Below are 57,671 nucleotides of genomic sequence, written 5' to 3'. Positions count from 1 at the left end.
GCAGCGGCGCGAACCAGACCGGACGTGTCGCCCCGCCCTGCCGCATCCGCACCGCGACCGACAGCAACGCCGTCATCGCCAGCAAATCGAGCAACGGAAACAATTGAGTCGTCGCGAAAACCAGCACGGCCATCAGCCGCCGCCCCTCGGTCCACAAGGTCACGATACTGCCGGACAGCGTGGCGCTGTTACTGACGCCCTGCACCTGCATCACGACGATCGGATAAGCATTGGCGATGATAAACGTGAGCAGCGCCCCGGTCACCAACCCCAACATCTGATCGGGGCCAATCCGGGATCGACCATACAGGCGGGCACCGCAACGCGGGCAGCGCGCGGTTTCGCCTCGTTTCAACCGTCGTCTCCGGTATAGGGCGTCGCATTCGGGACAGGCGCCAAGCTCTTCCGTCATGTCGATCCGCTTTGTCGGTTTGCAAAAGGCGAGAAGAGTGCCAAACGCTATCATCCCGGATGGGGGGCTGTCTGCCCTCGGCTCCGACGGTCAGCGTTGCACGGATCGAGCGCCTGTTCCTATCGAAAAACCACATGGAATCGGGAACGGCCACGGTGTTCAAACCCGGCGGCGCGCCCGCAAGGCGGCCGTGATGGTCCCGTCATCAAGATGATCGAGATCGCCGCCGATTGGCACCCCCTGAGCCAACCCAAACACCGCGGCCCGCCCCCCCGCCAAACGCTCGGCCAGATAATGCGCGGTGGTCTGTCCTTCGACGGTCGCGGGCAAAGCCAGGATGACCTCGGCCAGATCGGGGGCGGCGGCGCGCTCGATCAGCCGGTCAATGCCAAGATCCTCGGGACCGAGGCCATCCAACGCCGACAGCAGCCCCCCCAGCACGATATAACGACCACGGAAGCTGCCGGTTCGTTCCATCGCCCACAGCGCGGCGACATCCTCGACCACGCATAACAAAGTGGGATCGCGGCGAGGATCGGCGCAGATTGCACAGGGATCGACGGTATCGAAATTGCCGCACAGGCGGCAGGGAGCAACCCGCGCCGCGGCATCGGTCATCGCCCGCGCCAGCGGCTCCATCAGAGTCTCGCGCCGTTCCAGCAGTTTCAGCGCCGCCCGCCGGGCCGAACGCGGCCCCAAGCCGGGCAGACGCGCTAACAACTGGATCAACCGCTCGATTTCGGGTCCGACCATCGCGGTCAAACCCGAACCGGAGCGGCCGGCCCCCGCCCCGCCGGGAGTCCGGCCGGGGGGATCAGAACGGCAACTTCAGACCAGCGGGCAGCCCCATGCCGCCGGTGATCTTCTCCATCTCTTCCTGCATCACGGCCTCGGCCTTGGTCTTGGCATCGGCAAAGGCGGCGAGGATCAGATCCTCCAGCACCGAGATCTCTTCGGAATTGACCAGGGCGGGATCGATAGAGACCTTGCGCAGATCGTACTTGCCGGTAATAGTCAGCCGGACCATGCCCGCACCAGCCGAACCTTCGACTTCGGTCTCGGCCAACTTGGCCTGCATCTCGCCCATCTTGGCCTGCATCTGCGAGGCCTGCTTCATCAGATTACCCAGGTTCTTCATAGATCTTCCTCTCCAGGAAACAGTTCGAGTTCAATATCAGGCCCGGCTTCGCCCTCGTCGGGCGCAGGCTCGGGCGACGGTGCCACGTCGAGATCGCGCACGGCCTCAATCGCGGCTCCGGGAAAAGCGGCCATAACCGCTTTGACCAGAGGATGGTTGGCGGCGTCCTGGCGGCGGCGCAACTCGGCGCCCGCCTCCTGCTCCGCAAGAGTTGGTTCGGCAGGTTCGGTCGCATTCAGCGTGACGGTCCAGCGCCGCCCGGTCCAGTCCGACAACAATCGGGCGACCTTGGGAGCCAGATCGGACGGCGCTTTCGATTGTTGACGCCATTCGATCCGACCGGGCGCAAACGAAACCGGATTGACCTGGGTACGCAGGCTGACAGCCAACACACCTTCGCGCCGTTCGGAAAACAGCTCCACCACCTCGGCGAAACTGGTCGGCATCGGCGGCAGGGACACCGGCGGATTCAATGGAACCGGCTCGGCCCGCAACGCCACCGCACCGCCGCCACCGCCACCGCCATGGCCGGACGGAACCGGAGCATGACCGCCGATTGCTTCGACCCGACCGCCGCCGGAAGGCGCGCCACCACCCGATGGCCCACGCGGCGGCGGCATCACGCCAGAGCGAAGCTGTTCGACCAGTTCGGCCGGGCTGGGCAATTCAGCGGCAAAGGCCAGCCGCACCACCGCCATCTCGGCCGCCTGGATCGGACTGGGGGCGGAACGGGTCTCGGCCAACCCCTTCAGCAGCATTTGCCAGGCGCGGGTCAACGCCGCCAGCGACAGCCCCCCGGCCATCTGGCCGCCCCGCACCCGCTCGGTTTCAGAGACACCCGCGGTGTCGGCGGCAGCGGGAGAAACTTTCAGCCGGGTCAGCCAGTGGACCAGTTCCAGCATATCCTGGATCACCACCACCGGATCGGCTCCGGCTGCATATTGCTGGTCGATCAGATCGAGCGCCGGGGCAATTTCGCCCTTAAACACCGCATCCAGCAGATCGAACACGCGGGCGCGGTCAGCCAGCCCGAGCATGTCGCGGACTTGGGCCTCGGTAACCTGACGGCTGCCATGGCTGATCGCCTGATCGAGCAGCGACAGGCCATCGCGAACCGATCCATCGGCGGCCCGCGCGATCATCGCCAGCGCGCCCGGCTCGATCTCGGCCTCTTCCTTGGCGGCAATCGCGGCGAAATGGCGGGACAGAACGTCCATTTCGACCCGGCGCAGGTCGAAGCGCTGACAGCGTGACAGCACCGTCACCGGCACCTTGCGAATTTCGGTAGTGCAGAACACGAACTTCATGTGTTCCGGGGGTTCTTCAAGCGTCTTCAGAAGCGCGTTCCACGCCTTCTCCGACAGCATGTGCACTTCGTCGAGAATGAAAACCTTGTAGCGCGCCGAGGTCGGGCGATACCGCACCTGATTGGTCAGTTCGCGGATGTCGTCGATGCCGGTACGGCTGGCGGCGTCCATTTCCAAGATATCGACATGACGGTCCTCGGCGATGGCGCGGCAATGCTCGCACACACCGCACGGCTCGATGGTCGGGCCGCCCTTTCCATCGGGGCCGATACAGTTCAAGGCACGGGCGATGATGCGGGCGGTGGTGGTCTTGCCCACCCCGCGCACCCCGGTCAGGACGAAGGCGTGGGCCAGACGGCCGCCGCGAATCGCGTTGGACAGGGTGCGAACCATCGCCTCCTGCCCGATCAAACCGGCAAAATCAGTTGGCCGGTACTTGCGGGCCAAGACGCGGTACGGAGCGGGAGCGGTGATGTCGGTCATCGCGGCAGAATATATCGCGCCGTCGCCGATGCAAAGTCCCGCGCGACCCCTTCAGGTGCGGTTATCTCAGCCCGTTGAACAGCTGGTAGACAGAATCGGAAATGCTCGCAAGCCCTGAAGGGCTTGAACGTCATACCGTTGCTACGATTGAGTGAGGTGGGAGACCGGACAACGACCCAAATCTGAAATCGCTGCGGCTGCTTCCTTCCGGACCTGACCGGGTTGGCGATAGATTCGTCCGCCGCCGATCTCCCGGCCGCTTATCTACAGGCGACGAGATCGGCTGGCAAGCACAAAAAACACAGCCACAGGCAACACTACCTGATTGTTCGGAAGGGAACGGGTTAAACGGCAAACGACAGAACCGGAACCGGGCCAACACTCGCCTCCTCAGCGCTACTTCGGCCGGTCAATGTTGGCTTCAGGAAGTGTGCAGCTTCCACCAGGGTCTTCCTGTCCGCCACACCGCACGATCAGCCGCGTGGACAAATCGACGCGCGCAAATACGATCAGAAGGTGGAGCAAAGTTCCAACGGGAGCGCTTGGCCCAACCAGAGCCTCCATGCGAGATCACCCGCCAGCGTATTTCTCTTCACCTAAACCGAATGAACGTCTCTACATTATATATTTTTAATTTTCTTTTTTCATCCAGCGCGGACAGAACTGAAGAAATGGATAACCGTTTCGCGCCTGTGTCTGATCATGGTGATGACGAATGGATATTTACTTCATCCCGACAAGCTCTTCCGCCCTCAATGGAGTAGCGAACGGAGCCGCCGGAGGCATACTGATCGGCATCGCTGCCGGAGTGATGATGCTCGGCAACGGCCGTATTGCCGGGGTCAGCAGTTTTTTCGCCGGACTAACCGGCCAGATTCCGCCGACGTGGAAGGAAGATCTTCTGTTTCTGGCTGGCCTGCCCCTCGGCGGACTGATCTTCGTGCTGTGGCGGGGTGAGCCGCATCTGCTTATTCCCGATTCACCCTGGGTTCTGGCAGGGGCCGGATTTTTGGTCGGATACGGCGCCCGAATGGCCAACGGCTGCACCAGCAGTCACACCATCTGCGGTCTGGCCCGCCTGTCCAGACGCTCTTTGGTCGCCACCGCTGTATTCATCGCCACTGCGATCGTGACGGCCGCCGGGAGAGCATTGCTGTGAATGGAACGACGATCGCAAGAGCGGCGATAGCGCTGACCAGTGGCACGATTTTCGGTCTCGGACTGGCAATTTCTGGAATGATCGACCCCAGAAAAGTGCTGGGTTTCTTCGACATCTTCGGAGCATGGGACCCCAGTCTAGCCGGAATGTTGATCACCGCTATTCCGGTGACCTTTCTCTTTTACCGCCTGAGCGGTCGCCGCAGCGCATCGCTGACCGGGCGGCCGTTTCCTCCATCCGCACCCCTGCGGGTCGATAACCGACTGATCGTTGGCGCGGCACTCTTTGGAGTGGGTTGGGGGCTTGCCGGTCTCAGCCCCGGCCCCGCCCTAGAAGCCCTGGCATTCGATGCCCGCGCCCTTGTGTTTGTCACCGCAATGGCAACCGGCATGATTGTTCACCACACGACATCGCAGAACCGCCGACCGTAGGGAATTCGTACAACCAAATTTTGAGAATTCTGGCATGACGTTTGCTTGGGTGCCCTTGGTGCATTTACGCACCTCCGTCACAAAGGACCAACTCCATGCCTCGTCAGATCGCATTTTACGGCAAAGGCGGCATCGGCAAGTCCACCACCTCGCAGAACACCCTCGCGGCACTGGTCGAGATGGGTCAGAAGATTCTGATCGTTGGCTGCGATCCCAAGGCGGATTCGACCCGTCTGATCCTGAACTGCAAGCTTCAGGACACCGTGCTGCACCTCGCAGCCCAGGCCGGGTCGGTCGAAGACCTCGAACTCGAAGACGTGATGAAGATCGGCTACAAGGGCATCAAGTGCACCGAAGCTGGCGGGCCTGAGCCGGGCGTCGGTTGCGCCGGTCGTGGCGTTATCACCGCCATCAACTTCCTGGAAGAGAACGGCGCTTACGACGACGTCGATTATGTCTCTTACGACGTGCTGGGCGACGTGGTGTGCGGCGGCTTCGCGATGCCGATCCGCGAGAACAAGGCCCAGGAAATCTACATCGTCATGTCGGGAGAAATGATGGCGTTGTTCGCTGCCAACAACATCGCCAAGGGTATCTTGAAGTATGCTGGCGTTGGCGGCGTCCGCATTGGCGGCCTGATCTGCAATGAGCGTCAGACCGACCGCGAACTCGATTTGGCCGAGACCATGGCAAAGCGCCTCAATACGCAAATGATCCACTTCGTCCCGCGCCATAACATCGTCCAGCACGCCGAATTGCGCCGCCAGACCGTGATCCAGTACGCCCCGGATTCGTCGCAAGCCGACGAATACCGCTCGCTCGCGACCAAGATCCACGCCAATGCCGGCAAGGGCACCATCCCGACCCCGATCACGATGGAAGAGTTGGAGGATATGCTGGTCGAATTCGGCATCATGAAGTCGGATGAGGAGCAACTGGCCGAGATTCAGGCCAAGGATGCGGCCGGACTCTAGAGCGAATTTCGATCTGGCCGGATGTATTGCCGCTTGCCAGGCGGGTACATCCGACACCGCCCCCCTTCCGCCGGGCGGAAGGGGGGCTTATTTTATCTGCGGCAGACCGTGCCGTAAGCTTCCTGTCGCGTTCAATACAAAGTGACGGTTTCCAGACTTTTCCAAGCCGAAACCCGACAAAATCACAAATAATCAGGCATCGATAGAAATAAATTCCGCAACTCACCAGCCTGAGAATTTATTTTTTATTCAACTCAAAACAGCCATATCCTCACGAACAAAGGGGCGCAATTCGCTAAAACGACCGTCGCGTACCTTGATCGGCCATTCCCAATCGGTCAGCAAAGCTCGCCCCACCGCGACCAGATCGAACTCTTCCCGCTCCAGCCGACGGATAACATCGTCGAACCCCGCCGGTTGCGACCCCTCCCCCCGGAAGGCACCGAGAAACTCGCCCGACAGCCCAACCGAGCCGACGGTAATCGTCGGCTTGCCGGTGACCTTCTTGGCCCATCCAGCAAAATTGAGGTCGGAGCCATCGAACTCCGGCTCCCAATAGCGGCGTTGCGAGCAATGGAAGATATCGGTTCCGGCCTCGGCCAACGGCTCCAGCCATTGACGCAGCTCCTCGGGCGTTGTGGCGAGCCTTGCCTTGTAATCCTGCTGTTTCCATTGCGACACGCGCAGGATCAGGGGCAAATCTGGCCCCAGAGCGGCCCGCATCGCTTTAACCACCTCGACGGCAAAGCGGCTGCGCTCGGCCAGAGTCGGGCCGCCCCAGCGGTCAGTGCGGCGGTTGGTGCGGTCCCAGAAGAACTGATCGATCAGATAGCCGTGAGCAGCGTGAATCTCGACAGCATCAAAGCCGATCCGCGCCGCCGCCGTGGCGGCTCGACCATAGCCCGCAATGACATCGGCAATGTCTTCTTCACTCATCGCCCGTCCCGGCGGTGCATCCAGCCCAATCACCCCAGACGGGCTTTCCAAACCGCCCGGCGGCAACCAGGACTTCATCGGATTGGGCGCTCCCCCGACATGCCAGACTTGCGGCGCAATCAGCCCCCCGGCGGCATGAACCTGATCGACCACGGTTTGCCAGACGTCCAGAGCCTCGCCATGAAACAGCGGAATATTAGGATCATTGCGGGCGGCGGGGCGATCGATCACCGTCCCCTCGGTAACGATCAGCCCGACATCGCCCTCGGCCCGACGGCGATAATAATCCACCACCGCCGGAGTCGGAATCCCGTCCGGGCTGAACAGACGGGTCATCGGGGCCATCACGATCCGATTGGGCAAGCGGAGGGACTTGCAGGCGAATGGCTGAAACAGGGCTTGAGTCGAAGCGGTCTCGGCGGTCATCGCGAACGTCTCCTTCACACGGGGTGGGGGGATCGGCGTTGCAACAGCGCCATCACCGCCGGGATCAGCACGATAGCGCCCATCATGTTCCACAGGAACATGAAGGTCAGCAACAACCCCATGTCAGCCTGGAACTTGATATCGGAGAAAACCCAACTCATCACCCCGATCGCCAGGGTTACCCCGGTCATCGCCACCGCCGTACCCGTTGTTTTCAGAGTCTCCACATAGGCGTCGGGCAAGGACAGCCCATTTTCCAGATACGATTCCAGCCGGTTATAGATATAGATACCGTAATCGACACCGATACCGACCCCGAGAGCGATCACCGGCAAAGTCGCGACTTTCACCCCCAATCCCAACTGGGCCATGATCGCCTCGCACAGCACCGAGGTGATGTAGAGCGGGAACATGATCGCCACCACCACCCGCCAGGAGCGGAACTCCCACAACAGCAAGATCGCGACGATGCCATAGACCAGGAACAACATCGTTCGCTCTGCGCTTTTGATAACGATGTTGGTCGCCCCTTCAATCCCGGCAGTGCCTGCGGCGAGCAAGATCTGAATGTCCTGAGTGTTGGCTCGGGCCGCAAATTTTTCGGACGCTTCGATCACGCGGGTCAGGGTCTCGGCCTTGTGATCGGTCAGATAGAGCATCACCGGCACCATCGAGCAGTCGCTGTTATGCAGCTCGGGCGGGATCATCTTGTAGACGGCGTTCGAGACATAGCGGTCCCGGCTGATCGCAGACCAGCGCAAGTCACCGCCATTGGTTCCGGAGATCGATTTTTTCATCGCATCGACCATCGAGGCGGAAGATTCCACCCCCGGCACGCTTTCCATTTCCCACTGATAGCGATCGATCAGAGCCGCCACCGGATAGGAACCGCACTCGCCGGATGCGGTTCGCACCATCGCGACGAAGACGTCGGGACTGGTGGCGTAATGAGCGGCAAAGAAGGCGACGTCGCGGTTATAGCGGGAGTCGGCTCGTAATTCCGGCGCTCCGGGATCAAGGTCTCCGATCTTGAGATCGCGCCCGGCGACGTGGGCGCCAACCAGCAGCGCCAGCGCTACCCCGACCGCGACAGCAGCCCACCGCGGCTTGGCCGCCTGCGCGATCAGAAACGCGATCCGGCGCGGCTGCCGACGCGCCTTGGCGCGCTGATCGGCGATTGCCCGCTCTCCCACGCCGACATAGGACATCAATACCGGCAACAACAGCATCTTGGTGATGATCACAACCGCGACACCGATGCTGGCGCTGATCGCCAATTCCTGGATGACCCCGATCTGGATCACCAGCAAGGTCGAAAAGCCAACGGCGTCGCAGACCAGCGCGATCGACCCAGGCACGAACAACAGGCGGAAGGTGACCTTGGCCGCTTCCAGGGTCGAATGACCGGCGGCCCGCATGCTGGCCATCGTGTTGATATTCTGCACCGCATGGCTGACCCCGATCGCGAAGGTCAAGAACGGCACCAGGATCGAATAGGGGTCGAGACCGAACCCCAGCAACCGAACGATGCCCAACTGCCACAGCACCGCCAGCCCGCAGCAGAACACCGTGACCAGGGTGCTGCGCAAACAGCGCGAATACCAGAACAGCAAGGCCGTGGTCAGGACGAAGGTGACGCCAAAGAAAAGCAGGATGACCTGGGCTCCGGCAATCAGGTCGCCGACGATCTTGGCAAAGCCGGTGATATGGATGCGAACCGTTCCATCCTGAAAGCGATCGCGCACCTTTTGCTCAAGCTGTTCGGAGAAGCGGCCGTAATCGAGCTTGGCCCCGGTCTGGGGATCGATTTCAAGCAATGGGGCCAGAACCACCGCCGAGCGGTGATCCGAGGCAACCAGGCTGCCGACCCGCCCCGAACGCAAGACGTTGGTGCGAACCTCGGCCAGCATCCGCTCCGACCCATCGAACCCCTGAGGCACGATGACGCCGTTACGCATCCCTTCCTCGGTGACCTCGTACCACATCACGTTGGGAGTCCACAGCGACTTCAGATTGCCGCGATCGACGCCGGGGATATAGAAAACCTCGTCGGTGACTTTCCGCAGAGTTTCCAGGAAATCCTTTGAATAGATGTCGCCGTCCACCGCTTCGACGGCGATGCGAACGACATTGCCAAGAGGTCGCAACTCGCTTTCATACTTGAGAGTGTTGGCGATATAGGGATGCCCCGCAGGAACCATCTTCTGGAAACTGGCATCGGCGGTCAGCCCGGTGGCGAGATAGGCAAAGACCAGCGACGCGATTCCCATCACCACCAGAATCAGCGGACGGAAGCGGAACAGCAGATTCTCGACCCAGACCTCAATGGCGTGGGCAGTGTGGTGATGGAGCAGATCAGGGTCGGTATCAGTACGAATGCGGGTCTCGGCGGCAGTCATAAGCATTCCCTTCGACTCAAGATCATCGCGCGGTGACGATATCCCTCACGCGCACGCCGCCCGGCCCGGCCAGCACGATCCGGCCGTCAGCGGTGGCGGCAATCGCGGCGACCGGCCGGGGCGACGATTCGGCCTCGGCGGCGGGACAGACCCAACTGGCTCCGCCATCGCCACTGATCAGCGCGGAACCGCCGGAATCGTACAGCAGAACGCTGTCCGCCTGGACCAGACCAGTAACCAGGGTCTTCCCGGTGCAGGTGGCGCTTCGTTTCCAGGTCGCGCCATCATCGTCCGAACGATAGACCCGACCGCCACCGCCAAAGGCCAGTAGCGCCGATCCGACCCGGCGCAGACCGATGATCGTCCCGCGCTCGGACAAAGCCGAGACGGTCCAATGCTCGCCGCCGTCGGTAGAGCGGGTGATCCGCCCCCCTTCACCCGCCACCACGATCACACCGGACTCGTCGAACGCCACCGCGCCGTAATGCAGTCGCTCCAGATTGTCGATGCGGTCGCCCAAATAGACCCAGCTCTCGCCGCCATCCTTGGTTCGGAAGATCTGGCCGAACGAACCGACGGCCAGCCCGAACCGTGCATCCTTGAAAGCAACCGCCAGGAATGGCCGAGACGGAGCGAACCGAACCCCGGCGCTGGCATCGTCAAGGGCGGTTTCCGCCAGATCGAGGGCAGCGGCCGCCGCTTCATCCTTAGCCGGAGCGGATTCGGCGCGGGCACGGGCCAGGGCAACACGGCGTTCGGCATCGTGCTGTACAGCGGCGGCGGCTCGGGTGCCGTCGAACTGAACCGACCAGGTTTGCCCGCGGTCGGCGCTGTGCAGGATCACGCCGTCATGCCCGACCGCCCACCCATCGGTCGCGGTGGGAAAGGTCACGGCGGTCAAGGTCACCGACACCGGCACCTCGGCCTGAGTCCAGGTCGCGCCGTTATCGTCGGAATAGACCACGATTCCGCGCTCGCCGACCGCGACCAACCGTGCGTCAACATTGACGACCGAGAGACTGAGCGCCCGCGCCGCCTTCGGCGTCTTGAACGCAGGCAAGGTCGCCAGATCGATCCTTTCGGCGTGGGCGGGCATGGCACCCGCAGCAATCAGAATGGCAACGGCAAGACATCCCAACAGGGACGGGACGGCCCGGTGAGGCGGCGTCCTCCCCGACGGAGCGAACGCGGGGAGTTCCCTCCCCGCCTCCGGCCCGGCAAGCGTCTTAATTACCGACACGGCGCAGATTATCCGGCGAGTACATCGAGAAGCTTTGCTTCTCGCCGAACGTCGTCGGCTTCTCTTCGTTGGTCATCGCGTTGACGATGTAGCGCCGCGCCTGAAGATCATAGACCGCATCGTTGGCAATCCACGGCACATTGGCGTCATAGAACTGGATGGCGTGCAGGATATGCACCCGCCACAACTCGCCACGACCGTCATATTCGTCGGCCTCGGCGACCTGCCAGCTATCTTCGTCGATATAGAACACCCGCTTGGCATAGATGTGACGGGCACCGGGCTTCAACGTCCCTTCGACCACCCAGACCCGGTGCGGCTCATAACGGACCAGATCCTGGTTAAGGTGGTTGGGCTGGATGATCTCGGCATATTTCAGCGAGCGGTCGTTCAAACGATAATTGTTGTAGGCGATCAGCAGTTCCTTCTTGCCGATCAGCTTCCAGTCAAAGCGTTCGGGTGAGCCGTTAAACCCGTCGTAATCGTCCGAGGTCGCCAGTCCATCCGAATTCTGCGCCGGAGCATCGTGCGCGACTTCGGGGGCGCGCAGCACCCGACGCAGGCCGGGGTTGTAGCTCCAGGCCCGGCGTTCATCCTTGGCATGATCGCGGGAATCGTGGACCAACAGCGCTTCACCGGCCATGCTGGAGGGACCGCGCACCAGATTGAGATAGTAGCTGTGGCGGTTGGGATCGGGATTGCCCAGCGCCGCCGCCCAGGCCAGCCATTCCTCGCGCTTGACCGCAGTGAACGAACCGCCAGACTGGACCGGGAACATGCTGGAATAGCGATGAACCGTCCCGCCACGATAGCGCAGGATGTGATTCCACATCACCTCAAGACCGCTTTTCGGCAATGGAAACGGCACGGTGGAATTGACCACATTGTCGATCCCGGTCCCGGACGGGGTCAGTTGGGCGGCCCCGGCTTCCTGCTTCACCCGGTCATATTCGACCTGCGGCAACACAGCGGTCCGGTGGCTGGGATAGACGTGCATACGGAAGGTGTTCGGATAGCGCTTCAGCATCTCGTAGCTGCCTGGCGCCAACTTATCCTGATAGCTGTCGGCATTGGCGGCGGTGATGGTGTAGAGCGGCTTTTCGTCGGCGAAAGGATCGATATAGCCTTTCTCGGGAGAGAAACCGGGCGGCGGAGTCTTCAGCCCGCCGGTCCAAGCCGGAATCGACCCATCGGCATTGCCCGCCACCTCGGCCCCGACCGGGGTCAGATCCTTGCCCAGCCGCGCCAGTTCCTCCGGTGTCGCCGCCGCCCAGGCCGAGCACGCGCCCCCAAACATCAGAGCCAAAGCGCCGCAGCCGATCAACGACTTCAAAACGAACATGGTCTTCATCGATTGTCTCCCGCGCTCAGAACGTCACACCGGTGACCAGCGACACGAAGTCGCGATCGCGGTAGGGATCGTATTTGGCGTCTCGGTTGTAGGTGCTGTAGCTAAGGTCGGCGTAGTACATCTTGTTCCACTCGGCCCGCACTCCCAGGCCCAGATTCATCCGGTCCTCGACGAAGGTGTTGTCGGCCGAATAGCCCGAAACGTCATGGGACCAGAACAACCGAGGCGTCACGTTGCCGCCGAGCAGAAGGTTGTTGTAGGTCAGCGACAACTGGATGCGGTAGCCAAGGGCGTCACTGGTGGCAAACCCCTCATTCTCGCAATAAGAGGTGTTGGTGTTGGTGCAGGCCATCGTCGCGGTCCCGGCCTGACCGAACATCGGATCGCGGCCATAGCGGCGCGAGGTGTTGGGATCGCCGATCCCCGACCAGTGCTGATAGCCGATTTCGCCGATTACCTTGAACTCGTCGGCCGAAGCGACGTTGGAGAAGGTTTTGACGGTCGAAACCTGAATCTGGAACTTGTTCTTGCGGTCATAGCCATCAACCACCGTGCCAGCACTGGCACCATTGAGGAAAGCCATCGGTCCAGCCCGGCTGATCATGCCGTTGCCAAGATCGTTGGTATTGATCTGAACCGGCACACCGAACGATCCGCTCGCCTCGCCGAACACCGACCAACCCGCGATATCACCCGCCGCGCTGGCCCCCACCACACGAATATTCTCGGCGTCATAGTTCCAGTAATATTCGGCGGAACGCGCGCCCCTATAGATCGATCCGGCGATATTGCTGGGGCTTCGGATAAAGCTGAAGAACGGCGTCCGCGCATGATATTGCGCGTAATACAAACCAAAATCCGTGCCGATATCGGTGTTGTAATAGTGGATGTTGGCGCCCCACTGCCCGATATCGCCAGGATAGCGGTTGCCGCCGTTGGCCATTTTCGTATTGGCACCACCCAAAGCACGGATGCCATTGAATGCGGTGGGATCGGCAAAATTCGCCGGCGTCATCGTGATCACGTTCGAACAATTGAGATAGTCCGAGGCGCTCCAGAAGGTGCCGCACCCGTCCAGAACCGATCGCTCCCACGTAAACTGATAGAACGCTTCAAAGCTGATGCCGTTATCCAGACCCAGATTGGCCGAAATCTGCGGAATGGGGAGCAACACTTCCTTGACCTGGGCACCGGGACGCCGCGCCGCGCCGACATCGACGATTCCGTACTGATTGATACCGCCGGGGATGAAGGTACTTTCGCCCCAATTCACGACATGCTTGCCGATCTTCACCTTCAGCGGGGTATCGTCGGCCAGATCGAAAGTACCGTAGCCATAGGCGTCCAGCAGTTCGACGCCTGAGAATTTCGATGCCGGATAAAAATGTCCGTCGTTGATCGGGCTGCGGCTATAGCCGTTCGCGGCATCGCCGAAGGACGTGTTCTGGTTGCGGCCGATATAATCGTACCAACCCTTGACCCGACCGAAGACGCCGAACTGATCCTTACGCAATTCGACTTCGCCGATCGCCTTGCCCAAGGCGGAATAGAAGTCGCCGGCCCGGAAGTTCTGATTGCCATCGTCATGCTGACCGCCATCGACCTTACCGCCGTTACCGCGTGAGATCAGGCCCGGATCGGGATTTCGGGTTCGCATTGACGCTCCAACCGACAGGTCGAGGCTCCATCGTCCTTCATACCCGTTACCCAAGGAGAAATCGTCCGCCCGCGCCGTTACGCTCCACCCGGTCAGACAGCAAAGGGCTGTCGCCGTCCGCACCAAGGGCTTCACATAAGACTTTCCGTTTATTTTCGGTTCGATCTTCATATCCGCTCCCCGCCTTAATATTATTTATAGATCCACACTCTCCCACTCACCGCATGCCAACAGAACCGCGCGGCGCGGCGTCGGATCACATGCGAAGATCACCCAAAATGTTTCTTAAAAACCGGCCCGGTCGATCAGGGAAAGGCAACGGCGCTCCAGGATATTGACCGCATGGCCAAAGCCCGCGAAGTCGGGATTGGCGGCATGACCGGCGCAATATCTGGCGTAGATTTGCTGGGCGATCACCGCGAGGCGGAACGTCCCGAAGATCAGATAAAAATCGAATCGATCGAGAGTCAGCCCGGTCTTCCGACAGTAATAATCAACGATCTCGTCCCGGCTCATCATCCCCGGCAGATGGGACGGCTGGCGACGGATCGCCTGTATTTCGCCGTCATCGTCAGCCTGCACCCAGTAAGCCAGCGACGACCCAAGATCCATCAGCGGATCGCCCAGAGTCGCCATCTCCCAATCCAGCACGCCGACGATCGATGACGGATCACTGGTAGAGAAGACGATATTGTCCATCTTGTAATCGTTATGGATCAGACGAGTGGCGCGTTCGGCTGGCTCCGACGCCACCAACCAAGCCATTACCGCCTCGAAATCGGCCGTATCGGGGGTCCGGGCATCGCGGAACCGGCCGCTCCACCCTTCGATCTGGCGACGGACATAGCCTTGCCCCTTGCCGAGTCCGCCGAGGCCCACCGCTTGCGGATCTATTGCATGCAGTTCGATCAGCCGGTCGGTCATATTGCGGCACAAAGTGTGCGCCTGATCGGGCGATAAACTCATTCCTTCGGGCAGATCATGGCGGGGAATGAAGCCAATCAACCGCTCCATCACCACGAACGGGCCACCTATCACCGTCTCATCGTCGCTGCTGGCGACGATGGTCGGGACGTAAGGAAAAACCGGACGGATCGCCTGCAACAGCGCCGCTTCGCGCAAAACATCGTGAGCCGATTTGGCCTTGCGACCAAAGGGCGGTCTGCGCAAAATAAAATCGCGATTTGGATAAGAGACCAGATAGGTCAGATTCGAAGCGCCACCAGAGAACTGATACGATTTCGGCTCGCCCTCAAGGGTAGGGTCAATTGCCTTGATAAAGGCATCAAGACGCACAAGGTCAAATTCTTCCCGTGGTCGAACAGCACCCGGCCGGTCGGCAATCAACATTACGTGCTCCCTCCCAGAAGCTTTTATCATTCAGAGCCGTTTTTTCGGCTTTATTATTATCTTTCTCAGCCTTATGCCGCTCGGGGCAATTGACCGAGCCAGATCCGCCGGGATTTTTTGACATCCCTTGCTGACTGGATTGCTACAGGTTACGGTTTGCTGGAAATGAATCAATTGAATGTACTTCATGGTGCAATATGAGCATCCCGCATTATCGCCGTTACGACCTGAATCTGTTGGTGGTTCTCAGTGCGATCTTCGAGGAAGGCAACATCACCCGCGCCAGCCAGAAGCTCAATCTGACCCAACCCGCGGTCAGCCACGCCCTCGCCCGGCTGCGCGACGTCTTCCAGGATCAGCTATTTGTGCGTCAAGGCGCCGCAATGGTCCCGACCCCGTTGGCCCGTCAGATCATCACGCCGGTCCGCACCGCGTTGCAGTCGCTGGGATCGCTGACGGAGGAGCGGACCTTCGACCCGGCCGCCGACCGGCGGGTGTTCCGGCTGGCGCTGCGGGACGTGTTTGAATCGAGCGTCCTGCCCCCCCTGATGGAGCAATTGGAAAAAACCGGGTCGCTGATCGCGATCCACAGCGTTCGAACCGACCGGACCGAGATCGAAGCCGAATTGCGGAGGGGATCAATCGATCTGGCCATGGACATCCCCTTCCCCGTCGGCGACGAAATCAACCAGTTGCGGGTAGTCCGCGACCCGCTGACCGTGGTGGCACGGCGCGGCCACCCGCATATTGCCGCAGGCAATCTTAGCCTCGACAGTTTCCTCGCCCAGGGACATGTCATGGTCTCATCGCGCCGCAAGGGACCGGGAATCGAGGATTTCGAACTGAACCGGCTGGGCCTGCGCCGTGAGGTCAAACTGCGCTGCCAGCATTATTTCGCCGCCTGCCGGGTCGTCAGCCAGACCGATCTGTTACTGACGATGCCGGGCCGCTATGCGCAGGTCGCCAACCTCGCCTTCGACAACCTTCTGCTGCCGCTGCCGTTGAAGATTCCCGACCTTGACGCCGTGATGTACTGGCACGCGAACATGGATGAAGATCCCGCCTCGTTATGGCTGCGGGGACGGCTGACCGACATTTTCAGCGATCAGCCGACATCCACCGCATCTCAGGCGATCTGAGGCATTTTCGGCGCGGCACGCTCCAAGATACCGGCCAGACGGGCCGACACCCCGGAATCGCTCTCGGGATGAGTGATGATATAGAATCGGTCATCGACCACCGCCGCAATCGTCTGTTCGGCGATATCACGGGCGGTGATCGAGCTGGCCTCAATGATCTGACGGATTTTCTCGCCATAGATCGGAGCCTGCGGATTGGTTGCCCGCAGTTCGGCGGGACGGTTGCGATGGGACTCGGCAATGCCGGTTTTGACGAAACCAGGACACAGGACCGACACGCCAATCGAGGTCCCGGCCAGCCGCAAATCGTGGTACAGACATTCCGACAGCGTCACCACTGCGTGCTTGCTCACGCAATAGACGCTCATCCCCGGCGGCGACATCAACCCAGCCACCGAGGCGGTGTTGACGATATGAGCCGGACCTCCCTGCGCGATCATCCGAGGCACGAAGCTGCGGATGCCGTGAACCACCCCCATCAGGTTGACGTCGAGAACCCACTTCCAATCTTCCAGGGTGGCGGACCAGACCGGACCGGCGGCGGCAACACCGGCATTGTTGAACAGCAGATGGCCACCGCCGAACCGTTCCCAGGTGCACTCGGCCAGCGCCTCGACCTGCTCGGGCTTGGCGACGTTGGTGGGAACCACCAAAATCCCGACCCCGGTTTCGGCGACCAGATCGCTGGTCACGGCCAGCCCTGCCACGTCGAGATCGGCAAGCACCAGATTCATCCCCTCGGCGGCGCACAGCACGGCGAACTCGCGGCCGAATCCGCTGGCGGCACCGGTAATGATGGCGGTCTTTCCTTGCAGTTCCATCGTTCGGATTCCTTCGAGTCTCAGGAGACGAGATAACCGCCATCGACGGTCAGACATGTGCCCGTGGTGTAGCTGGCGGACGGCGACACCAGATAGAGAACCGCTCCGGCCATTTCGTCCGGTTGAGCGGCACGACCCAACGGCAAGCGCTGCGTCACACCCGCGAGAATCTTGGGGTTGCCGGTCAGGGCCGAAGCGAATTTCGTGTCGGTCAGGCCGGGCAGCAGCGCATTGACCCGCACCCTCATCGGCCCTCCTTCAAGGGCGAACGCATGGGTCAGCGAAATCACCGCCGCCTTGGTCATCGAATAGAGTCCCTGCTGAGGCGCCGGTCGGACACCATTGACCGAGGCGACATTGACGATACTGCCCCCGCCCCCGGCGGCGATCAGCTTCATCCCCCGCGCCGACATGAAGAAGTAGCCCCGGATATTGACATCCACCGTCTTCTGAAAAGCGGTCAGATCGGTTTCGACCAACGGCCCGAAATAGGGATTGGTTGCCGCGTTATTGACCAGGATATCGAGCCTCCCATGACGTTCGGCGATCCGACCGAACGCCGCCTCGATCTGCTCCATCTCGCCGATATGGCAGGCCAGGGCCTCGGCACTTCCACCCGCGTCGCGGATCGCGGCGGCGACGGTCTCACACTCCTCCTGCTTGCGACTTGAGACGATTGCGTGAGCCCCAAAGGCAGCGAGGGTGCGGGCAATCGAGGCTCCGATGCCCCGGCTGGCTCCGGTAATCAACGCCACCTTGCCGGTCAGGTCGAAGAGGGCGGGTATAGACGCGGACATGATCTTGGCCTTCCCTATCGGTTGGTGATCTTGCTTTTGTCGCCCGCCGCTTCGAGATGGGCGAAGTTGTTGAGGTAAAGCAGACTGGCGCGTTGGCGGTCATGAACAACCCTGGTCACGCCGCTATTGACCAGAATATTGTTGAGACTGACGGTGACGGCGTTGGACAGACCGAGCAGATGCTGGCAGATCGCCGCGATCGGACCGCCCGAGGTGAAGATAATCGTGCTGCCAGACGGTGCCGCCGTCTCGACCTGACGGCGAAAGGCCGCAATGCAGCGGTCGCGAAACACCCCCCAGCTTTCGCGATAATTGGAATCGTGCCCCCCTTCGGCCCAGCGCAGAACAGCCGCGGAAAATACCGTCTGGAACGCGCGGCGAGGATCGTCACTGGCGGCAAGAAAGCCACGGATACTGTCATGAGAGGCAAGATCGGGACGATAACAGCGCAGTACGTCGAGAAAATCGAACTCGTCGAAGCCGCTATCCTGCGACACTGGAACGGTGGGATGGGGCTGGACCGCCAGGAACGCCTCGGCGGTCTGAAGGTGACGGCGCAACCCCCCGGTCACCACCCGATCGCAGACGATATCGGCCTCCGAGAACCAGCGTCCGAGCATCCGCCCCTGCTCCTCGCCCAAGGGGGACAGCCGGTCATAATCACGGCTGCCGAACGATGCCTGACCATGGCGGACCAAATAGACCTGCCCCATCGCGGCTCCGATCAGGCCGGAGCCATGTATTTGCGCAGTTCAAGCTTCGCGACCTGGGCACGGTGAACCTCGTCCGGGCCATCGGCGATGCGTAAGGTACGGGCACAAGCGTACATCCAGGCCAGGGGAACGTCGTCGCTGACACCGGCGCCGCCATGGGCCTGAATCGCCCAATCGATCACGGTACAGGCGACATTGGGAGCCACCACCTTGATCAAGGCGATTTCCTTACGGGCGGCCTTGTTGCCGACCGTATCCATCATATGGGCGGCCTTGTAAGTCAGCAGGCGGGCCTGATCGATCATCGCGCGGCACTCGGCGATCCGCTCGTGCCACACCGACTGAACCGCCAGCGGCTTGCCGAACGCGACCCGCGACAACAAGCGCCGGCACATCAGTTCCAGCGCCCGCTCCGCCGCGCCGATGGCCCGCATGCAATGATGGATCCGCCCCGGCCCCAGACGGCCCTGGGCGATCTCGAAACCACGCCCTTCCCCCAGCAGGATGCTGTCGGCCGGAACCCGCACATCGCGAAACCGGATTTCGGCGTGGCCATGAGGGGCGTCGTCATAGCCAAATACGGGAACCCAACGCTTCACCGTGACGCCAGGGGTATCGATCGGCACCAGGATCATCGATTGCTGAAGGTGGCGGTTCGGATTGGCGGCGTCGGTCTTGCCCATCACAATCAGAATCTTACAGCGGGTGTCATTGGCTCCGCTGGTCCACCACTTGGTGCCGTTAATGACGTACTGATCGCCATCACGGCGGATGTCGGTGCAGATGTTGGTGGCGTCGGAACTGGCGACCGCCGCCTCGGTCATCGCGAAACCGCTTCGAATCTCGCCCGCCAGCAACGGCTCCAGCCAGCGCGTTTTCTGCTCGGGAGTACCGTAGCGAACCAGAACTTCCATATTGCCGCTATCGGGAGCGGAGCAGTTGAATACTTCCGAAGCGAAGTGACTGCGGCCCATGATCTCGGCCAGCGGCGCGTATTCGAGATTGAGCAGACCGGCACCGTACTCGCTTTCGGCCAGGAACAGATTCCACAATCCGGCTGCTTTCGCCCTGCCCTTCAACTCTTCCAGTAATGGAAGCGGCTTCCACCGAGTCGTCCCCTGGCCGACCTGGGCAAACAGCTCGGCTTCGCGCGGGTAATAATGCTCGGATAGAAAGTCGTTGACGCGGCGGCACAAATCCCGGCTTCGCGGTGTCAGTTCATCGAACATCGGCCCCTGGTCCATCGCGCAACCCCCTTACTTCCATGTCAAAAAAAGTGGGCCAAGCGGCAATGCTGCCCGGCCCAAGTTGGAGTCTTCCCCTCGAAGACACCGGAAATAACCAAATAATACGACAAATCAAACAACAGCCTATTCATCGGCTTATTCAGAAAATAACTATCTTGTATTCTCCCAACACAGAGAGGGGCGTCCCTCAGCAATCAGAGGTAATCCACCCCAGCCAATCAATCCAATGAATTGTCTGGATTTTTTAAAATTAGTTTTGTGCATAAATGGAGGCGCTAATGGAGAGAACACGGATGAGACCGAGACTCTCTGTTCTTCGCCCGCTTCAGGCGAAGGTAATTCTGCGGAGGGTCGTCGCGCTGAATCCTGATACCAAGCTGCACTGAGTGAAACTCATCGCAGCTTGGTTAGGCCCGAAGGGCCGTCAGGAGACGGGAAGGATGATCTTGCCGACCGGAGTCAGGCTAAGGCGGGCGAGTTTAAGATGCGCCCACGCGAACGGAATGCCGATAATGGAGATCGCCAGTCCAACGGCAAGAATGAGGTGGCCGAGAGCCAGCCACCAACCTGCCAGCACGAACCACACGATATTGCCGACTGTAGAAAGGGCCCCCGCGTCTGGGGCTTCGATCACGGTCTGCCCGAATGGCAAAAGGGTATACCCAGCCAGTCGCAGCGCCGCCGGGGTCCAGGGCAAGCCGACGATGGTAATGGCCATGATCGCGGCGGCGATCAGCCAGCCGAATGCCATCGGCAAACCGCCAAAAAACAGCCACAGTATGTTCAGGATCAGAGACACACCGTTCCTCCTCCCGTGTCGGGAATGATCATAAACCGATACTGCTCAGGAGAGACGTTTATTCCGCGACAGCAGGCTCCACCCCATACACACCGTCATCGGTAACCAGATAATCGATGCGATTATCAACCAGGGCGCGAGCGGCCTCTTCCGGCGTATTGATGATCGGCTCTTCGTGCACATTAAAGCTGGTGTTAACGGCGGCAGGAAGCCCGGTTTCAGCCTTGAAATCGGCCAGGATGTCATAATAAAGCGGATTGTCGGCACGGCGGATGACCTGGGGCCGCGCCGTGTTGTCAACATGAACGACGGCCGGAATACGGTCGCGCCAATCCGGCTTGACGTTACAGGTGATCGTCATGAAGCGGCAGGCATAGGCATTGACGTCAGTAACGTCGAAGACCGTCCGGGCGTCCTCTTCGGCGATCACGGGAGCGAACGGCATAAACTCGCTGCGGTCCAGCCGGGTGTTTAGGGAATCGTTGATGTCGCGGCGCAACGGCGAGGCCATGATGGTACGGGCACCAAGCGCACGCGGGCCGAACTCCATCCGCTGCGAAACGATGGCAACCGCCTTGCCTTCCGCCAACAGATGCGCGGCGACCGGAACCGGAGCGCCATCAAGGCGGTGAATGCGGCTGCTGAACTCACGGAATCGCGATCCGGTGACCCCAGCGAAAGCCCGCCCCCAATAGACATCGCCCAGACGGTAGCGCCGGGTCAGCCAGACACCGAAACCATCGCGCTCCAGCAGGAATTGGAGGGCACCACCGATCACCAGCCCCTCGTCCCCCATCGGCGGGACGATGAACACTTCCTTCAACCCGCAAGTTTCGGCCAGCCGCTGGTTCAGTTTGACGTTGGCGAACAGCCCACCGGCCAGCCCCAGACGGCTGACCTTCTCGCGCTCCAACAGCTTCGAAACCGACCCCACAATCGCCTCTTCGACGAAGGTCTGGATCGAGGCGGAAGCGTCCTCGCGCGACTGGCCTTCGCACAGAGCCATGAACGCCTCGCGCATGGCCCCGCCATTGGGGAAATCGCTGGTGAAAAGGCCGTTCTCATCCATCGAGAAATGAGCGGCGAAATCCTTGCTGATCGTCGGCTTGCCATAGGCGGCAAGCCCGGTAACCTTGCCCTCATGGTGCAGCGGGCGGAACCCCAGCGCCTCGGTCACGTTGGCATAGGCCCGCGCCAGACTGTCGATCCGATAGGCCCGGTGCAGCCAGCGATCATCGCCGAACAGGGTGGTCAGACGCCCATCTTTGAACACGCGATGGCTGTAATTAACATTATCGCCCGCACCATCGGCGGTATAAAGCAGCGCATCGTCCCAATCGGTGAAGAACAGCGACGGCAAAGCGTGCGCGGCGTGATGATTGGCGAAAAACACCTTCGTCCCGGCGGGAATGCCATAAAATTCAAGGACTTTGGCGATGTCGAGCACCTGAGCGGGATCGAGAAGACCCGCCTTGGCCAGCACCGTAGACAGATCGCGAGTCCCCGAACGGCCCTGGATCGTGTCGCGCCAACGCCGGAACAGGTCCGTCTTATAGAACGCGCGGGGAAATTCGCACCGGCTGAACACGACGACATCGACGTCGGAAGGCTGAACTCCGCCGATCGACAGCACCTCGGCAACGCAGTCGCGGGGCGCTCCGCCCTCTTTCTTGATCCGGCTCAGGCGCTCTTTCTGAATCGCGGCGACAACACGATAGCCGTCCAGCAGAGCTGCGGCCGAGTCATGGATTCCGCAATGGATCGAAAGGATACACGTCATCGCCGTCTTTTCATCCGTCTCAAAGCACGCCAAGTGCCACCTTCTGGCACAAAAAGCGATCCTATGTCATCCGAAAATAGGGTGATTGCAAAAGCCGAATTCTCGCCAGCCGCATTGCAGACACCAGGAAATCAATCTTGTCGCAGATCGAAATATGGCGCGGATCGTTGCCTTTTCCCGTCTTGATTTAGAACAGATATTTCGAGACGACAACCCGGTCGCGGCCTTCGTGCTTGGCCTGATAAAGCGCCTCGTCGGCACGGTTGAGCAAGCCGTCCGGGCTTTCGCCCGCCATCAGAGCGGCAACCCCGGCACTGACCGTATGGCAGCGACCGGTATCGAAGCCATGCTCACGCGCCTCCTGCCCGATCCGCTCGGCCAGCACCCGCGCTTGCTCCAGATCAGTTTCGGGACACAGGATCAGGAATTCCTCGCCACCCCAGCGGCCGACAACATCTTGGGTCCGTGCGGTCTTACGGGCGATATTGGCAAAGGCGATCAACACCTTGTCGCCGATCAGATGGCCGAAATCGTCATTCACCTGCTTGAAGAAATCGATATCGAGCAGAACAATCGAAAATGGGCGGGCATAGCGACGGAACCGCTCGGCCTCGGCCTGAAGGCGTTCGTTCAGACTGGCCCGATTGGCCAAGCCGGTCAGGGCATCGGTCTGCGACAAAGCCAGAAGCCGCTTGTTCAGCGCCCGCAGCTTGATCAGCCAAAAGCCGCTGGTGAGGATCACCGCGCCCAACAGAGCGACGATCTTGAAAATCAAATCGTAATCGACGCCGGACTGAACCCGGATCGAAACATGGCGATTGGCGATCTCGTCCCGCTCCGCCGCCGTGATATCGCGCACCCCCTTGTTCAGAATGTCGCGGAGCATGACGTGATCCTTCGCCACGCCGATCCTCAGCTTGTTCTCATAGCCAGGAACCTGCCCCGAGATCTTCAGATTGAACCAGCCGTCTTCCTTGATGGTATAGACGGCAACGAGCATTGAGCGCATCGTCATCGCCGCCTTCTTTTGCGACACCATCCCAAAGGCTTCGGCTTCGCTGCTGGCCGTGACCACCTTCAGATTGGTGAAATCACGCCGAACCCGTTCCTCGGTCGAGGTTCCTGCCGGCAGAACCAGAACCTCGTTGGAAACATCGCTAAGGTTCTCGATATAGGGATGCTCTTCACGGGTCACGATCACATTGCGGTCGAGGAACAGCGGATCGGTAAAAATCAGCCAAGCATCACGCGTCGGTGACTGATTCAGGAAGTTGAGGATTTGGCACCGTCCCTCCTTCGAGGCGGCAACGCTTTCCTCCCACGTCTTGGTGACGACCAGTTTCAGGGCAACCCCGGCCCGGCTTGCCGCCAGACGCAACAGATCGGCGCCGATACCGACATGCGCCCCTTCGCTGTTGATGATCTCGTAAGGTGCCCAGTCGGGATCGACACAGACGGTGAATGGAGCGTTGTCGGCCAAATATTTCTGTTCGGCCCCGGTCAGATCCGCCGACAGCACAAGCGAAGGCATCGCGATCAGGGCCAAAAGCACCGATACCGCGACCGCATTCCTAAGACTGGTCCGGAACTGTCTCACTCGCCCATCGGAAAGCAGTGGATCGGGGAATTGTTCGGGAGATTCCCGCCTATCCACCAGCGGGTAAAAGACGGCACACGCGGTTACAATCGATCAGAATAATTAACATATCCCACTGCCCCGATCGCGGCAACAGCTTCCCCCAGGGGGTACTTTTCAGAAATATGATCTTCAGCGTTCTCTGATATAAGACCCATGAGCCTTTAAGTGTAGCAATAGATGCTTGCCTTGGACGAGAGGTCCATCATACATCACGCTAAGATCACAAGCCTAAAGAGACACGGCATTATAGCTCGGTGTCGAGTCGGGCAGCAGCACCGCTGCCGCCACGACCGACCTGGACGTCCCTCCCCAAGCCAGCAACTGTCACCGGCTTATAAAGAATCGCTTATCGCCGCCCATTGATGCGGCGATAGAGAGTATTGCGGCTGATCCCNAGACGGCGGGCAGCTTCGGACAGATTGCCGCCGCTGGCCACGAGCATCCGCTCGATCAGAGAATCCGATGCCGCCCGCAATGTCGCCGTCCCGATCTCGCCCCCCACGGGAGCAACCGAGGGACAGCGCAGATCCTCGACGAAATCTTCGGGCAGATGGTCCCAGCCGACCGCATCCTCCCCGGGATCGAGCAGAGCGCAGGCGAAACGCAGCACGTTGGCCAGTTCACGCAGATTGCCGGGCCAACGGTAGGTGGCAAAAGCATCGGCGACATCGGGAGCAAGCGTCAGCCCGGCATTCGGGGCGAAGGTGTCGAGCATCCGGGCAACCAGGACTAAAAAATCGCTCCTCTCGCGCAGAGGAGGAAGGACCAGGGTGAGTCCGTTCAGCCTGTAATAGAGGTCGGCGCGGAACCGTCCGGCCTCGACTTCCGTCTTTAGCGGCCGGTGGCTGGCCGCGATCAGAGCGAAATCGACCGAAGTCGGCTTGCCTCCGCCCAACGGCACCACCTGACGTTCCTGCAACACCCGCAACAAACGGGTTTGCAACGTCAACGGCATGTCGCCGATTTCGTCCAGGAACAGGGTGCCGCCATGCGCCTCGCGAATCCGTCCGGGCGAACCGTCCCTCCGGGCGCCGGTAAATGCGCCGGGCGCATAGCCGAACAATTCGGCCTCGATCATATGTTCGGGCAAGGCGCTGCAATTGACCGCGACGATAGGCTGGCTGCGGCGCGGCCCGGCGGCATGGATAGCGGCGGCGAACATCTCCTTGCCGACGCCGGATTCACCCTGCAACAGAAGCGGAATCGGCTTTCCGGCCACTTTGCGGGCGCGATCGACGGCCCGCGCCATCCGCTCGTCGCCGGTATCGAGTTCAGACAAGGCGTCGCGGACCGGCTGAAACGGCGCGGGACGATTGGGACGCGGCACCGCCCCCCGCCCCGGCTCGATTCGCACGAACAGGCTTCGTCCATCGGCCCCGACCGCCGATACCATCCCGCCCGGTCGGCGGCGTCCATGGTCCTGGATGGCGGCGAGGCGCAGGGACAGCGCCTCTTCGATCCGTACCCGGCCGATATCGCCCACATCCAGCCCAAGCAAGGCCAGACCGGCCCGATTGGCCCCGACGATCTGCCCCGTCTCCGACAACGCGACCAGCCCTTCGGCCAGAGTCCCCAATCCCTCGGCACGGGAATGCAGGTGCAGGCGCAACGCGCCGTCGTGACGGGCCTCGAACAACTGATTCTCAATCATATGCCCGGCAGTGCGGACCAGAGCGACGGAATGCGGGTGGTGGCCGCTATGGTGAGCGGAAATGTCGAGGATGCCGAGCACATCTCCTCCCGGCCCGACCACCGGCACGGCGGTACAGGAAAGAAAGCGATTCTGCTCGAAGAAATGCTCGCCGCCATGAACCACCACCGGAGCGGATTCGGCCAGGGCAGTCCCGATCGCGTTGGTGCCGCGATGGTCCTCGTGCCACGACGCCCCCGCCCGCAACGCCACCCTGTCGGCGCGTTCCAGGAAATCGGCATCGCCCAGAGCTTCGATCACCACCCCGTTATCGTCGGCCAGGATCACCATACTGCCTGCGCCCTGAGTCTGAGCGTACAGATAATCCATCACCGGACGAGCACGCAGCACCAGATCGCGCCGTCGTTCGAGCGCGAGGGCGAGGCACGATTCAGAAACAGGGTCGGCCCCTGCGTGACGGGAGAAGGGTTGCAATCCGGCCCCCAGACAGCGCTGCCAGGATTGGGCGACGGTGGGATTGATCATCCCGGCGGGTGGAAGCGTGCCGCTATCAAGCATATGCCGAGCGTGATGCAACGCGGAGTCCGGCTGGCTCCTGAGGTTATCCATGACGTGTCTCCTCCGTGGGGCATCCTGCCTGATGGCGGCACCCTCTCTATTGCCTCCAGTGTCATCGCGGGACACGCCTCAACGCAAGAAAAAGATCGACGGTCCATTCCCTTGTTCCATTTTGCCACACTGTCCCGGAACGGCACAGGTCACCGCCGCGCGGAGACCCATTAATATCGTTTTATTTCAATAAGATAATAAATTGGCACGCCACATGCTTTGTATCCTCCCGCGACCGCCCCAAGCGGAACGCCAAACAACCAAGGGAGGATCTCGATGCTTTACCCCGCGCCCGGTGCGCCCGGTGCTCCTGTCGAGTTCAAATCGCGCTATGACAATTTCATCGGTGGCGCCTGGACGCCTCCGGTCAAAGGACTCTATTTCGACAACGTTACCCCGATCACCGGCAAGGTGTTCTGTCAGGCGGCACGGTCAAGCGAAGAAGACGTCGCATTGGCGCTCGACGCCGCCCACGCCGCCGCCGAGAGCTGGGGCCGCACCAGCGCCACCGACCGTTCGAATCTGCTGCTGCGGATCGCCGACCGGATGGAAGCCAATCTGGAAAAGCTGGCCTATGCCGAAACGGTCGATAACGGCAAGCCGATCCGCGAGACCCTGGCCGCCGACATTCCTCTGGCAATCGATCATTTCCGCTATTTCGCCGCCTGCATCCGTGCCCAGGAAGGCAGTCTGTCCGAACTGGACGAAACCACCATCGCCTATCACTTCAACGAGCCGCTGGGAGTCGTCGGTCAGATCATCCCGTGGAACTTCCCGATCCTGATGGCGACGTGGAAGCTGGCCCCGGCTCTGGCCGCCGGGAATTGCGTGGTTCTGAAACCCGCCGAGCAGACCCCGATCGGCATCCTGGTACTGATCGAACTGATCGCCGACCTGCTGCCGCCCGGAATCGTCAACATCGTCAATGGCTTTGGGTTGGAAGCGGGCAAGCCGCTGGCGTCGAGCAACCGGATCGCCAAGATCGCCTTTACCGGCGAGACCACCACCGGCCGGCTGATCATGCAATATGCTAGTCAGAACCTGATCCCGGTGACGCTGGAACTGGGGGGCAAGTCTCCCAACGTCTTTTTCGACGACATCGCCGCCGCCGACGACGAGTTCCTCGACAAGGCGATCGAAGGGTTCGTGATGTTCGCCCTGAACCAGGGCGAGATCTGCACCTGCCCCTCCCGCGCCCTGATCCAGGAAACGCTTTACGACCGCTTCATGGAACGCGCCCTCGCCCGCGTTGCCAAGATCCGACAGGGCAGCCCGCTCGATACCGAGACGATGATCGGCGCGCAGGCTTCGACCGAGCAGATGGACAAGATCCTGTCTTATCTCGATATCGGCCGCGCCGAAGGTGCCGAGGTGCTGGCCGGGGGAAGCCGGGCGGCCTTGGGCGGCGACCTGACCAACGGCTACTACATCCAGCCGACCGTGTTCAAAGGCCACAACCGGATGCGGATCTTCCAGGAAGAGATCTTCGGTCCTGTCGTCGCCGTGACCACGTTCAAGGACGAGGCCGACGCCCTGCACCTCGCCAACGACACCCTCTACGGACTGGGATCGGGACTGTGGACCCGTGACGGCAACCGCGCCTTCCGCTTCGGTCGCGGCATCAAGGCCGGGCGGGTGTGGACCAACTGCTATCACCTCTACCCGGCCCACGCCGCCTTTGGCGGTTACAAGCAATCGGGAATCGGCCGCGAGAACCATCACATGATGCTGGATCACTATCAGCAGACCAAAAACCTGCTGGTCAGCTACAGCCCCAAGGCCCTGGGCTTCTTCTAATCGTCACCTTCCCCTTCGCTACGGACAAGATTGGAGCACCCCATGACCGAGACCACGTTCTTCATCCCCTCGCTCAACATGATGGGCGCCGGTTGCCTTTCCAACGCCGTCGCCAATGTGCGCCGCTATGGCTTCGAACGGGCGCTGATCGTCACCGATTCGGTTCTGCACAGCCTGGGAGTCGCCGACAAACTGGGGGCGATGCTGGCTGCGGAAGGCGTGTTCAGCGCCATCTTCCCCGGTGCACAGCCCAATCCCACCGTCGGCAATGTCGAAACCGGGCTGGCGCTGCTGAAACAGGAAAAGTGCGATTGCGTGATCTCGCTGGGTGGCGGGTCGTCGCACGATTGCGCCAAGGGCATCGCCCTGACCGCCACCAACGGCGGCAGCATCCGCGATTACGAGGGGGTCGATAAATCGGCCACGCCGCAATTGCCGCTGATCGCGATCAACACCACGGCGGGCACCGCCAGCGAAATGACCCGCTTTTGCATCATCACCGACGAAAAACGATTGGTGAAGATGGCGATTGTCGATCGCAACGTCACCCCGCTCCTGTCGGTCAACGACCCGGAGTTGATGCTGGGCAAGCCGCCGATGTTGACCGCCGCCACCGGGATGGACGCCCTGACCCATGCGGTCGAAGCTTATGTCTCGGTCGCCGCCACCCCGATCACCGATGCCTGCGCCCTGAAGGCGGTGTCGATCATCGCGGGGAACCTGCGCACCGCTGTCGCCGAGGGGAACAATCTGGCGGCACGCGAAGCGATGGCCTATGCCGGCTTCATGGCCGGAATGGCGTTCAACAACGCCTCCCTGGGCTTTGTCCACGCCATGGCGCATCAACTGGGCGGCTTCTACGACCTGCCGCACGGAGTCTGCAACGCGGTGCTGTTGCCCCACGTCGAAGAGTTCAACGCCGACATCGCCGCCGCCCGGCTCAAGGACGTCGCCCACGCCCTGGGAGTCGATACCCTGGGCATGTCGGATCGTCAGGGTGCCGATGCCTGTATCGCCGCGATCCGGCGGTTATCGAACGATATCGGCATTCCGTCCGGTTTGACCCAACTGGGCGTCAAGGATACGGACATTCCGACCCTGGCCGCCAACGCACTGAAGGACGCCTGCGGCCTGACCAACCCGCGCCGGGCCAGTCAGGCGGAAATCGAATCAATCTTCCGCGCCGCCGCATAACATCAACGGCTATCTTTGCATCGGCGGCTCAATGAAGGATTGAGCCGCCGTATTTCTCCCCTGCCTCAACGCGCTTGGCCGCCGCCCCGGAGCCGCTTTCCCTTGGCTCCGGGGCGGGTGTCCGAGGCTTGACTCGGCCGATCCTCCAGGGATACGGTATTTGGTATTACGGTTCCCCAGATCATCAAAATCTGGGGCTAAGAGGGAAACCGGTGCGTCGCCCTGGCGACCAGTCCGGTGCTGCCCCCGCAACTGTCAGCGGAGAGCCGCCGTCCACCCGCGTCACTGATGCCCTTGGGGTATCGGGAAGACAGGACGGAAGCCTTGACCCGCAAGCCAGGAGACCTGCCGTAACACGATGAAACGTCCACGGGCGGGGTGTCCCGGCGGGCCGCTTGCGGAGTCCTGCCCTCCGCCAGAGGCACCCTTCCCCGTCCTTGTCAGATACCGGAAAGGCACGCCCCTGCATGACCCGCAAGATTCCTGCCACTGTCATCACCGGCTTTCTTGGTGCAGGAAAGTCCACCCTGGTCCGCCATCTTCTCGAAAACAACCGGGGCCAGCGCCTGGCTCTGATCGTCAATGAATTCGGCGATGTCGGTATCGACGGCGATATGCTGACCACCTGCGACATCGAAGGATGCGGCAAGGACGACATTATCGAACTGGCCAACGGCTGCCTGTGCTGTACCGTCGCCGACGAGTTCTTGCCGGTAATGCAAGCGCTGATCGAACGCGATCTGCCGCCCGATCACATCCTGATCGAAACGTCTGGTCTGGCTCTGCCCAAACCGCTGGTCAAAGCGTTCCACTGGCCCGAAATCCGCTCGCGCGTTACCGTCAACGGCGTCGTCGCCGTGGTGGACGCCGAGGCGACAGCGGCGGGACGCTTCACCAGCACTCCCGAACAGATGGCCCGCCCCGACCATGACAACCCACTGGAAGAGGTGTTCGACGACCAGTTGCTGTGCGCCGACATGGTGCTCCTCAACAAAACGGATCTGGTCGATGACATCGCCCTGGAAAAGGCGCGCCGCCGCATCGAGAGCAAGCTGCGCCCCGGTGTCAAGGTGATCCCCACCCGCCACAGCATCGTCGATCCTGTTGTGGTCGTAGGGTTGGACGCCGCCGCCGAGGACGATCTCGACACCCGCCCCAGCCTGCATGACAGCGCAACCGACCACAGCCATGACGATTTCGAAAGTTTTGCCGTCGATCTGCCCGAAATCGCCGACCCCGACGCCCTGATTAAGCGTATTTCATCCGCCATCGCCACCCATGATATCCTGCGGCTCAAGGGCTTTCTTGCCGTTCAGGATAAACCTGCCCGTGCCGTGGTTCAGGCGGTGGGGGCCAGGATCGACCGCTGGTTCGACCGTCCGTGGCGCCCCGGCGAAGCCCATGCCGGGCAGGTTGTGGTCATCGGAGGCAAGGGACTCGACCGGGCTGCGATCGCCGCCGCGATCCGCGGATAACCCGCGACGATCAGAGGGGGGGACAGTCACCGCATAAAACGCACTGCTGGAGAAAATTGCGGGATGGCAGGAGAAAAGCGATGAACGGTGCAGCGCACCGATCGAGATTTTCGACGAACCAGACCACGATCTTCTCCGCAGCCCGAAGGGACACGATTATGTGCTGAATGTCTCCCCCCCTAGCCGTGCTATACGGTTGATCGGATAGCGGAGAAAACGGCAATGACGGATCAGGAACACGAGGCGACCGGGATCAAACGTCTTGCCCTTCTGGGATTCGGCTGGATCTTTTTCGGTCTCGGCGTACTGGGGGTTTTCCTGCCGGTGCTGCCGACCACTCCGTTCATGCTGCTGGCACTGTGGTGCTTCGCCCGTTCGTCGCGCCGCTTCCATCACTGGCTGTTCAATCACCGTGTTTTCGGGCCACCGCTCCAACGCTGGGAACGGCACAAGATAATCCCCCTGTCGGCGAAGATCGTCGCGGTCAGCGCGATGAGCATCAGCATGATCTATGTCAGTTTCTTCACGCAGGCCCCACCGATCGCCGTGGCGTCGATGGGGGTCGTCTGCCTGATCGGGGCGGGCTACATTCTGTCGCGACCGCACCGGCTTCCTGACGGCACCCGCCCATAGATTCTTCGAGCCTATCCCTGCAACTCGAACCGTCCGGCGTATTGGGCCAACGCTTCGGGATTGGCCAGAGCCTCGCGATTCTCGACCGGGCGGTCGTGAACAACATCGCGCACCGCCAGTTCGACAATCTTACCCGAGCGGGTGCGCGGAATGTCGCCGACCTGGATCACTTTGGCGGGAACATGACGCGGCGTGGTGTTGTCACGGATACGAGCCTTGATTCGTTCGGTCAGGGATGGCTCCAGGCTTAACCCGTCGCGCAGACGGACAAACAGCACAACCCGCACATCGTTATGCCAATCCTGGCCGATCACCAAGGCCTCAACCACTTCGGGGATCGTCTCGACCTGCCGATAAATCTCTGCGGTTCCGATCCGAACGCCGCCAGGATTAAGGGTCGCGTCGGAGCGCCCATGCACGACGATTCCGTCGCTCTCGGTCAGTTCAACCCAATCGCCATGGGTCCACACCCCTGGAAAGCGGGTGAAATAGGCGGCACGGAACCGCTTACCGCCCGGATCGTTCCAAAACCCCAGCGGCATCGAGGGAAAAGCGCGCGTACAGACCAGTTCTCCGGTTCGCCCCCGCACTGGCGTTCCCGCGGGATCGAACACTTCGACCCGCATCCCAAGACCGCGAGTCTGGATTTCCCCGCGCCGAACCGGGCCTGTCGGATCTCCCAGCATGAAGCACGAAACGATATCCGTCCCGCCCGAGATCGACGACAGGCAAACGTCCGGCTTGATCGCGTCATAGACGTAATCGAAGCTTTCGGGAGCCAGAACCGATCCGGTCGAGGCAATCGTGCGCAACGCCGCCAGGGCGTAAATCTCGACCGGCCGCAGCCCCGCCTTGGCAATCGAATCAATCCATTTGGCTGAAGTCCCGAAGAACGTCGCGGCTTCGGCCTCGGCATAATCGAACAAGATCGCGCCGTCCTTCAGCATCGGCGCTCCGTCATACAGCAGCAGGGTTGCCCCTGCCGCCAGACCGGAAGCCAGCCAATTCCACATCATCCAACCGCAGGTGGTGAAATAGAACAGCCGGTCGCCGGGGTGAACGTCGCCATGCAACCGATGTTCCTTCAGATGCTGGATCAGCGTCCCCCCCGCTCCATGCAAGATGCATTTGGGCGCTCCGGTCGTCCCGGACGAAAACATCACCATCAGCGGATGATCGAACGGCAGACGGAGGAACGTGGGACGATCCTCATCATGCGGGGCAAGGAAATCGGCCAGCAAGACGGCACCGGGAAGACCGGCCAGATCCGGCGTCTCCTCCAGATAGGGCACCACGACCAGTCGTCCAGCGCTGGGCAGACCGGCCAGGATGTCACGCAGCTTGGGCCGGATGTCGTGCGCCTTGCCGTTGTACCAATAGCCATCGACCGAAATCAGCAACTTGGGTTCGATCTGACCGAAACGGTCCAGCACCCCGGCTACGCCAAAATCAGGCGAGGCCGACGACCACACCGCGCCGATACTGGCTGCCGCCAGCATCGCAGCGATGCTCTCCGGCAGGTTAGGCATCAACCCGGCAACGCGGTCGCCAACACCGATTCCCATCGCACGCATCGCCGCCGCCAACCGGGCGACCAGGCGGTTCAGGTCGCGCCAGGACAAGCGACGCTTGACCTTATCCTCGCCCCAGAAGACCAGAGCATCGCCTTCGTCATCGCGACGCAGGCAGTTTTCGGCATAATTAAGCCGTGCCTGAGGGAACCAGCGCGCTCCCGGCATCTGATCGGGATCGGTCACGATCACCTCGCCGGGACCATCACCGACAATATCGCCGTCAGCCCAGACCTCGCGCCAGAAAGCGGCGGACTCGTCCACTGACCATCGCCACAACGACGCCATGCCGTCGAGGCGAAGGTCATGGGTACGGTTGACCCGTTCGATGAAGGAAGTGACCAGAGCCGCCGCCTTGCGGTCTGGAGAAGGCTGCCAAAGCACATCCGACATGGCGTTCGTTCCCTGTTGGCGTCGAGGAGATCAGGCGGTTTGCAGTTCTTCGATCTGCAATTCCTCGATCATCATCTTGCGCATCACAAACTTCTGGATTTTGCCCGTCGCGGTCATCGGGAACGCCTCGACAAAGCGAATTACCTTAGGAATTTTGTAATGGGCGATCTCACCGACGCAGAACGAGATCAGATCCGCCTCGGTCATATCCTCGTCGTCCTTCAGCACGACCCAGGCGCACAATTGCTCGCCATACTGCCGATCTGGAATGCCAAACACCTGGATGTCGCGGATTTTCGGGTGACGATAAAGGAACTCCTCGACCTCACGCGGATAGATGTTCTCGCCGCCGCGGATCACCATGTCCTTGATCCGCCCGACGATGTTGCAATAGCCTTCCGCATCGATCACCGCCAGATCGCCGGTATGCATCCACCGACCGCTGTCGATCGCCTGACGAGTCAGATCCTCCTCGCCCCAATAGCCCCGCATCACTGAATAGCCTCGTGCCAGAAGCTCGCCCGAAACGCCGCGCGGCACGATCCGCCCCTGCGGATCGACGACCTTCGCCTCGACATGAGGATGGATACGCCCGACGGTCGAAACCCGGCGATCGACCGAATCATCGACCGCGCATTGAAAGCTGACCGGACTGGTCTCGGTCATTCCATACGCGATGGTGATCTGAGGCATGTGCAGCCGATCCATCACCTGACGCATCACCTCGATCGGGCACGGCGAGCCGGCCATGATGCCGGTGCGCAGCGAAGACACATCGTAACGGTTGAAATCCGGATGGTTCAATAAGGCGACGAACATCGTCGGCACGCCGTAAAGCGAAGTACAACGCTCTTGCTGGACCGTCTGAAGAACCCGCTCGGCGTCGAATCCCTCGCCCGGAATCACCATGCAGGCACCATGTGTAATCGCACCAAGATTGCCCATCACCATCCCGAAGCAATGATAGAACGGCACTGGGATACACATCCGGTCAACCTCAGTGACACGAATTCCCTCGGCGACGAAATATCCGTTATTGAGGATATTATGATGGGTCAGGGTCGCGCCCTTGGGCCGCCCGGTGGTACCGCTGGTGAATTGTATGTTGATCGGATCGTCGAATTGCAGGGTCCGGCCGATTTCGATAAGCCGGGTGCGGTGAGTTTCGTCGGCCAAGCCCGGAATTTCGGCGAAGTTGAGCATTCCGGGGGTCTTCTCCTCCCCCATTCGAATCACCACGCGCAGTTCAGGGAGCCGAACCGAACGCAACGCCCCCGGACGACAGGTCTCCAACTCGGGAGCCAGGGTCCGCATCATCCCGATATAGTCGCTTTGTTTGAAAACAGGAGACAGGATCAGCGCGGCGCACCCCACCTTATTGACCGCGAATTCCAGTTCGTGCAGGCGATAAGCCGGGTTGATGTTGACCAGGATCAGCCCGGCCTTGGCCGTAGCGAACTGGGTCACCACCCACTCAACATTGTTTTGTGACCAGATGCCGATACGGTCGCCAGGCTTCAGCCCCAGCGCGATCAGACCGGCGGCAAAAGCATCGCTCTCCCGCCGCAGCCGGTCATAGCTCCAACGCACGTCTTGGTGAACGACCACCAGGGCTTCGCGATCGGGAAACCGGGCCGCAGTTCGATCGAGTTGCGCCCCGATCGTGTCGGAAAGCAGCGCGGTTTCATTGGCTCCGTGGACGTAACTAAGAGTGTTTTCTTCCATGTCCGCCTCCCAAAGCGTTGATTTCGGTTTTCAGGCAGGGTTGATCCCCGCTCTGAACGTCACTCGTCGTTAACTCAGCAGCGCCCGCCCGGCCCTGGACGCAACATCGCGTCCAAGCTGGGCGCTAATCCAGGCTCCGGTTTCGGCGACGCTCCGAAGATCGATTCCGGTCTCGATGCCCAACCCGTCCAGCAGGTACAAAACGTCTTCGGTCGCCACGTTGCCGGTAGCCCCAGCAGCGAAGGGACATCCGCCCAGACCGGCGACCGAGCAGTCGAACGCGGCGATCCCCTCGTCCAAGCTGGTCAGGACGTTGGCGACACCCTGGCCATACGTATCGTGGAAATGCATCGCGATCCGCTCGCGCGGGATACGCCGAGCGACCGCCTCAAGCAGGCGGCGAACACCATCGGCGGTGCCAATCCCGATCGTATCGCCCAACGAGACCTCATCGCAGCCGAGATCAAGCAGACGCTCGGCCATCTCCGCCACCGTTTCGGGCGCGACCGCGCCGTCGTAAGGGCAGCCAAGGACACAGGAAACATAGCCACGCAGCCGCACGCGGTGGTTTGCGGCTTCCCCGGCGACCGGAGCGAGACGGACAAGACTTTCCGCCATCGAGCAGGCGATATTGCGTTGGCTAAAGCCTTCCGAAGCCGAGATGAACAACGCCGCTTCGGTCACCCCCGCATCCAGCGCCGCCGCCAGTCCCTGAAGGTTGGGAACCAGAGCCGGATAAGCGGTGCCGGGCCGTCGTTTCAAACGGCGATAGAGTTCGGCTGACCCGGCCATCTGCGGCACCCGACGGGCTGACACAAACGATCCGGCCTCGACGACCGGCAGCCCGGCGGCAGCCAGACGCTCGACCAGCGCCAGCTTGGTTTCGACCGGGATCGGAACCGGCTCGTTCTGAAGTCCGTCACGCGGACCGACCTCGATCAGCCGGACACGAGCGGGGCGGGCCATCTCAAGCCACCTCCGCCTCAAACGCGACCAGGGAATCCCCCTCGTCAACCAGCGCGCCGACAGCGAAATGAAGGTCAGAAACGGTTCCGTTGGCGGGAGCTTTCAGGGTGTGCTCCATCTTCATCGCCTCCATCACCACCAAGGGCTGCCCCTGAACCACCTTGGCTCCCGCCTCGACCAGAACCGCGACGACAGTTCCGGGCATCGGCGCGACCACCCCGGTTTCCGGTTCCTCGGGTTCGTCCGACGGCAAAGGATCGACCACGACAAGCCGATGCGCCCCGCCATCCAGGAACAGGGATAATTCCGCACCGCGACGGACATATCCGGCATGGCGGCGCACCGGCCCGATTTCAGCCGACAGACGGCCGTCGGCGGTCAGGCTGCCCCGAGCCTCGACCGGGCCACCGGGCAGCATCAGTTCATAGCCCCATGGCCGATAGATCAGCGGCACCGAGATGTCGGTCTCGCCATGGCGCAGATGCAGGTTGTCATGAGCGTCGTCATTCAGTCTCCAGCCATCGCATAACGCCCATGGGCTGTGAGGATCGCTGGACGCCGCCGCCTCGCGCCCGGCCACTGCCCGGCGTTCCAACAATAGCCCCAGGCACACCAGCGCCAACACGTCGTCGGACACCGGCCGCACGGACGGCAGCAGTTGAGCGCGGTGACGTTCGATGAAGCCCGTGTCGAGATCGGCTTCGGCAAAGGCCGGGTGCGCGGCAATCGAAGCCAGGAAGGCAATGTTGGTCGTCAGACCCGCGACTTCGGTCGCGGCCAGGGCAGAGCGCAGACGGCGGACGGCTCCGGCGCGGTCCTCGTCCCAGACGATCAGTTTGGCAATCATCGGATCGTAATGGACCGATATGCGGTCACCCTGACGCACCCCGCTATCGACGCGCAGATGCGGACCCGTCACTGGAAAGCGAAGATGATCGAGGCGACCCGTGGCGGGCATGAACCCGGCATCGGGATCTTCGGCATACAGCCTGACCTCGATGGCATGCCCCCGGATCGCCAGATCGTCCTGCCCGAGCGGCAGGGCTTGCCCCGCCGCCACCCGCAACTGCCACTCGACCAGATCGAGTCCGGTGATGAACTCGGTCACCGGATGTTCGACTTGAAGACGGGTGTTCATCTCCATGAAATAAAAGCTTCCGTCCGGTTCCAGCAGAAACTCGACGGTACCCGCACCGCGATAGCCGATCGCCCGAGCGGCGGCAATGGCGGCATCGCCCATTCGGCGGCGCAGATCGGGGGCCATCCCCGGCGCGGGCGCTTCTTCAACCACTTTCTGATGACGACGCTGAATCGAACAATCGCGTTCGAACAAAGATACTGCATTATCAAAGCCATCGGCGAAGACCTGGATCTCGACATGGCGCGGCCGGGCCAGATATTTCTCGATCAGCACCCGGTCGTCGCCGAACGACCCGGCAGCCTCACGCTTCGCCGCGGCAAGGTCGGCGGCGAAGGCGTCGGGCGTCTCGACCACCCGCATTCCCTTACCGCCTCCGCCCGCCGACGCCTTGATCAACACCGGATAGCCGATTTTATCGGCGGCAGCGGCCAATACCGCCGCGTCCTGATCCATGCCGTGATAGCCGGGAACCAACGGCACCCCGGCTCGCTCCATCAACGCCTTGGCTTCGCTTTTGCCGCCCATTGCCCGGATCGCGGCGACGGGGGGGCCGATAAAGATCAGCCCTGCGGCGGCGCATGCCTCGGCGAAATCGGCGTTTTCGGACAAAAAGCCGTATCCCGGATGAATCGCCTCGGCCCCGCTGCGCCGCGCCACGTCAATCAGCGTGTCGGCACGCAGGTAGGACTCCCGGCTGGGGGCCGGGCCGATGGCCCAAGCTTCGTCGGCCAGCGCGACATGAGCCGATCCGGCATCGGCGTCGGAATGAACCGCGACAGTGGCGATTCCCATCCGCTGGGCGGTGCGAATCACCCGGCAGGCGATTTCGCCGCGATTGGCGATCAGGATTTTCGAAAACATGGGATCAGCCTCCCCAAACCGGCGGGCGTTTTTCCAAAAAGGCGGCGACACCTTCGCGTCCTTCCACCCCGGCACGCTGCTCGGCAATACGACGGGTCGTGTCGGCGATCAGCGCCCCGGTCAAAGGACGGTCGGCGACGGCGAAAATCAGATCCTTGGCGGCGGCCTGAGCCTGCGGTGCCCCGACCAGCAAGCTGGCCAACATCTCATCCACCGCGATATCAAGGTCGTCAGCGGCGACGATGCGATGGAGTAGGCCGAGACGCAGCGCTTCGGCGGCAACGAAGCGTTCGGCGGTCAGAAACCAGCGCCGCGCCGCCCGCGCTCCGATTGCGGCAACCACATAAGGCGAGATCACCGCCGGAATCAGGCCCAACCGGACTTCGGACAGGCAGAAGACAGCGCTTTCGGCGGCGATGGCGATGTCGCAACAGGCCACCAGCCCAACACCGCCTCCAAAGGCTGCACCCTGGACACGGGCAATCGTTGGCTTTGGCAAACTATTCAGAACCCGCATCAGTTCGGCCAGCCGCTCGGCATCGGCAAGATTCTGGGCCGGAGCATAGGTTGCCGTCCGCCGCATCCAGTCCAGATCGGCCCCCGCCGAAAAGCTGGTACCATCGGCGGCCAGCACCACGGCGCGCACCGTCTGGTCTTCACCCAACACGGACAGTGCGGCCGTCAGGTCGGCGATCATCCCTTCGTTGAAGGCGTTGTGAACCTGGGCGCGGGCAAGGGTGACGAACGCCACCCCGTCGCCCCGCCGCGTAACGCGAATCGATTGGTCGGTCATCGTCGCCTCACATTCTGAAGATGCCGAAGGTGGTGCGCTCAATCGGAGCATTGAGCGCGGCCGACAGGCCCAGCCCCAGCACCATCCGGGTATTGGCGGGATCGATGATGCCGTCGTCCCACAAACGGGCCGAGGCATAATACGGATGGCCCTGGGTTTCGTACTGGGCGCGGATCGGGGCCTTGAAGGCCGCTTCTTCCTCCGCGCTCCAGCTTTTGCCCTGAACCTCCAGGCTGTCACGGCGAACCTGCGACAGCACGTTGGCGGCCTGCTCGCCCCCCATCACCGAAATGCGGGCGTTGGGCCACATCCACAGGAAGCGCGGTGAGAAGGCACGGCCGCACATCCCGTAATTGCCCGCGCCGAAACTGCCGCCGATCACCACCGTCAGCTTGGGCACGCGGGCGCAGGAAACGGCCGCAACCATCTTGGCCCCGTCTTTGGCGATACCGCCGGCTTCGTATTTGCGACCGATCATGAAACCAGTGATGTTTTGCAAGAACACCAGCGGAATGCCGCGCTGGGCGCACAATTCAACGAAATGAGCCCCTTTCAGCGCCGATTCGGAAAACAAGATGCCGTTATTGGCGACGATCCCGACCGGATAGCCGAAGATATGAGCGAAGCCGCAGACCAGGGTGGTGCCATACAGCTTCTTGAATTCGTCGAACGCGCTGCCATCGACCAGACGGGCGATCACCTCGCGCACGTCGAACGGTTTGCGCGGGTCGGTAGGGATGATTCCGTGCAAATCGTCGGCGGGATACAGAGGGTCGGCGGGGCGGCGCAGCTCAACCCCCGGCCGCTTGGGACGGTTCAACGTCCCGACCACCCGCCGGGCAATGGCCAGCGCGTGGGCATCGTCGTGAGCGTAATGGTCGGTGACCCCCGAGATACGGGAATGCACATCGGCTCCGCCCAGATCCTCGGCCGAAACCACCTCGCCGGTCGCGGCCTTCACCAGCGGCGGGCCACCCAGGAAGATTGTTCCCTGGTTGCGAACGATGATCGATTCGTCGCTCATCGCCGGAACATAGGCTCCCCCGGCGGTACAACTTCCCATCACCACCGCGATCTGCGGAATACCCTCGGCCGACATCAAAGCCTGATTGTAGAAGATTCGTCCGAAATGCTCGCGGTCAGGAAAAACATCATCCTGATTGGGCAGATTCGCCCCGCCCGAATCGACCAGATAGAGGCAAGGCAGACGGTTTTCACGGGCGATCTCCTGAGCGCGAAGATGTTTCTTCACCGTCAGGGGGTAATAGGTGCCGCCCTTGACCGTGGCGTCATTGGCGATGATGACGCATTCCCGCCCGGCAACCCGGCCGATCCCGGTCAGCAGCCCGGCCGAGGCGATCTGCTCCTCGTAAACCCCGTGAGCCGCCAGTTGCGACAGTTCCAGATAGGGCGTTCCGGGATCGAGAAGCCCGCGCACGCGGTCGCGCGGCAGCATCTTTCCGCGCGCCAGATGGCGGTCGCGGGCACGGGGGCCGCCGCCCATCTTGACCTCGGCGACCTTGGCCCGCAAATCCTCGACCAGCGCCCGCATGGCAGCGGCATTGCTCTGAAAGATCGAGTCCTGCCGCGACAGGGAAGAGTGAAGAATCATGGTTCTGGTCCTTCGTCCTGGGGCGTGTCGCTTGGCTCTAAGCGGTTTGCTTGAACAGTTCGCGGCCGATCAACATCCGGCGGATTTCGCTGGTTCCCGCGCCGATCTCGTACAATTTGGCGTCGCGCAACAGCCGCCCGGCGGGAAATTCGTTGATGTAGCCGTTGCCCCCCAGGATCTGGATCGTTTCCAGCGCACAGCGGGTCGCCCGTTCGGCGGCGTAGAGGATCGCCCCGGCTGCGTCCTGGCGGGTGGTCTGCCCCTTGTCGCAAGCCCGCGCCACGGCATAGACATAGGCCCGCGAGGCGTTCATCTCGGTGTACATATCGGCGATCTTGGCCTGAATAAGCTGGAACTCGCCGATCGGCTGGCCAAATTGCTGGCGGTCGTGGACATAGGGCATCACCAGATCCAACGCCGCCTGCATGATCCCAAGCGGTCCGGCGGCCAGCACCGCTCGCTCGTAATCCAGCCCGCTCATCAGCACCTTGACCCCCTCATTGAGGGTTCCGAGGATGTTTTCGGCTGGAACCTCGCATTCCTCGAACAGCAATTCCGAGGTCGGCGAGCCGCGCATCCCCAACTTGTCCAGCTTCTGCGCCGGGCAAAAGCCCTTGAACCCCTTCTCGATCAGAAAAGCGGTGATGCCGCGCGGCCCGGCGGCGGGATCGGTCTTGGCATAGACCACCAGCGTATCGGCGTAATGGCCGTTGGTGATCCACATCTTGCTGCCGTTAAGGACGTAACGGTCGCCGCGCCGTTCGGCGCGCAGGCGCATCGAGACGACATCCGACCCAGCCCCGACCTCGCTCATTGCCAGAGCACCGACATGTTCGCCCGACACCAGTCGGGGCAGATAGGTCTGCTTCTGCTCCGTCGTGCCCCAGCGATGGATCTGGTTGACGCACAGATTGGAATGCGCACCGTAAGACAGCCCAACCGAGGCCGAAGCGCGGCTGACCTCTTCCATCGCGACGCAATGAGCCAGATAGCCCATCTGCGAACCGCCATACTCCTCGGCAACGGTAACGCCGTGCAGCCCCAAAGCCCCCATTTCGGGCCACAAATCGCGGGGGAACTCATCGCTGCGGTCGATCTCGGCGGCACGCGGCGCGATCCGTTCCGCCGCAAACGCCTGCACGCTGTCGCGCAACATGTCGATTTCCGATCCCAGGCCGAAATCGAAAACGGCGGAACGGTCCAACGCCATGAAAGCCTCCCTGCTCTGTTTTGTGTCGGGCGTCTTCCCCGTTCGACCGGGCCGCACCCTTGTTAAAAACGATCATACGTTTTTTTAATTGCCGCGCAAGGCTTACTTGCAGCACTATCGAATCGTAACGACCTATCCGATAGGACGGCCCTTTCCCCGGCGAAAGGGTTGGAATCGTTCCCGATGGCCCCTTACCTTGCCGCGGCGTACGGACATCAAAGCGGGCAGAAAAACAATGGCGCGAACGGCAGGATCACACGGTCCAAAAACCATGGAGGCGATTGGCAAGGCTGGATTGCAGTTGATTTACGAGAAGGGCTACGAGGCGATGAGCCTGCGTCATCTCGCGACTGAAGTCGGCATTCAGGTCGGATCGCTCTATAACCACATCAGCACCAAACAGGATCTGCTGTTCGGCCTGCTGAGAAAGCACATGGAGAATCTGTTGGAGAGCCTTGATAAGGCTCTCATTCCGGCTGGAGACCCGCACCAGAAATTACAAACCTTCGTCGCGTTTCATGTCCGCTATCATATCGCCCGCAAGCGCGAAGTCTTCATCTGCTACTCAGAACTGCGCAGCCTCGATCCCGAGAATTACGAAGTCATCGTCGCAATGCGGCGTGCCTACGAGGAACGGCTGATCGCGATCCTTAAAGACGGCTTGGCTCAGGGCCGCTTCAGCGTCGCCGACCCTCAGGTCGCGGCCTATGGCATCCTGGCGATGCTGACCGGGGTTTGTACCTGGTTCCGCCCCAAGGGACGATTGAGCGCCGAGGACGTCGCGACGCTTTATACCGGCATGGTTCTGGACGCGGTGGGAGACAAGACTCCCCGCGCGGCCTCCCTTCCCGGAGAGGCGTAATTATAGACCTGACCGTTCTTCGATCTAAATACGGACACTGATGACCGGCATCAGTACACCCCTTTGGAATTGAGGAACGCCCCCGCGTGGCGGTCGTCGGACAAGGTATGGGTGACGATCCAGTCTTGAAGAAAGGTCAACACCTCGTCTTTTCTATAGCCATCGCCGACTGCGGCAGCGGCGTGGATCTCTGACAATCGTTCGAGCAGACGGTTGTGACGAGCGCGATGGGACCCCATGTCGGCGTATTTATAAAGGATCATCAGCGCCTCTTCCTCGGCGAAATGAAAGCGGGCGTAGTCGAGCAACAGACCGAGCGAATCGGTCACTTCAGCGGCAGGACTGCCGCGATCCATCTGATCGAGCACGGAATTGCTGATCTCGAACAGCCGCCGGTGATGACTGTCTATCCGCTGCACACCAACCGAATACGCATCGTTCCACCGGATCAGCACCCGAGCATGTTCGCCCATCTCCAACATCGCCCGCGTTCGCTTGGTGGTGGACTCGAACAGCTTCCACCGCACCGCAGGAATATCCCGTAAAGCCTCGGCCGGAACCAGATAGACCTCGCACGGATCGATCGCGCGGACCTTAAAGAGGCAGGGCGTGGCGAATACCGCCGCTTCTTCTCCGAAATAATCGCCGATCCGAAGCGTTTCGAACCGGTGATCGCCCAGATAACGCCCTGCACTACCGTCCTTGATCATCCCAACCATGCCGGGACCAGGATCGATCGGCAAACCGCCTCCCACCGTGATTTTGGTCATTGCCTGAGCGATACGATTGAGCGAGCGCGACGATACCACTTCGCCGAACAGCGATGTCCGCAACAGAAACTCACGATATTCCTGGACCCGCGACAGATCAGGGAAAACGTCGTTACGACGAACGAACTCGCAATAAAGCGAGACGGGAATCGCCAGGGCCTGAACGAAGCTGGTCGCGCGATAGGTCTCGGATACCGACACCCCGAACAGGCCCGACATTTCGCCGATCAGCGCCCCGGCGGATAGTACGTTACGGGTCTCCTGCTCGATGGGGATCATCTCGACGCTGCCCGACAGCACAAGATAGATGTAATCGCTGATCGTGTATTCCTTGATCAGAATTGTCCCCGGATTGAACGTCATCACCCGGTTGTTCAGCACGCCTCGGATCTGGTGACACGGGATACCGGGGAAGTAGGATGCCAGCGCTTCATAGGCGAACGGCCAGATAAAATCGTAGTTCGACGGGATCAGCACATCGACGGTACCGAACGACGCGGTCGAGCCGATCGCCTTCTGGGCGCGGGTATTCCGGTGCGAGGTGTGGGCCAGAATGATCTTGCCCGAACAATCGTCGCGGAAATCATAGGCATCGCCATGGATCATCCCGCCGCCGACATCGATCTTCTTGACGTCGGCGGGCCGACGGTACTCGGCGGCGATCCGGTCGTACAGATCCTGATCGATTCCAGGAAGAGCGGGATCGTCGGTGATGAAGCCGCGCAGAACGTCCAGACGGCAAATGTCGGCAAGATGGGAGTAGGTCCGGTAACCACTCTCCCACATCGTGCGGAAATGCAGGATGGTGGTCTCCACCGGATGAGGCGAAAACACAGGCATCACCTCAAGCCCGTCGATGAAGTTCCACTCGCCCTCGACCAACGGGTGGACGTCGAAATAATCGCCGAACGCCTCTTCCTCAATGCACAACAGCGCCGCGACCTTCTTCACCACGGCGGCCCGCACCAGCGGTGTCGCGTAGTATTTCAGCTTGTGGTCAGATCGAATCAGCGTGGTCAGTCCGGCGAAATGATCGTCGTGGGAATGGGTGTGGAAAATCCCTTCGATCTCGTTGACGCCAATCCCCAGAGCATTCAGCGAATACAAGATATTAGGACCGGCATCGACCAGAAAAATCCGTCCCTGGAACATCAGAATCGAAGCCATGCTGGGACGGTTTATGTCCCAGCCGTCTCCCTCTCCAGAATGGATAACGGCAAAATATTCGCGCCGAAGCTGGTAATATCCCAGCGGATAGGGCGGGTCGTAGGTCTCGAACGGCGGGAGATTGAGATCGACTACCGCCGTCTCGCCCTCGAAGCTAAATTGAAAGACGTTGAACAGGATGCGGCGAATGATAACGCCGTTCCTGATCTCGACCGGATCGGTATCGACGACCAGGGTATCGAGCAGATCCGTAGGGTGCCGGATCTGGCCGAAAGCGAATTTCAACTTCATCCGCATCATGGCGTGAGCCGTGACCGGATCAATGCCGGTCTCGACGATCTCGTCCTCGGTAACCAACCCGTAATTGCCGCGATAGATGTACTGCATCTGCGCCTGAACCTGATCGGCGCTGCCCACCAGCAACGGCTTGACCCCGGTATTACCGGGATGGTCAGGCAGGATCATTCCCTGGCGATACAGCATCTGCAACACCGGGAACTCAGCCAGATTGGAAAAGCTGCCGTTCTGCACCATCGCGTCGGACAATAAGATCGCGTTGGGGCCGGTTTCAAAAGGAACGCCGTTCATCTCGGTTGAGACGATCAGACCACGCTTCATCAGATGTTTGACGACATCAGCCGGACACCCGCACAGCACGCAGAGACCGGCCTTTGGCACTTCGACCAACCAGACTCCGGTGGTGACTTCGACCTTCCGCAACAACGGCATCCCATCCTCCCCCCATCATACCTTTCTATATATCACGGAGGATTGCCGAGGGCCTCTCTCCGTGAGAGAGGGAGAAGGTCAGAATCGTCTACAGCCCTAGATACGCCTCGCGAACCCGTTCGTCGGCAAGGAGACGCTCGCCCCGATCGGCGAGAACCACCGTTCCCGTCTCCAGCACATAGCCGCGATCGGCAACCTTCAGAGCGGCCTGAGCATTTTGTTCGACCAGGAAAATCGTCGTTCCCGCAGCTTTCAGGCTCTGGATAATGTCGAAGATTTCCGCCACCAGCAGCGGGGCCAGCCCCATACTCGGCTCGTCGAGCAGCAAAAGCCGGGGTGCCGACATCAGGGCACGGGCAATCGCCAGCATCTGCTGCTGCCCACCCGACAAAGTTCCAGCCGCCTCGCGCCGTTTGCGGCGCAGGATCGGGAACAAATCGTACATCCGTTCCAGATCGGCGGCGACATCCGGGCCGTGGCGGCGATAGGCTCCCAGGCGCAGATTATCCTCGACCGACATTGGCCCGAACACCTGACGGCCCTCGGGCGACTGGCTGATTCCCAGCCCGACCCGGATCTCGGGCTGGGCGCGGGTAATGTCCTGTCCATCGAACCGAATCGTGCCGCCGCTGACGGGTTGCACCCCGGACAGGCAACGCAGCAAAGTCGTCTTGCCCGCGCCATTGGCACCGACCAACGCGACCAGTTCACCCTCGGCGATATCGATATCGATGCCCTTCAATGCCTGAATACGACCGTAATGGCTGGTCAGGCCGGAGAGTTCGAGCAGCATGTCCCTCTCCTATGCCTGGACGCCAAGATAGGCGGCGATCACCTCGGGATTGGCCCGGACCTCGGCGGGCGTTCCCTCGGCCAGCTTGCGACCATAATCTAGAGCAAGGATATGGTCCGAAATGCCCATCACCATCTTCATGTCGTGTTCGACCAGCACCACGGTAACGCCCGAGGCGGCAATCCGTTTGATTACGTCGTCGATTTCGCGGCTTTCGGTGGCGTTCAGTCCCGCCGCCGGTTCGTCCAGCAGCAACAGACGCGGCCCGGCCGCGAGGGCGCGGGCGATTTCCAGCCGTTTCAGCGCGCCATAGGGCATCTGGGCCGCGTCGGCATCGAGATAGCGGGACAGGCCGACGAACTCCAGCAAGGCCGCACACGTATCGCGGGCCTCGCGGTCGCGGCGGCGCAAACCCGGCAGGGTCAGCAGCGAGGGGATCAACCGACAGTCGAGATGGAGGTGGTGGCCGACCATCACGTTCTCAAGCACAGTCATATTGAAGAAAATTTGGAGATTCTGGAACGTGCGGCTCATCCCCATCGCCGCTAGTTCGAACGGCTTGCGGCCGGTAACCGGCTTGCCCTGGAACAGCACCCGACCGGCGCTGGGGGCATAGACCCCGGTCATCAGATTGAACAAGGTGGTCTTGCCCGCGCCGTTGGGGCCGATAATCGAATGGATGGTGCCGGGATCGACGGTGAAGCTGAGATCCTCGATGGCATGAACGCCGCCGAATTCCTTCGACAGGTTTTCGATTCGCAACAAGCTCATCGCTCACCCCTCCACCGGCGGATCAGTCCAGCCAGACTGGGGAGCAATCCCTTGGGCATAAAGATCATCGTCCCCATCATGATCGCGCCCAGGATCATCGCCTCGTACTGCTCGAAGCTGGCCAGAACCTGGGGCAACAAGGTCAGGATCACCGCCCCCACCAACGCGCCGAAAGTCGAGGCCATACCCCCCAGCACCACCATCGTCACCAGTTCGGCCGAATGGAAGAAGCTGCCGATATCCGGAGTGATGAAGCCGTTTTTGTGAGCGAACAAACTGCCCGCCACCGAAGCGAAGACCGCCGAGATCACAAAAACCCGGACCTTGGTGCCCGAGGAATCGACCCCTGCCGCCTCGGCCCCCGCCTCCGATCCGTGCACCGCCCGCAATGCCCGCCCCAGCGGGGAATCAATCAGATTCAGCGACAGCCACACCGCCAGCAACAAAACGCCACCCGCCATCCAATACCAATCCCGCTCGCCCGAAACGGAAAGACCGAACAGGGTGAAATCCCCCAGCGCCAGACCGTCGGGTCCGCCGGTCAGGCCCGATTCCGTCTTCAGAACGATATGGATGATGATGCCAATCCCCAGCGTCGCCATCGCCAGATAATGGCCTTTGAGCCGCAGAATCGGCCGTCCCAGCACAAAAGCGATGAGTGCGACCGCGCCCGCCGACAGAACCAGCGCCGCCAGCGGGGGCACCTCATAGCGGCCGGTCAGAATCGCCGAGCCATAGGCTCCCAGGGCAAAGAATCCGGCATGGCCCAGGCTGATCTGGCCGCCATAGCCGATCAGCAGATTAAGGCCGATACAGACAATGGCGCTGAACATCGCATTGACGGCGACATCGTAGAAATAACCGTTGCCAAGACCGAGCGGCACAAGGGCGATGATCGCGGCGAGAACGAGAATCCCGCCAGTGCGGGGACGAAACAGGGTCATATCAGACTCGATCGGTGCCGCGTCGGCCGAACAGGCCGCTTGGCATGAAGAAAAGGACGAACAGGATGATGATGAAGGCGATCGCATCCTTGTAAGCAGAGGACAGGTAGCCCGAGGCCAGCGCCTCGACCAGACCGACGATCAGGCCGCCGACGATGGCGCCCAGCCCGCTGCCCAGCCCCCCCAGCACGGCGGCGCTGAAGCCTTTCAGTCCCAACATGATCCCGGACTCGTAGCTGGTGAAGGTGATCGGCGTGACCACCACCCCGGCCACCGCCCCCAGCAGCGCCGACAGAGCAAAACTGGCGAGCAGCACCCGCTTGACTCCAATGCCGACCAACTGCGCCGCCAGACGGTTATGCGAGGTCGCCAGCATTGCCTTGCCGAACAGGGTCCGATTGAAAAACCACCACAGCGCGGCAATCGCCAGCGCCGATGAGCCGATCACCCACAGGCTTTGCGGCATCAGGGTCGCGCCGCTCAGGGCAATCGGAGTCTCGCCGGAAAAGGCAGGGAGGGAATGGAACTCCTTATCCCAGATCACCTGAGCCGCGCCGCGCAGAAAGATCGACGCGCCGATGGTGATGATGACAATCGTCACCACATCGGAATCACGGGCAGGCTCGATCGCCAGCCGCTCCAGCGCGATCCCCACCAGCATCGCCACCACCAGGGCCAGAGCCACCGCCAGCCAGAGCGGCGTCCCCGCCGCGACCAAAGACGCGGCGGTCATGCCGCCGATCATGATGAACTCGCCCTGAGCGAAATTGATGACATTGCTGGCGTTATAAATGATGGCGAAGCCCAGCCCGGCCAGGGCGTAGATCGCCCCGGAGGTCAGCCCCGAGAACAGGTATTGCAGGAATTCGGCGAACATTCTAACCCCGGCTCAGTCGAGCAACACCCAGTCGCCCTTGCGGATTTCTACCATGTGGAACGCCGAGGGAGAGAGACCCATGTGGTCGGTCGGCGACATCGTGACTGTCCCGGCAGTGCCGATATAGCCCGAGGTCTTTTCGATCTCTTCGCGCAGCTTTGCCTTATCGGTGCCGCCAGCGCGGTTGATCGCGGCAAGAACGATCTGCAAGGCATCGTAGGGGTGACCGGCAAAGGTCGAGACATCGGACTTGAACGCCCGTTCGTACTCGGCCTTAAAAGCGGTAACCACCGGCTTTTGTGGATCGGTGGCGGGAAGTTGGGCGGCAACGACCAGACCGGCCGCGGGCAGGCGCACCCCCTCTGCCGCATCTCCGGCGAGACGGATATACTCTTTCGACGCGACGCCATGCGACTGATAAAGCGGAACACTCATCCCCAACTGGCGGAAATTGCGGGTGACGATCGCTGGTCCCTGGCCCGAACCGAAATTGAACACCGCCTGAACGCCCTGGGTGTTCTTGATTTTAGTCAGTTGGGCGGTAACGTCGGGATCCTTGGCGGAATAGACCTCATCGGCAACGATCTCGATGCCGTTTTCGCGAGCCACCGCAACCGACTGATCGTGGCCGGACTTGCCGAATCCGGCATCTTCCGAAATCAGCGCGATCCGGGTAATTCCTCGTTTCTTCATGTCGAGGATGACTTTTTCCGCCGCCATCCGATCGGTATGGGGCACCTTAAACACCCACGGCTTGACAGGATCGATAATCGGAATTCCGGCGGCCAGCGAGATCAGCGGCACCTTGGCCCGTTCGGCCATCGGCACCGCCGCCATCGTGGTGCCGGTGGTGGTGCCGCCGATCAGCACGTCAACCTTGTCGCTGTCGGCCAGACGCTTGGCGAAGGTCGCGGCCTTCTCACCCGCACCGCCATCGTCATAAATGATCAGTTCGATTCGACGCCCCAGCACGCCACCCTCGCGGTTGGCCCGCTCGACATAGAGTTCGAGAGTCTTCTTCTCGGGTTCGCCCAGAAACGAGGCCGGGCCGGTCACCGACAAAAACGAGCCGATCCGGATCGGCTCGGATGCAATGGCCCCACCGATACCGGCACAAGCCCAAGCAACACCCAGAATCACCGCCCTCCACCGCACGAAACCACCCATCCCCGCCCCCTTTTGCCGCACTGCTCATGCGGGAATGCCCCGCTTTGCGGTTATCTAGCGGGGGAAATGGGCAAAGGGCAACGCCTTCCACCACGAAATTGTCCGCGACGGCCCCCACCAGACGCCCAGACCTCGGACATCCCCACCGGGGCCTGGGCAATCCGATCTTGCATCACGAGGAAGGTCGTGTATATTCGCCCGCTTCTAACCCTTGCCGACCCCCAATCGGGGAGCCGGCTATGCTCGTTTGCCCATTGGGGGCGAATGAGAAGAGAAAAGCCAAAAGGGGTTTTTCATGCCTTTGTACGAAAGCGTGTTCATCGCGCGCCAGGACATTTCCGCCCCGCAGGTGGAAACCCTGACCGAAGAACTCTCCAACATCATTGTCCAGGGTGGCGGCACCGTCTCCAAGAAGGAATTCTGGGGTCTGCGCAACATCACCTATCGGGTCAAGAAGAACCGTAAGGGCCATTACGTCCTTCTGAACATCGACGCTCCGTCTGCCGCCGTCAAAGAGATGGAACGGCAGATGTCGATCAACGAAGACGTTCTCCGCACCCTGACCATCCGCGTCGAGGAGCTGGAGGAAGGCCCGTCGGCGATGATGCAGTCCAAGAACAGCCGCGATGACCGCCCGCGTCGGGGCGACGGCGAAGATCGCTCGCGCAGCGACCGTCCGCGTCGCGACGACCGTGAACCCCGCCGGATCGAAGGAGGCGAGTGATGTCCGAAGACAAGACCCAGGAACGCCCGCGTCCCGCCGCCGGCAGCCAGCCGCGCCGTCCGTTCTTCCGCCGCCGCAAGACCTGCCCGTTCTCGGGCGAGGGCGCGCCGAAGATCGATTACAAGGACGTGAAGCTTCTCCAGCGCTTCATCTCCGAACGCGGCAAGATCGTGCCGTCCCGCATCACCGCCGTGTCGGCGAAGAAGCAGCGTGAGCTGGCCCAGGCCATCAAGCGCGCCCGCTTCCTTGGCCTGCTGCCCTACGTGGTGAAGTGAGGCTGACGAGGATGCATCCGGGGTTGGCCAGATCGCTGTGAGCGGGGCGGTTGGAATCGCGTTGGCGGCGGGTTTGCTGTCAGCACTGATGTTCGTCTCCCTCTCCGAAGGTCTGTCCATCGGCGTGCTGCTGACCTACCTTGCGCCACTTCCGCTAATGATCGCGGGACTGGCGCGGGGGCCGGCAACAGCCGGTCTGGCGGGAGCGGTGGCGACAGCCTCCGTCGCCGCAACGTCCGGGGGGGTGTCTTTCTTCCCCTTCGGTCTGGCGGTGGCGATACCGGCGGTCATCGTGGCCCGGCAGGCTCTGCTGTGGCGGACCACGCCCTCCGGCGCGGTCGAATGGTATCCGCCTGGACTGGTTCTGGGCTGGCTGACCGGCATGGCGATGGTTCTTATCCTGATCGGGGCTGCCTTGGCCTCGGGACAAGGGGGAACCGATGTCCAGTCCGGCGGACTTCAGGAGTGGGTCTCGGCCACAGTTGGCCGGACCCTCGACCTGCTGACGCCGACGCTCGATGCCACCCAGCGCGAGCTGGTCGCCGGATGGTGGGTGCCGTTCTTTCCCGCCCTGGTCGGCGGGTCATGGCTGGTGATGACCATTGTCAACGCCAGCTTGGCCCAGGCGCTGCTGGCCCGGTCGGGACACAACCGCAGGCCGAGCCCGGCCTATAGCCGTGACATGGACCTCCCGACGTGGCTTGGGGTGGTTCTGGCGTTTGCGGTTGCGGTCGGAACGATGGTCGAGGGCGACCTTGGCTATCTCGGCCGCAGCATTGCGGTGGTGGCACTAATTCCGTTCGCCCTGTCCGGGCTGGCGGTGGTGCATGGCTGGGCTGCCGGCCGACCCAATGCGAGGATGCTCCTCGTGGCGGTGTATGGGGTTCTGTTCCTGGTCTCGGCATGGGCTTTGCTGCTCGTGGCCGGCCTGGGACTGGTGAGGTTCGTGACGCGATTCCGCCCGACCGGCGACAGCGGCGGCGGAAAGGAGAAATAACATGGAAGTCATCCTGCTCGAACGCATCGAGAAGCTGGGCCAGATGGGCGACGTGGTCAACGTCAAGCCCGGCTTTGCCCGCAATTTTCTGCTGCCGCAGAAGAAGGCTTTGCGCGCCTCCAAGGCCAATCTGGTCTACTTCGAAAAGCAGCGCGTCCAGCTTGAGGCTCTGAACCTCAAGCGCCGTGAAGAGGCCCAGGCCGTCGCCGATAAGATGACCGGCCTCAGCGTCCTGATGGTCCGTCAGGCCGGTGAAAGCGGTCAGCTTTATGGTTCGGTCAGCGGCAAGGACGTCGCCGACGCGATCAAGGCTGCCGGCTACACCATCGAGCGCCGTCAGGTCAATCTCGACAACCCGATCAAGACCCTCGGCCGCTATGCCGTCCGTGTGTCGCTGCATCCGGAAGTCTCCGTGATTGTCACCATCAACGTCGCCCGCTCGCAGGAAGAAGCCGAGCGTGCCGCCGCTGCCGGTGCCGAGATCGAAGAGCTTGAGGCCGAAGAAGAGATCGAGGAAGAGATCCTCGACGAGACCGTCGAGGAAGACGAGATCGCCGGCTGATCTCTGGGGCGGATACCCGCCCGGAGGAATGAAGGCGGCCGGACCTGATCGGGTTCGGCCGCCCTCTTGCCGTTTGAGCGGGCGAACGCTATCGCTCTGCCGTACTTCGAAAGATAGGAAACGCCTGTCATGTCCGTGATGCCCGACAGTTGGATTCGAGAGCAGGCCCATAGCGCCCGCATGATCGAACCCTTCACCGAGAAGCTACAGCGCGACGGCGTGATATCGTATGGCTTGTCCTCTTACGGCTATGACGCCCGAGTCAGCCGCGAGTTCAAGATTTTCACCAACGTCGATTCGGCCATCGTCGATCCCAAGGATTTTTCGTCAGCCAGCTTCGTCGATCGCGACACCGACGTCTGCGTCATTCCGCCGAACAGCTTCGCGCTGGCCCGCACCGTCGAATATTTCCGTATCCCCCGCGACGTCCTGGTGATCTGCCTGGGCAAATCGACCTATGCCCGCTGCGGAATCATCGTCAATGTCACCCCGCTCGAACCCGAGTGGGAAGGGCATGTGACCCTCGAATTCTCCAACACCACTCCGCTTCCGGCGCGGATCTACGCCAACGAAGGCGCCTGTCAGTTTATTTTTCTGAAGGGTCACTCGACCTGCGAAACCTCGTATGGCGACCGTTCGGGCAAATACCAAGGTCAAAGGGGCGTCACCCTCCCCCGGCTGTAGCCCGATGGATGCCCCGTCGCAATGCCCGGTGATCGACTTTCTGGCTAATCCGGCGAACCACGGCGGGGTTCCGGTCGAGCGGATCGACACCCACATTTCTACCTTATTCCTGGCTGGCGACCGCGTTTTCAAATTGAAGAAAGCGGTGCGTCTGTCTTTTCTCGATTTCACCACCCTGACGGCACGACGGGATGCCTGTGAAGCCGAACTGACCATCAACCGCCGCACCGCTCCAGATCTCTATCTGCGGGTTGTGGCGATTACCCGCGAAGCAGACGGGACGCTGGCCTTCGATGGAGCCGGTCCAGCGGAAGAGTGGGTTGTGGCAATGCACCGCTTTGATCAGGCGACCCTGTTCGACCGGATGATCGAGTCCGGCGGCCTCAATACCGATCTGATCGACGGATTGACCGATGCGGTGGCCGCCTGTCATGCCAACGCCCCAATCCGGCGGGACAAAGGCGGGCGCGCCGAGATCGCCAGGGTGATCGACAGCAATTCCGAAGCGCTGCGTGCCTGCGTCCCGGCGATCCTGGACGAAGCCGAGATCAAGGCGCTCGACGCTGCAACGCGGTCTGCGCTCGACCGATTGTCACCGCTGTTGGAGAGACGCCGCGAAGCCGGGCTGGTTCGCGCCTGTCACGGCGATCTTCATCTTGGCAATATCTGTCTGGTCGAAGGTCGCCCGACCCTGTTCGACGCGATCGAGTTCTCGGAAAATTTATCCTGCATCGACCTGTTCTATGACCTCGCGTTCCTGCTGATGGACCTCAACCATCGCGGCCAGCGGGCGTTGGCCTGCCGGGTGATGAATCGCTATCTCGACCGGACTGGAGACTATGACGGGACTGCGGCCCTGCCCTTGTTCCTGTCCCTGCGAGCCGCGATCCGCGCCATGGTTCTCGCCACGTCCGCCGCAGCGACGACTGACACGCCGGTGCGGGAGCGCCAGGGAGCCGAGGCGAAGGCCTATCTCGCCGCCGCCCGCGCCTATCTGGTGCCCCCCCCGCCGCGCCTCGTCGCGGTGGGGGGATTATCGGGGAGCGGAAAATCCCGGCTGGGCCGCGACCTGGCCCCGCTTCTCGGTGTGCCGGGCGCGGTGGTGGTGCGCAGCGACGCCGTGCGTAAACAGCTTCTGGGGGTCGCGCCCGATTGTCGGCTGGGACCGGAAAGCTATAACGAAGCCGTCACCGACCGCACCTATCGAACAATGGTGGAGACCTGCGCCCACCTCCTGGCTGCCGGTGTGCCGGTGATCGCCGACGCGGTCTTTGCAAAGCCAGAACAGCGGGCCACGATTGAGGCCATCGCCACCACGGTCGCCCTGCCCTTCACCGGGTTCTGGCTGGAGGTTGCCCCGGAGATCGCCGCCGCGCGAATCGTGCAGCGGCGCCCCGATGTCTCCGACGCGACGCCCGAAGTACTGTCGCGCCAGCTTACCTATTCGACCGGCCCGATTGCCTGGGCCAGGATCGACAGCGGTCAGGACAAGCCCGCCACCCTGGCTGCTGCCCGCATCCTCCTCGGTTTGTAATACCTCTCCTGCGGCAATGGTGAATTTGCATCGGGGCCACACCAGCGCATAATGACTGGACAAGACTATGGGGGAGGTAACGATGTCTGCGTTCCGAACCATTCTGGTTCCCGTCGGCGATGCCGGTACGACTGTGGGCGTTCTCGACGCCGCACTCACCTTGGGGCGGCGCTTTAGCAGCCATGTCACCGCCCTCCACGTCCGCACCGACCCGGCACTGGCGGTGCCGCTGATCGGCGAAGGATTGTCGGCCGCGATGGTCGATGAGATGATTTCAATGGCCGAAGCCCAAGCTGCCAAGCGGGCAGAGATCGCTCGTCAATCCTTTGAAGCGGCACGCACCCGTTTCGACGCGCCATTGGCTCAGGCTCCAGTTCCGGGCCTGTCGGCGGAATGGATCGATCTGACTGGACGCGAGGAGGACGAAGTGGTCCGCCGGGGTCGGCTCTCCGACCTGATTGTCTGCGGCCATCCCGCCGGAGACGAGGAAATTCCGGCGATGACAACGCTGAACGCCGCTCTCCTGACGGCCGGGCGTCCGCTGTTGTTATGTCCGGCCCGGCCACCGGTCCCGTTCGGCCGTTCGGTCGCCATCGCCTGGAACGGCAGCGCCGAAGCCAGCAGCGCCGTCGCTTGGGCCATGCCGTTCCTGCGCGAGGCCGAAACGGTGACCATCCTAACGGTCACTGAACATGCCTATGGTAGTGTGGCCGCTCCGGCTGGCGAGCTGGCGGCCTATCTGGCTTGGAACGGCATCACGGCTTCGACTTTGGTGTCACAGGCACCGACATCGCAAGCCGCCGCGGAGCTATTGCGCCAAGCCACGACCAGTGGAGCTGATCTCCTGGTGATGGGGGCCTATACCCACTCTCGCCTGCGCCAGTTGATCTTGGGCGGCGTGACCCGCCACGTCATCGACCGCGCGCCGATCCACTGCTTGATGTGCCACTGAGCGAAAAAGAAAGGGCGGCCATAACGGCCGCCCCCCAGCGTCACAACAAAGCCCATTCTCAACCTCTGGATCGAGGTCGTTCCGTGTCATGCACGCCGAAATGCCAGACCCACGGAAGCGGCGGGATTAAGCGCGGCAAGATCGACACGGATCGTTTGGAGGGCTGCCTTGACCCGCTTGCGGGAAGGCGGGTTATCCCCCCCTCCGCCTCTTCCAGGATCAACCGGGCAAGCACGTCTGTACCCAGGGCAATCAGGGTTTCAGGAGAAAGAGAGGTCTTGCCGGCCATGGGGTTCCGTCCCGCTCGAAATTCGAAAATCGGGCACCCCTTGGCAGCAATGTCGGGACGGGGGTCAAGCGCGTGCGGCGAGAGGCTCTCCCGCATCACATACGCTTTCGTGTGTCACCTATGTGTTACCTGCGGCAGGCTGTGGACGCCAAAAAGGCGTTAGCCATGGAGCTAACGCCTTGATTTATATTGAAATGGTGGTTGCGTTGGCTCGCAAGCCCTTTCGTTATAACATCTGGCCTTCGGTGCCTCCGAAATTCCGTCGCCATGTCGAAAATTCCGACCAACTCGCCGCGTAACACCGCCCGTTCGGCCAGCCCGCCAACTCGAAAAAACTTATGACGCAGCCTTTTGAAGGTCAGGCGAACGAACGCCATCGCCGCCAGTTGCGGACCTGGACGCGGGCGTGAAAGCGGGATATTAGTGAGAATGATTGTCACTATCTTTTGGCGCCCGCACCGCATGGCGAAGGAGAGAGGCCATGTCATTTCTGCCACCCGGCCCGATCCAGCCAGAGATCCCCGCCTCGGCTCTGTTGCGCGATGTTTCAGTACTGCGGCTCGATTCGGCCTCGGCCTGCGACCTGATCACACGCCGTCTACAGGACGGGATCGAACTGCTGATATGGCGGGGACGGTTTAGCCGACCGCTCGACATGACTATCCGCGACGATAGCGAGCGAATTCATTTTACTTTCACCCTACGTGGCCGGTCGTGGCTGCGGTTCGAGGATGGCGGCGGGCGCGAGCATCTAGTTGAGGCGGGCGGCAGTTGCATCAGCTTCAATCCCGGCTGCCGGGGTCGGTTCAGCCAACAGGATCAGGTTGAAAGCGTGACGGTGATGATCCGCCCCGATCTGTTCGAGCCGTGGTGCGACGGCATTGATACCTCGCTCCAGCGCGCGCTCGGTTCCGGCCGCTGCGTCGCCGCCGGGCGGGCGGCGGCCGAACTGACGGCGGCAGCGGCTGGACTGGTTGATGGGGCGGAACGACGCCCGCCGCTCTGGCTGCTGGGCCAGAGCCTGACCCTGGTCGGGCTGGCGCTGGAAACCCACACCCCTCCCGCCGCCGTGATCCCGCCAGCAGAACGGCGTAAGCTGGTGCGGGCTCGCGACCGCCTGCTCGCCGACCTCAGCCAGCCGCCGACGATCGCCGATCTCGCCCGCGAGGTTCATCTGAGTGCACCAAGATTGAAACGCGGCTTCCGCCAACTGTTCGACAGCAGCATCTACGGCCTGTTCCAGCGCGAGCGGATGTACGAGGCCCACCACCGCCTGAGCCAGGGAGAATCCTCGGTACTGGGGATCGCCTCCGAACTCGGCTACACCAACGCCAGCCACTTTGCAGCCGCTTTCCGTAAGCAGTTCGGTATCAATCCCTCCGCCCTCAAACGCTCCTCCTGAGTATCCAGGCGGAGTCCGCCTCTTCCGTTTTTGAGCCGATCAGGGTCGGCCCCGGCCCGATCCGGGTGGAGTCCGACTGCGCGCATCCCCGATCATCGCCGCCGATGCTTTCCCCGCGCCGGATGGACCCGATGGCCGACCCTCGAACGCCCCCCACACACAAGAAAAAGGTCGTGGCCCTCGCCCTGGTCGGCGGAGTCGCCGTGCTGATCGCCGCTGGCCAGATCTACCACCAGACCCACGGTCGCTATTTCCAATCGACCAATAACGCTTATGTTCAGGCAGATTCGGTGACGGTCTCCTCTAAGGTCGCCGGGATCGTCGAGCAGGTGCTGGTCCGCGC

49 protein-coding genes, 1 other RNA gene and 1 riboswitch (2 of these 51 cut by a window edge) are annotated in these 57,671 nt (G+C 61.7%); of the genes, 18 read left to right on the top strand and 32 right to left on the bottom strand.

All coding sequences use genetic code 11. The features are described 5' to 3' along the window. The 5 genes from PHAMO_RS08010 to ffs form a co-directional block, all read right to left on the bottom strand. On the bottom strand, positions 1-412 hold the 5' portion of the coding sequence (locus PHAMO_RS08010; protein ID WP_002728203.1) for a paraquat-inducible protein A. The gene continues 200 nt to the left of window position 1, outside the view; 412 of the gene's 612 nt are visible here — the first part of the coding sequence; it begins with the start codon at positions 410-412; its stop codon lies beyond the left edge, outside the window. A 159-nt stretch (positions 413-571) separates the two neighbouring features. Further along, on the bottom strand, positions 572-1,165 hold the full coding sequence (gene recR / locus PHAMO_RS08005; protein ID WP_002728201.1) for a recombination mediator RecR: 594 nt from the start codon (positions 1,163-1,165) through the stop codon (positions 572-574). Between the two features lie 61 nt (positions 1,166-1,226). Beyond that, positions 1,227-1,550 carry a YbaB/EbfC family nucleoid-associated protein gene (locus tag PHAMO_RS08000; protein WP_002728199.1) on the bottom strand — a complete coding sequence of 108 codons (324 nt, stop codon included), beginning with the start codon at positions 1,548-1,550 and terminating at the stop codon, positions 1,227-1,229. Next, complete coding sequence (locus tag PHAMO_RS07995) at positions 1,547-3,340, bottom strand: DNA polymerase III subunit gamma/tau (RefSeq protein WP_002728197.1); 1,794 nt, start codon at positions 3,338-3,340, stop codon at positions 1,547-1,549. The genes PHAMO_RS08000 and PHAMO_RS07995 overlap by 4 nt, the downstream gene beginning before the upstream one ends. Positions 3,341-3,495: 155 nt before the next feature. Further along, positions 3,496-3,594, bottom strand: an RNA gene (ffs, locus tag PHAMO_RS18490) — signal recognition particle sRNA small type. 461 nt (positions 3,595-4,055) lie between these two features. On the opposite strand from ffs, the gene PHAMO_RS07990 reads away from it, so the two are divergent. The 3 genes from PHAMO_RS07990 (at position 4,056) to nifH (ending at position 5,904) form a co-directional block, all read left to right on the top strand. Next, entirely contained in the window at positions 4,056-4,499 is a 444-nt protein-coding gene (locus tag PHAMO_RS07990) for a YeeE/YedE family protein (RefSeq protein ID WP_002728194.1), read from the top strand. Beyond that, positions 4,496-4,930, top strand: coding sequence for a DUF6691 family protein (locus PHAMO_RS07985; RefSeq protein WP_002728192.1), 435 nt, complete (start codon positions 4,496-4,498; stop codon positions 4,928-4,930). The genes PHAMO_RS07990 and PHAMO_RS07985 overlap by 4 nt, the downstream gene beginning before the upstream one ends. A gap of 95 nt (positions 4,931-5,025) precedes the next feature. Continuing rightward, the gene (gene nifH / locus PHAMO_RS07980; RefSeq protein ID WP_002728190.1) at positions 5,026-5,904 is read left to right on the top strand and encodes a nitrogenase iron protein; all 879 of its coding nucleotides are present in this window, start codon (positions 5,026-5,028) and stop codon (positions 5,902-5,904) included. Positions 5,905-6,153: 249 nt separating this feature from the next. Here nifH and PHAMO_RS07975 read toward each other — a convergent pair whose 3' ends face one another. The 6 genes from PHAMO_RS07975 to PHAMO_RS07950 all read right to left on the bottom strand — a co-directional run bounded on the left by PHAMO_RS07975 (position 6,154) and on the right by PHAMO_RS07950 (position 15,263). Then, complete coding sequence (locus PHAMO_RS07975) at positions 6,154-7,266, bottom strand: NADH:flavin oxidoreductase (RefSeq protein ID WP_040566456.1); 1,113 nt, start codon at positions 7,264-7,266, stop codon at positions 6,154-6,156. Between the two features lie 14 nt (positions 7,267-7,280). Continuing rightward, on the bottom strand, positions 7,281-9,665 hold the full coding sequence (locus tag PHAMO_RS07970) for an efflux RND transporter permease subunit (protein ID WP_002728188.1): 2,385 nt from the start codon (positions 9,663-9,665) through the stop codon (positions 7,281-7,283). Positions 9,666-9,687: 22 nt separating this feature from the next. Beyond that, the gene (locus tag PHAMO_RS07965; protein WP_002728187.1) at positions 9,688-10,905 is read right to left on the bottom strand and encodes a WD40/YVTN/BNR-like repeat-containing protein; all 1,218 of its coding nucleotides are present in this window, start codon (positions 10,903-10,905) and stop codon (positions 9,688-9,690) included. After that, on the bottom strand, positions 10,892-12,256 hold the full coding sequence (locus tag PHAMO_RS07960) for a DUF1329 domain-containing protein (RefSeq protein ID WP_002728186.1): 1,365 nt from the start codon (positions 12,254-12,256) through the stop codon (positions 10,892-10,894). The genes PHAMO_RS07965 and PHAMO_RS07960 overlap by 14 nt, the downstream gene beginning before the upstream one ends. Positions 12,257-12,272: 16 nt before the next feature. Continuing rightward, the gene (locus tag PHAMO_RS07955) at positions 12,273-14,084 is read right to left on the bottom strand and encodes a DUF1302 domain-containing protein (protein ID WP_002728185.1); all 1,812 of its coding nucleotides are present in this window, start codon (positions 14,082-14,084) and stop codon (positions 12,273-12,275) included. Positions 14,085-14,198: 114 nt separating this feature from the next. Further along, on the bottom strand, positions 14,199-15,263 hold the full coding sequence (locus PHAMO_RS07950; protein ID WP_002728184.1) for a phosphotransferase family protein: 1,065 nt from the start codon (positions 15,261-15,263) through the stop codon (positions 14,199-14,201). Positions 15,264-15,460: 197 nt separating this feature from the next. Between PHAMO_RS07950 and PHAMO_RS07945 the strand changes: the two genes are divergently transcribed. Beyond that, positions 15,461-16,402, top strand: a complete 942-nt coding sequence (locus tag PHAMO_RS07945; protein WP_002728183.1) for a LysR family transcriptional regulator — start codon at positions 15,461-15,463, stop codon at positions 16,400-16,402. On the opposite strand, the gene PHAMO_RS07940 is transcribed toward PHAMO_RS07945, so the two are convergent. From PHAMO_RS07940 to PHAMO_RS07905, 8 genes are all read right to left on the bottom strand, one after another. Beyond that, the gene (locus PHAMO_RS07940) at positions 16,390-17,223 is read right to left on the bottom strand and encodes an SDR family NAD(P)-dependent oxidoreductase (RefSeq protein ID WP_002728181.1); all 834 of its coding nucleotides are present in this window, start codon (positions 17,221-17,223) and stop codon (positions 16,390-16,392) included. The genes PHAMO_RS07945 and PHAMO_RS07940 overlap by 13 nt on opposite strands. A gap of 20 nt (positions 17,224-17,243) precedes the next feature. Next, positions 17,244-18,020, bottom strand: coding sequence for an SDR family oxidoreductase (locus PHAMO_RS07935; protein WP_002728179.1), 777 nt, complete (start codon positions 18,018-18,020; stop codon positions 17,244-17,246). Positions 18,021-18,034: 14 nt separating this feature from the next. Next, positions 18,035-18,733 (bottom strand): histidine phosphatase family protein, encoded by a 699-nt coding sequence (locus PHAMO_RS07930; protein WP_002728177.1) that lies wholly within the window; start codon positions 18,731-18,733, stop codon positions 18,035-18,037. An 11-nt stretch (positions 18,734-18,744) separates the two neighbouring features. Next, a complete protein-coding gene (locus PHAMO_RS07925) occupies positions 18,745-19,977 on the bottom strand; it encodes an acyl-CoA dehydrogenase family protein (RefSeq protein ID WP_002728175.1) in 1,233 nt (410 codons plus the stop codon). Positions 19,978-20,404: 427 nt separating this feature from the next. Beyond that, complete coding sequence (locus PHAMO_RS07920) at positions 20,405-20,779, bottom strand: YccF domain-containing protein (protein ID WP_002728173.1); 375 nt, start codon at positions 20,777-20,779, stop codon at positions 20,405-20,407. Between the two features lie 58 nt (positions 20,780-20,837). Further along, entirely contained in the window at positions 20,838-22,559 is a 1,722-nt protein-coding gene (locus PHAMO_RS07915; protein ID WP_040566453.1) for a carbamoyltransferase C-terminal domain-containing protein, read from the bottom strand. Between the two features lie 187 nt (positions 22,560-22,746). Next, positions 22,747-24,156: a diguanylate cyclase gene (locus PHAMO_RS07910; protein WP_002728170.1), complete on the bottom strand. Its 1,410-nt coding sequence runs from the start codon at positions 24,154-24,156 to the stop codon at positions 22,747-22,749. 388 nt (positions 24,157-24,544) lie between these two features. After that, positions 24,545-26,179, bottom strand: coding sequence for a sigma-54-dependent Fis family transcriptional regulator (locus tag PHAMO_RS07905; RefSeq protein ID WP_456085331.1), 1,635 nt, complete (start codon positions 26,177-26,179; stop codon positions 24,545-24,547). A 555-nt stretch (positions 26,180-26,734) separates the two neighbouring features. Here PHAMO_RS07905 and adh point away from each other — a divergent pair. The 4 genes from adh to PHAMO_RS07885 all read left to right on the top strand — a co-directional run bounded on the left by adh (position 26,735) and on the right by PHAMO_RS07885 (position 31,557). Continuing rightward, on the top strand, positions 26,735-28,255 hold the full coding sequence (gene adh / locus PHAMO_RS07900) for an aldehyde dehydrogenase (RefSeq protein ID WP_002728165.1): 1,521 nt from the start codon (positions 26,735-26,737) through the stop codon (positions 28,253-28,255). A 42-nt stretch (positions 28,256-28,297) separates the two neighbouring features. Next, a complete protein-coding gene (gene yiaY, locus PHAMO_RS07895; RefSeq protein ID WP_002728163.1) occupies positions 28,298-29,449 on the top strand; it encodes an L-threonine dehydrogenase in 1,152 nt (383 codons plus the stop codon). A 152-nt stretch (positions 29,450-29,601) separates the two neighbouring features. Next, positions 29,602-29,816: riboswitch (cobalamin riboswitch) on the top strand. Between the two features lie 100 nt (positions 29,817-29,916). After that, positions 29,917-30,924: a cobalamin biosynthesis protein CobW gene (gene cobW, locus PHAMO_RS07890; protein ID WP_002728162.1), complete on the top strand. Its 1,008-nt coding sequence runs from the start codon at positions 29,917-29,919 to the stop codon at positions 30,922-30,924. A 222-nt stretch (positions 30,925-31,146) separates the two neighbouring features. Beyond that, entirely contained in the window at positions 31,147-31,557 is a 411-nt protein-coding gene (locus PHAMO_RS07885) for a YbaN family protein (protein WP_002728160.1), read from the top strand. A gap of 11 nt (positions 31,558-31,568) precedes the next feature. On the opposite strand, the gene PHAMO_RS07880 is transcribed toward PHAMO_RS07885, so the two are convergent. The 7 genes from PHAMO_RS07880 to PHAMO_RS07850 all read right to left on the bottom strand — a co-directional run bounded on the left by PHAMO_RS07880 (position 31,569) and on the right by PHAMO_RS07850 (position 41,829). Continuing rightward, a complete protein-coding gene (locus PHAMO_RS07880; protein ID WP_002728157.1) occupies positions 31,569-33,521 on the bottom strand; it encodes an acetoacetate--CoA ligase in 1,953 nt (650 codons plus the stop codon). Between the two features lie 30 nt (positions 33,522-33,551). After that, positions 33,552-35,246 carry an AMP-binding protein gene (locus PHAMO_RS07875; protein ID WP_002728155.1) on the bottom strand — a complete coding sequence of 565 codons (1,695 nt, stop codon included), beginning with the start codon at positions 35,244-35,246 and terminating at the stop codon, positions 33,552-33,554. 69 nt (positions 35,247-35,315) lie between these two features. Beyond that, complete coding sequence (locus PHAMO_RS07870; protein WP_002728153.1) at positions 35,316-36,212, bottom strand: hydroxymethylglutaryl-CoA lyase; 897 nt, start codon at positions 36,210-36,212, stop codon at positions 35,316-35,318. Position 36,213: 1 nt separating this feature from the next. Further along, on the bottom strand, positions 36,214-38,214 hold the full coding sequence (locus tag PHAMO_RS07865) for an acetyl/propionyl/methylcrotonyl-CoA carboxylase subunit alpha (protein ID WP_002728152.1): 2,001 nt from the start codon (positions 38,212-38,214) through the stop codon (positions 36,214-36,216). Between the two features lie 4 nt (positions 38,215-38,218). Next, positions 38,219-39,007 (bottom strand): enoyl-CoA hydratase/isomerase family protein, encoded by a 789-nt coding sequence (locus PHAMO_RS07860; RefSeq protein WP_002728150.1) that lies wholly within the window; start codon positions 39,005-39,007, stop codon positions 38,219-38,221. A gap of 7 nt (positions 39,008-39,014) precedes the next feature. Continuing rightward, the gene (locus tag PHAMO_RS07855; RefSeq protein WP_002728148.1) at positions 39,015-40,619 is read right to left on the bottom strand and encodes a carboxyl transferase domain-containing protein; all 1,605 of its coding nucleotides are present in this window, start codon (positions 40,617-40,619) and stop codon (positions 39,015-39,017) included. A gap of 37 nt (positions 40,620-40,656) precedes the next feature. Further along, on the bottom strand, positions 40,657-41,829 hold the full coding sequence (locus tag PHAMO_RS07850) for an isovaleryl-CoA dehydrogenase (protein ID WP_002728146.1): 1,173 nt from the start codon (positions 41,827-41,829) through the stop codon (positions 40,657-40,659). Positions 41,830-42,100: 271 nt separating this feature from the next. On the opposite strand from PHAMO_RS07850, the gene PHAMO_RS07845 reads away from it, so the two are divergent. Further along, positions 42,101-42,691 carry a TetR/AcrR family transcriptional regulator gene (locus PHAMO_RS07845; RefSeq protein ID WP_002728144.1) on the top strand — a complete coding sequence of 197 codons (591 nt, stop codon included), beginning with the start codon at positions 42,101-42,103 and terminating at the stop codon, positions 42,689-42,691. Positions 42,692-42,741: 50 nt separating this feature from the next. On the opposite strand, the gene PHAMO_RS07840 is transcribed toward PHAMO_RS07845, so the two are convergent. From PHAMO_RS07840 to PHAMO_RS07815, 6 genes are all read right to left on the bottom strand, one after another. Beyond that, the gene (locus PHAMO_RS07840) at positions 42,742-45,357 is read right to left on the bottom strand and encodes a bacteriohemerythrin (RefSeq protein ID WP_002728141.1); all 2,616 of its coding nucleotides are present in this window, start codon (positions 45,355-45,357) and stop codon (positions 42,742-42,744) included. 88 nt (positions 45,358-45,445) lie between these two features. Next, positions 45,446-46,150 carry an ABC transporter ATP-binding protein gene (locus PHAMO_RS07835; RefSeq protein WP_002728132.1) on the bottom strand — a complete coding sequence of 235 codons (705 nt, stop codon included), beginning with the start codon at positions 46,148-46,150 and terminating at the stop codon, positions 45,446-45,448. A gap of 9 nt (positions 46,151-46,159) precedes the next feature. Continuing rightward, on the bottom strand, positions 46,160-46,921 hold the full coding sequence (locus PHAMO_RS07830) for an ABC transporter ATP-binding protein (RefSeq protein ID WP_002728130.1): 762 nt from the start codon (positions 46,919-46,921) through the stop codon (positions 46,160-46,162). Beyond that, on the bottom strand, positions 46,918-47,865 hold the full coding sequence (locus PHAMO_RS07825; protein WP_002728128.1) for a branched-chain amino acid ABC transporter permease: 948 nt from the start codon (positions 47,863-47,865) through the stop codon (positions 46,918-46,920). Before PHAMO_RS07825 ends, PHAMO_RS07830 begins: the two co-directional genes overlap by 4 nt. 1 nt (position 47,866) lies before the next feature. Further along, positions 47,867-48,742 carry a branched-chain amino acid ABC transporter permease gene (locus PHAMO_RS07820; RefSeq protein ID WP_002728126.1) on the bottom strand — a complete coding sequence of 292 codons (876 nt, stop codon included), beginning with the start codon at positions 48,740-48,742 and terminating at the stop codon, positions 47,867-47,869. Between the two features lie 12 nt (positions 48,743-48,754). Next, the gene (locus PHAMO_RS07815) at positions 48,755-49,909 is read right to left on the bottom strand and encodes an ABC transporter substrate-binding protein (protein ID WP_002728123.1); all 1,155 of its coding nucleotides are present in this window, start codon (positions 49,907-49,909) and stop codon (positions 48,755-48,757) included. Positions 49,910-50,204: 295 nt separating this feature from the next. On the opposite strand from PHAMO_RS07815, the gene rpsF reads away from it, so the two are divergent. The 9 genes from rpsF to PHAMO_RS07770 form a co-directional block, all read left to right on the top strand. Continuing rightward, a complete protein-coding gene (gene rpsF, locus PHAMO_RS07810) occupies positions 50,205-50,633 on the top strand; it encodes a 30S ribosomal protein S6 (protein ID WP_002728121.1) in 429 nt (142 codons plus the stop codon). Beyond that, the gene (rpsR, locus tag PHAMO_RS07805) at positions 50,633-50,908 is read left to right on the top strand and encodes a 30S ribosomal protein S18 (RefSeq protein ID WP_002728119.1); all 276 of its coding nucleotides are present in this window, start codon (positions 50,633-50,635) and stop codon (positions 50,906-50,908) included. The genes rpsF and rpsR overlap by 1 nt, the downstream gene beginning before the upstream one ends. A gap of 37 nt (positions 50,909-50,945) precedes the next feature. Further along, positions 50,946-51,905, top strand: coding sequence for a DUF2232 domain-containing protein (locus PHAMO_RS07800; protein WP_002728118.1), 960 nt, complete (start codon positions 50,946-50,948; stop codon positions 51,903-51,905). A gap of 1 nt (position 51,906) precedes the next feature. Next, positions 51,907-52,467, top strand: a complete 561-nt coding sequence (gene rplI / locus PHAMO_RS07795; protein ID WP_002728117.1) for a 50S ribosomal protein L9 — start codon at positions 51,907-51,909, stop codon at positions 52,465-52,467. Positions 52,468-52,596: 129 nt separating this feature from the next. Next, positions 52,597-53,151 (top strand): dCTP deaminase, encoded by a 555-nt coding sequence (gene dcd, locus PHAMO_RS07790; RefSeq protein ID WP_002728116.1) that lies wholly within the window; start codon positions 52,597-52,599, stop codon positions 53,149-53,151. Next, the gene (locus PHAMO_RS07785) at positions 53,093-54,685 is read left to right on the top strand and encodes a bifunctional aminoglycoside phosphotransferase/ATP-binding protein (protein WP_235720813.1); all 1,593 of its coding nucleotides are present in this window, start codon (positions 53,093-53,095) and stop codon (positions 54,683-54,685) included. The genes dcd and PHAMO_RS07785 overlap by 59 nt, the downstream gene beginning before the upstream one ends. 82 nt (positions 54,686-54,767) lie before the next feature. Continuing rightward, positions 54,768-55,637 carry a universal stress protein gene (locus PHAMO_RS07780; protein ID WP_002728114.1) on the top strand — a complete coding sequence of 290 codons (870 nt, stop codon included), beginning with the start codon at positions 54,768-54,770 and terminating at the stop codon, positions 55,635-55,637. Positions 55,638-56,407: 770 nt separating this feature from the next. After that, positions 56,408-57,328 (top strand): helix-turn-helix transcriptional regulator, encoded by a 921-nt coding sequence (locus tag PHAMO_RS07775; protein ID WP_002728110.1) that lies wholly within the window; start codon positions 56,408-56,410, stop codon positions 57,326-57,328. Positions 57,329-57,459: 131 nt separating this feature from the next. Further along, a protein-coding gene (locus tag PHAMO_RS07770) for an HlyD family secretion protein (protein ID WP_002728108.1) crosses the window boundary here: on the top strand, positions 57,460-57,671 show its 5' end (the start). It continues 886 nt past the right edge of the window; only the first 212 of its 1,098 coding nucleotides appear in the window; it begins with the start codon at positions 57,460-57,462; the stop codon falls past the right edge of the window.

It is taken from the genome of Magnetospirillum molischianum DSM 120 (genome assembly GCF_000294655.1).
GTDB lineage: Bacteria > Pseudomonadota > Alphaproteobacteria > Rhodospirillales > Magnetospirillaceae > Phaeospirillum > Phaeospirillum molischianum.
The sequence above is the reverse complement of the archived record's forward strand: the minus strand, read 5'-3'. Positions and strand labels throughout refer to the sequence as shown.

What these genes read in the sequence shown, in the direction of transcription:
- recR (WP_002728201.1), bottom strand. Translation starts at nt 1,165, where the DNA reads ATGGTCGGACCCGAAATCGAGCGGTTGATCCAGTTGTTAGCGCGTCTG.
- PHAMO_RS08000 (WP_002728199.1), bottom strand. Translation starts at nt 1,550, where the DNA reads ATGAAGAACCTGGGTAATCTGATGAAGCAGGCCTCGCAGATGCAGGCC.
- PHAMO_RS07995 (WP_002728197.1), bottom strand. Translation starts at nt 3,340, where the DNA reads ATGACCGACATCACCGCTCCCGCTCCGTACCGCGTCTTGGCCCGCAAG.
- PHAMO_RS07990 (WP_002728194.1), top strand. Translation starts at nt 4,056, where the DNA reads ATGGATATTTACTTCATCCCGACAAGCTCTTCCGCCCTCAATGGAGTA.
- nifH (WP_002728190.1), top strand. Translation starts at nt 5,026, where the DNA reads ATGCCTCGTCAGATCGCATTTTACGGCAAAGGCGGCATCGGCAAGTCC.
- PHAMO_RS07975 (WP_040566456.1), bottom strand. Translation starts at nt 7,266, where the DNA reads ATGACCGCCGAGACCGCTTCGACTCAAGCCCTGTTTCAGCCATTCGCC.
- PHAMO_RS07970 (WP_002728188.1), bottom strand. Translation starts at nt 9,665, where the DNA reads ATGACTGCCGCCGAGACCCGCATTCGTACTGATACCGACCCTGATCTG.
- PHAMO_RS07960 (WP_002728186.1), bottom strand. Translation starts at nt 12,256, where the DNA reads ATGAAGACCATGTTCGTTTTGAAGTCGTTGATCGGCTGCGGCGCTTTG.
- PHAMO_RS07955 (WP_002728185.1), bottom strand. Translation starts at nt 14,084, where the DNA reads ATGAAGATCGAACCGAAAATAAACGGAAAGTCTTATGTGAAGCCCTTG.
- PHAMO_RS07950 (WP_002728184.1), bottom strand. Translation starts at nt 15,263, where the DNA reads ATGTTGATTGCCGACCGGCCGGGTGCTGTTCGACCACGGGAAGAATTT.
- PHAMO_RS07945 (WP_002728183.1), top strand. Translation starts at nt 15,461, where the DNA reads ATGAGCATCCCGCATTATCGCCGTTACGACCTGAATCTGTTGGTGGTT.
- PHAMO_RS07940 (WP_002728181.1), bottom strand. Translation starts at nt 17,223, where the DNA reads ATGGAACTGCAAGGAAAGACCGCCATCATTACCGGTGCCGCCAGCGGA.
- PHAMO_RS07935 (WP_002728179.1), bottom strand. Translation starts at nt 18,020, where the DNA reads ATGTCCGCGTCTATACCCGCCCTCTTCGACCTGACCGGCAAGGTGGCG.
- PHAMO_RS07930 (WP_002728177.1), bottom strand. Translation starts at nt 18,733, where the DNA reads ATGGGGCAGGTCTATTTGGTCCGCCATGGTCAGGCATCGTTCGGCAGC.
- PHAMO_RS07925 (WP_002728175.1), bottom strand. Translation starts at nt 19,977, where the DNA reads ATGGACCAGGGGCCGATGTTCGATGAACTGACACCGCGAAGCCGGGAT.
- PHAMO_RS07915 (WP_040566453.1), bottom strand. Translation starts at nt 22,559, where the DNA reads ATGACGTGTATCCTTTCGATCCATTGCGGAATCCATGACTCGGCCGCA.
- adh (WP_002728165.1), top strand. Translation starts at nt 26,735, where the DNA reads ATGCTTTACCCCGCGCCCGGTGCGCCCGGTGCTCCTGTCGAGTTCAAA.
- yiaY (WP_002728163.1), top strand. Translation starts at nt 28,298, where the DNA reads ATGACCGAGACCACGTTCTTCATCCCCTCGCTCAACATGATGGGCGCC.
- cobW (WP_002728162.1), top strand. Translation starts at nt 29,917, where the DNA reads ATGACCCGCAAGATTCCTGCCACTGTCATCACCGGCTTTCTTGGTGCA.
- PHAMO_RS07885 (WP_002728160.1), top strand. Translation starts at nt 31,147, where the DNA reads ATGACGGATCAGGAACACGAGGCGACCGGGATCAAACGTCTTGCCCTT.
- PHAMO_RS07880 (WP_002728157.1), bottom strand. Translation starts at nt 33,521, where the DNA reads ATGTCGGATGTGCTTTGGCAGCCTTCTCCAGACCGCAAGGCGGCGGCT.
- PHAMO_RS07875 (WP_002728155.1), bottom strand. Translation starts at nt 35,246, where the DNA reads ATGGAAGAAAACACTCTTAGTTACGTCCACGGAGCCAATGAAACCGCG.
- PHAMO_RS07870 (WP_002728153.1), bottom strand. Translation starts at nt 36,212, where the DNA reads ATGGCCCGCCCCGCTCGTGTCCGGCTGATCGAGGTCGGTCCGCGTGAC.
- PHAMO_RS07865 (WP_002728152.1), bottom strand. Translation starts at nt 38,214, where the DNA reads ATGTTTTCGAAAATCCTGATCGCCAATCGCGGCGAAATCGCCTGCCGG.
- PHAMO_RS07860 (WP_002728150.1), bottom strand. Translation starts at nt 39,007, where the DNA reads ATGACCGACCAATCGATTCGCGTTACGCGGCGGGGCGACGGGGTGGCG.
- PHAMO_RS07855 (WP_002728148.1), bottom strand. Translation starts at nt 40,619, where the DNA reads ATGATTCTTCACTCTTCCCTGTCGCGGCAGGACTCGATCTTTCAGAGC.
- PHAMO_RS07850 (WP_002728146.1), bottom strand. Translation starts at nt 41,829, where the DNA reads ATGGCGTTGGACCGTTCCGCCGTTTTCGATTTCGGCCTGGGATCGGAA.
- PHAMO_RS07845 (WP_002728144.1), top strand. Translation starts at nt 42,101, where the DNA reads ATGGAGGCGATTGGCAAGGCTGGATTGCAGTTGATTTACGAGAAGGGC.
- PHAMO_RS07840 (WP_002728141.1), bottom strand. Translation starts at nt 45,357, where the DNA reads ATGCCGTTGTTGCGGAAGGTCGAAGTCACCACCGGAGTCTGGTTGGTC.
- PHAMO_RS07835 (WP_002728132.1), bottom strand. Translation starts at nt 46,150, where the DNA reads ATGCTGCTCGAACTCTCCGGCCTGACCAGCCATTACGGTCGTATTCAG.
- PHAMO_RS07830 (WP_002728130.1), bottom strand. Translation starts at nt 46,921, where the DNA reads ATGAGCTTGTTGCGAATCGAAAACCTGTCGAAGGAATTCGGCGGCGTT.
- PHAMO_RS07825 (WP_002728128.1), bottom strand. Translation starts at nt 47,865, where the DNA reads ATGACCCTGTTTCGTCCCCGCACTGGCGGGATTCTCGTTCTCGCCGCG.
- PHAMO_RS07820 (WP_002728126.1), bottom strand. Translation starts at nt 48,742, where the DNA reads ATGTTCGCCGAATTCCTGCAATACCTGTTCTCGGGGCTGACCTCCGGG.
- PHAMO_RS07815 (WP_002728123.1), bottom strand. Translation starts at nt 49,909, where the DNA reads ATGGGTGGTTTCGTGCGGTGGAGGGCGGTGATTCTGGGTGTTGCTTGG.
- rpsF (WP_002728121.1), top strand. Translation starts at nt 50,205, where the DNA reads ATGCCTTTGTACGAAAGCGTGTTCATCGCGCGCCAGGACATTTCCGCC.
- rpsR (WP_002728119.1), top strand. Translation starts at nt 50,633, where the DNA reads ATGTCCGAAGACAAGACCCAGGAACGCCCGCGTCCCGCCGCCGGCAGC.
- rplI (WP_002728117.1), top strand. Translation starts at nt 51,907, where the DNA reads ATGGAAGTCATCCTGCTCGAACGCATCGAGAAGCTGGGCCAGATGGGC.
- dcd (WP_002728116.1), top strand. Translation starts at nt 52,597, where the DNA reads ATGTCCGTGATGCCCGACAGTTGGATTCGAGAGCAGGCCCATAGCGCC.
- PHAMO_RS07785 (WP_235720813.1), top strand. Translation starts at nt 53,093, where the DNA reads ATGGCGACCGTTCGGGCAAATACCAAGGTCAAAGGGGCGTCACCCTCC.
- PHAMO_RS07780 (WP_002728114.1), top strand. Translation starts at nt 54,768, where the DNA reads ATGTCTGCGTTCCGAACCATTCTGGTTCCCGTCGGCGATGCCGGTACG.
- PHAMO_RS07775 (WP_002728110.1), top strand. Translation starts at nt 56,408, where the DNA reads ATGTCATTTCTGCCACCCGGCCCGATCCAGCCAGAGATCCCCGCCTCG.